A 46,837-nucleotide genomic window follows, 5' to 3' on the forward strand; every position below is an offset into this window, starting at 1 on the left:
TCGGGCTGGTCTCGATACTGGATACGATAAACCGACTTAACCGTATAACCTGAACCGCCGTATACGGAACCGTACGTACGGTGGTGTGAGAGGACGGCGGATGTGAATCCGCCTCCTACTCGATCCTTAATTCTACTGCCGGTAGGTGCGCATGAAGCTAAAAGCCAAAAGCAATCTGCTGGAGCGCGCCAGAACGGCATGGGAGGCGGTCGCACGCCAAGTTGGCGAGACCGATTTCTCGCGCCATCCGCGCACCGGCGAGTATCTGCACCCCGGTGTCGCCATGGGCTGGCGCATCCACAAAAAGAATCTGTAGTTTCACCTGTAGCCAGGACAGCCCTCTGGAAGGCCTGGACGTCGATAGCCGGTAGTGCGACGTACGGAAACAACACCGGCAGCCCGTGCACTCTGACCTCACATGCTTGTGGAGTGGCGCGAGACAGATTCGGTGAGATCGATGCATTGGGGCGTCGACGCTGGAATTGTCTTTGGCTGACAGCGCGGAAAGACGCGCGCACCTATTCAGGGCCTCGACATTGATCGGGGCTTTTTTGTGTCCGTAACACCACTAGTAGAACCAGGAGAAGCATCATGCTGACTTTGAAAATGATGGGTAGCGAAGACCTTGCGGATAGCCACCCGTCCAAGAGCTTCACGCTCGTCCACCTCGCCAATCGATCAAGCATTGCGTTTGGTCGGGGCCCTGGCGGTCTACCGGAAATTCAGGTTGCGGATATCGAGGGCGAGATTGAAAAATTCTCTCCCGCCGGCAACACATACGTGCTTGAGGGTGGGAAGACGGTGGCCACATTTGCTCATATGCCACCGCCAGAGCATCGCGCTCAAGCTGAAATTTCTGGCGCTCTCTGAGGCCTATCGTTTTCGGCCCCACCACACCCATTGCTCTGAGCTGGGAGTGCTGTTGGGGCTGACCTATTTCAAGCATGCCCCCACGGAGTCGAGCGCATGGAGTTTCTGCACCGCCTGCTCGATAAGACCGAGTGGCTAATCGCCGGCCTGATTGGCGCAATCGTCGCCAGTTGGTGGCACAAGGACGACCTGGCCGACTGGCGTGCCTGGGTGATCTTCTTGATCACTGGCGTGGCCTGTTCGCTGTATCTGACCGGGATGGTGAGTGCTTACCTGGGCGTGACCGAGCCGAGCATCGTTGCCGGTATAGGTTTCCTGCTGGGCACATTCGGTGGCTCGCTCCTGGCAGCAATCAACCGAGCCATCAAAGCCGCTGACCTCTGGGCGCTTATCCGCCAGCGGTTCGGGGGAGGCAATCCACCATGAGTCTTGAATTGATCAACTCCATTGCCTGCGGCCTGATCGCCGCCTGGGCGACCTGGTGCGTGCTGAGCGGGAAGGTGAGGGACGGCATCCTCGGTAAGCTGATTTACTCGACGATCGCCATCACTGGTTTCGTTGTGATGGTGCGCAGCCAGAACATCTTCTTCGGCCCGACCACCGCCGGCCTGACTCTGCATGTCGCCCTGGCACTGGCCGGTGCCCGGCACATCTTCATGGTCACGTACTGGCAGAGGGTGAAGGTCTGGCTGTGCCGAACGCTGAACTGCGAGCACTGCCTGCACTGTGACAAGGCACCTGGTGGTGTCGAGCGTCGGACCAAGTAATCCGCGCCACGTTTTCAAATGCGCCAAATCGTGGCGCGGAGCTGTCCGATGCATAACGTTACCCGCCTGCGCCACGCGCTCCCGTTGGGCCAAGACATCAACGCCGCAGTAAGCGCTCTCGACAAGGCTATTGCCGATGCAGTGGATGCTGCCAAGGCAGCCGGGCTGCCCCAGGGGCTGATCGTGAGCTTGCTCCACGGCCACGCCCATGCGCAAACCCACCAGATGGTGTGCCAATGACCGCTAAAGTCCATGATATCGCCGACCACCGCCCGCACCTTAAGGTGGTAGCCAGTGATGGTGTCCACGTTCTTCCGCGTGAGCTTATCCAATCGGTGGTTGAGGGCAAGAAGCCGTCGACCATCCTGACCGAGTTGGTGGTGCGGCGAATCATTGAAGAGTGGCTACAACAGGTGACCGCATGACGACCATTGCCTACAAAGACGGAGTGATTGCCTATGACTCCCGAGTGACGCGCGGCTCTCTCATCGACCACGACGACTACGAGAAGCTGATCCATAGGAGTGGGCATCAGTTCCTGTTCACCGGTTGCGGTGCGGACTTTGCCGCCCTGATGGATGAGTTTTTCGGCATGAAGTCCAGCGATAAGCCGCTCGATGCGAACGGGCTGGTCGTCACCAATGGCAGGCTTTGCCAGATTGGTCGCGATGCCGAGAGCGGGTTCTGGGTGGACGAGGTGTGGATGGAGCGACCGTTTGCCATCGGTAGCGGGCGCGACTTTGCACTGGCTGCGATGGATATGGGCGCAACAGCCAAGGAAGCTGTCGAGGCTGCGGCCAAGCGCGATGTCTACACCGGCGGCACGATCCGTACTGTGATCATTAAAGAGGGGATGGCTGATGCAAAGACCACTGCCCCCGGCGTCACTGCTTGAGCTGTCCGATCTATCCGACTTCGGCATCCGCCTGACCCCTGCACCTGAAGTGTGGGAGTGGCTCCAGGCCGAGATCCTCGCCGACACCGGCATCATTCACAACGAAGACCATGCTCATCTTCTGGATGCAGACATCCGGATCATGTGGGCGTCGTCGAGCTTCGAGAAGCAGGGCCGCACAGTCTTGGGCCAGGCCGAGCAGGTAGCGTTCCGCGCGGGTGGTTGGCAGAAAGCCCGAATGGAGCAACAGATGCGTGATTGGTTCGGCGATGTGCCGGCCTTCATCATCACGTTGGCTGCCGACTACTGCGCCGAGTGCAGTGACACCGACTTCTGCGCACTGGTTGAGCATGAGCTGTACCACATCGCCCACGCCAACGATAAGTACGGCCAGCCTGCCTTCACCAAGGAGGGGGCGCCGAAGCTGGAGATGCGCGGTCACGACGTCGAAGAGTTTGTCGGTGTCGTCCGCCGCTACGGTGCAAGCCCTGACGTTCAAGTGTTGGTGGATGCTGCAAACAGTCCTGCTGAGGTGGGGAAATTGAACATTGCGAGGGCCTGCGGAACCTGTCTGCTGAGATCGGCCTGATTTTTGACAGGCATTAGACGGAACCAAACCTATGGCAGCCCTGAAAAATGAGGTGAAAGGCTTCATCGTTCAGGCGTTGGCGTGCTTTGACACTCCCTCCCAGGTGGTGGAGCAGGTCAAACAGGAATTCGGCATTGAGATATCTCGCCAGCTGTGTGAGTCGCACGACCCCACCAAGCGCGCCGGGGTGAACCTTGCGGTCAAGTGGGTGACGCTGTTCCATGACACCCGCAAGCGGTTCCGCGAAGAGACTGCTGAGATTCCAATCGCCAACCGCGCCTATCGCTTGCGCGCGCTTGGACGCATGGCTGTAAAGGCCGAGAACTCAAAGAACATGGCCCTTACTGCTCAGTTGCTGGAGCAGGCCGCTAAAGAGGTTGGCGACGTCTACGTGAATCGTCGCCTTGAACCTGAAAAGCCCCTTGGCTCTCAGGCGGATCAGCAGCACGCCATTGCTGAGTACACGCTGGAGCCAGACGAGAATGTCCCGACTACCCCGTACCTATGATGCCCCGGTTCAGTTGACGAAGAAGCAGGCCAACATTTACGTCTGGGGATTCCAGCCCAATGCGCGCTTTCGCGATGCCGTGTGTGGGCGCCGGTTTGGTAAGACTTTCCTCGGCAAGGCTGAGATGCGCCGAGCTGCGCGACTGGCTGCTGAGTGGGGCGTGAGCGTCGAGGATGAGATTTGGTACGCGGCTCCTACACAGAAACAGGCCCGCCGCGTCTTCTGGCGCAGGCTGAAGCAGGCCATCCCGCCAGAGTGGCGCGAGAGCAAGCCAAACGAAACCGACATGCTGATAACGCTCAAGAGCGGTCACTTGATCCGGTGCGTGGGTCTTGAGAACTACGACGATCTCCGCGGGTCGGGCCTGTTCTTTGTCCTGGTGGATGAATGGGCGGACTGCAAATACGCAGCCTGGGAAGAAGTGCTGCGCCCGATGCTTTCGACCTGCCAGTACACGATTCCCGACGTAGGAGTCCGCAAAGGGGGTCACGCGCTGCGCATTGGCACTCCGAAGGGCTTCAACCACTGCTACGACACTTATCTGGACGGAAAGCCAGGCGGCGAGCCGGATCACAAGAGCTGGCAGTACACGTCACTCCAGGGCGGGAACGTCCCTCCTGAAGAGCTCGATGCGGCCAAACGCAAGATGGACCCGCGTACGTTCCGCCAGGAATACGAGGCCGGGTTTGAGAACTACTCGGGCGTTGTCTACTACACCTTTAGCCGATCCGAATGCAGGACCGGCGAGCGAATCAAGCCTGGCGAGGCCCTGCACATCGGCATGGACTTCAACGTCATGAAAATGGCGGCGGTTGTCTTTGTTGTCCGCGATGGTCTACCGCTGGCCTTGGATGAGTTTCATTCCGTGCGCGATACGCCAGAGATGATCGAGAAGATCCAGGCGCGGTTCGTCGGGCACAACATCGCCGTCTATCCGGACGCCTCGGGCCAGAACACCAGCAGCAAGAATGCCAGCGAGTCGGACCTGTCGTTGCTCATGAAGGCCGGCTTCACCGTCGTGGTCAACTCGACCAACCCTGGCGTGAAGGATCGAGTGAATTCCGTCAACGCTATGTTCCTGAACACCTACGGCGAGCGCCGGATGAAGGTGAACATTGACCAATGCCCTCAGTTCACTTTGTGCCTGGAGCGCCAGACCTACACCGACAAGGGCGAGCCTGACAAGGATCCTAAGAAGGGTCACGACCACATGAACGATGCCGGCGGCTACTTCATCGCCAAGCGTTACCCGATTAATGCAGAGATGACATCAACCCAACCACTGAGAATGTAACCATGAGCGATAACCCGGCAATCACGCTGCCTGCTGTCGACGCCATGCGCGCCTACTGGGCCGTGATTACTCCGCTCATGAGCGGTACGATGGCAATGAGGAATGAAGGCAAGAGCCTGCTGCCTCAGTATCCTGCCGAGGATGACAACTCCTACAAGGAGCGTCTGAGGCTGTCCACGCTGCTCCCTGCCTACTCGGAGACGGTCGGCAACATGACCTCCCGGGTGTTCGCTGAGCCTTTGCAGGTCGGTGAAGATGTGCCCGATCAGATCAAGGAAATGACCAAGGACATCGACCATGCTGGCAATGACCTGAATTCCTGGTCTGTCGAGTTTTTCCGCGAGGGCTTGAGTCACGGACTTTGTCATGCGCTTGTGGATCACCCTGTTGCCGAAGGCGTCCGCACCCAGGCCCAGGAAATCGCAGCCGGAGTTCGTCCGTACGCAATAATGATCAAGCCAGAGCAGGTTCTTGGCTGGCGCTCCAATGGCGGCCAGCTCATCATGTTCCGCTACTCCGAGTCTGTCGAAGAGCCGGATGGCGAGTTTGGCGTGAAGTGCGTCTATCAGGTCCGGGTCCTTGAGCCTGGGTCGTGGCGGACCTACCGAGCACCGGAGAAGGGTGGGGCGCTGGTTCTGCATGAAGAGGGTACGAACAGCCTCAAATACATCCCCCTGGTGACCTTCTATACGGGTCGCACAGGCTTCATGACCGCCAAGCCCCCACTGCTAGAGTTGGCCCACCTCAACGTCAAGCATTGGCAGAGCCAGAGCGACCAGGACAATATCCTTCACGTTATCCGTGTGCCGATCTTGGTTCGCCTTGGCGTGCAAGCCACGTTCGACAACCAGGGCAAGCCTGTTCCGCCTGAATTCAAAGTGGGCACTGGCGCGCTGACCGATCTGCCCAAGGATGGCGACCTCAAGTATGTCGAGCACACCGGAGCTGCCGTCAAGGCTGGCCGGGAGGCGCTGCAAGACCTACTCGACGAAATGCGCATGGCCGGCGCCAAGCTGCTCACGCCAGAGAAGAGCGCCACCAAGACTGCCACCCAGGCAGAAGAGGAGTCCGCTCAGGAGCTTTCCCCGTTGGCCCGTATGGCGAACCACTTTGCTGACTGCTTGGCGCAACTGCTCCAGTTCATGGCTGATTACCGTAGCCTGGGCGAAGGCGGCGCGGTCGAGATTCGCGGCAACTTCGACGTTGACTACATGCCAGAGGTGTCACTGCCGACGCTTGTCGCGATGGCCAATGCTGGGATGCTGTCCAAGGAAACCCTGTTCGCCGAGATGCAGCGCCGGGGCGTCATCAGTGACGAATACGAATGGTCCCTGGAGTTGGCCAAGATTGAAGGCCAAGGCCCTGCACTCGGTACGCTGTGATGAAAACCCCCAACGATAAGCTGTTAGATAAGCTGATCGGGCATGAGGTTGACCTGCAACACCTGAGCAATGCCCAGGTCGTTGCGATAATCAAGATCCTCAACAGCAAGGACGCTGATCTGCGTGCTTCGCTGATTGCTGCGATCGACAACCTTGGCCCCAATCTGTCGGCGGACTCGGTGGATGCGGCTCTGTCCAAAGTCCTGCGCCTGAATCAGTCCACTTTCGTGGATGTCCGTCAGGCACTTGACCAGGCCACTGACGGCGTTATCAGTTATGAGATCGCATTCCAGCAGGGCGCGCTTCAGACTGTGATCCCCGCCGTCGTGCAGGAGTCCTTCCCGATTGCCGTTGCGCAGTTCAGCCAGGTCAAGGCGATTGCCCAGGCCAGGCCATTCCAGGGGCGTTTGCTCAGGGAGTGGTTGGATGGCATTGAGGCGTCTCGGGCTGCCTCCGTTCGTGACGCCGTGCGTGCTGGGGTCGTTGAAGGGCGAACCACCGCCGAAATCGTCCGCAACATCATGGGCACCAGGGCGGAGAAGTACGCCGACGGCATCCTGCAAAAGTCGCGCAGGGAGATAGAGGCCGTTGTCAGGTCTGCCGTATCGAGTACCGCCGAGGCTGCCAGTGATAAGGCTTTCGAGGCGAACAGCGACATCATCAGTCACGTTGAGTGGATAAGCACCCTCGACACACGCACTTCGACTACCTGTCGCATCAGGGACCGTCTGCCGTACACCCTTGGGACCTACCTGCCTATAGGGCACAAAATCCCATGGCTTGCAGGTCCTGGGAGAATCCACTGGTGCTGCCGATCGACCAAGCTGCCGATCCTCAAGAGCGCATCGAAGCTCGGCTTCAGCGATGGAGCCACACGGGCCTCAATGGACGGCCAGGTGCCGCAGTCAACGAACTATGCCCAATGGCTGGCCCGTCAGTCAGCGGCGCGCCAGGACGAGATTCTTGGTCCTGAGCGCGGCAAGCTGTTGCGACAGGAAAAGCTCAAGCTGGACGACTTCTACAATGACCGTGGGAAATTCCTCACACTGGATCAGTTGCGGGAGCGCCTGTAATTCCCCGAGACACGAAATGCCGACATTCGATTTTGTGTCGCAACCCAAGCCTCGCTATATGCGGGGTTTTTTTCTGCCTGCGGTTCGGATGGACGGGGCGACAAAGAGCCGGATGGCTCATCAACTGGCCGGATGGCCCAGAGAGACATGATGAAACTCAAGACTGTTGAAGTGGACGGCAAGCAATACGCTGAGATCCTGGATGGCAAGCCCGTATATGTCGAAGACGATGGCAAAGAGGTCGCCTTTGATGCTGTGGGCACTCGCAGCACCATCACCCGCCTGAACGCCGAAGCCAAAGACCACCGTGTACGCGCCGACTCCGCCGAGAAGATCGTAAAGAGCTTCGAAGGCATCGACGACCCCGCGGCGGCCAAAAAGGCCCTGGGCATTGTTGCAAATCTCGACGCTAAAACGCTGGTGGATGCCGGCGAGATCGAGAAGGTGAAGGGCGAGATCAGCAAGGCCTTCCAAAGTCAGCTTGACGAAGCCAACGGCAAGGCGCAGACCTTCGAGCAGCAGCTGTATGCCGAAAAGATCGGTGGCAGCTTCGCACGCTCCCAGTTCATCGCCGAGAAAATGGCTGTTCCGGCCGATATGGTCCAGGCCGCGTTTGGCAGCAACTTCAAGATTGAGGAAGGCAAGGTGGTCGCCTATGACACCCAGGGCCAGAAGATCTTCAGCCGCGCTCGCCCAGGCGAACTGGCTGACTTCAACGAAGCGCTTGAAACCCTCGTCTCACAGTACCCCCATCGCGATCACATCCTGAAGGGCTCCGGCGCCAATGGCGGCGGCGCACCAAATGGCGGTAATCCGAGCCAAAAAACCAAGGGTGACTTTGGTGGCAGCAAGGAAGATCGAGTCGCCGCCATCAAAGGCCTGACCGCTACCGAATAAGGAGGCCCAATGGCCCTTTCGAACATGAAGGTATTCAACGAATACCTCAAACGCGTCACCATCGAGACCCTGGCGCAAGACGTTGAGAAATTCAACGCTGCTTCGGCAGGTTCCATCCGCCTGACCACTCAAGGCATTGACGGCGACTTCCTTCAAGAGTCGTTCTGGGCCGGCCTGCATGGCGCACAGCGTCGTGTTGATCGTTATGCTGCAAACGGCGCACAGGCTGCAACGCCTCTGGCGCAGAAGCAGTACGACTCCGTGAAGATCGCGGGCGGCTTCGGTCCCATCCTGTGGGAGCCGGCGCAGTTGTCGTGGGTGCAGAAGAACCCGGAAGAGGCGCTGGAAGTAATCAGCCGCAATCTGTCCGAAGCCATCATGTCGGACCAGCTGAACACTGCGATTGCCGCCCTGGTGGCTGCGATTGGGAACCAGCCGTCCGCCACCAACGATGTTTCGGCCACTGCCGGCGTGAGTTACATCGCCATCAACAATGCCCACGCATTGTTCGGTGATGCCTCTCAGCGCCTGGTTGCCCAAGTCATGACCGGCGCCATGTACCACAAGCTCCTGGGTCAGAACCTGGCGAACGCCGAGCGACTGTTCCAGTTCAGCGGCGTGCAGGTGGTCGATATCCTGGGCAAGGCCGTAATCATCACTGATGCCGCGGCCCTGTACGAAGCCGGCACACCGAACAAGCAGAAGGTGCTGAGCCTGGCCGACGGCGCGGCGGTAGTCATGGATGGCTCCGACCTCATCACCAACATCCAGACCTCCAACGGCAAGGAGCGGATCGAGACCACCATGCAGGCGGACTACACCTTCGGTCTGGGCATGAAGGGTTACACCTGGGACACAGCCAACGGCGGCAAGTCGCCAACAAGCGCCGAGCTGGCCACCGGCACCAACTGGGATCTGGTTGCGAACAGCATCAAGGCTTCGGCTGGCGTTCTCACCATCGGCGATGCCGCCCAGTAATCGAGAAGGCGGCCTTCGGGTCGCCTAATCCACCTTCCAGGAGTCCACCATGGACGAGAAAATCGTTTACGAGAAACACCCGGTCACTGCTGAGCGTAAAGCCGAACTGCGCCAGAAGGGCTACAAGATCATCGACGCCAAGTTCGCGCCTGATGACTACAAGCACCCCGAGCCGATGAAAAAAGGGTCTTCGGGTGGCGACAAGCCGTCCAAGGGTCTGAAGGTCGATGAGATCAAGGCGAAGCTGGCCGAGAAAGGCATTCCGTTCGATGAAAACGCCGAGCGTCCAGCCCTGGCCGAGCTGCTCGACAAGCCGCAGGAGTAAAGCCCCGTGACGACCTACATCAGTGTTGCGCAGGTGGACGCCCTGCTGGGTTCCAGCTGGGCCACGGAAGACAAGAAGCCGCGCGCGGTGCTGATGGCGAACACATGGCTTACCAATCTCGGTCTGCCAGCGTTCGACCAGATCCCGGATGATGTGGTCCAGGCCGGAGCCGAGATTGCCAGGGAGGCAGCAGCCGGCCGGATCTACGGAACGAAGGAAACCGGTGTGGCGGAGAAGTCCGTGAAGGCCGGTAGCGTGTCCAGCAGCAAGTCGTTTTCCGAGTCGTCCCGAACCATCAGCGCGGGCGAGTCTTTCGCCTTGGCGCTGCTGGCCAACTACCTTGGCTCTGGCCAGGTCAAAGTCGTGAGGTGCTGAAATGGGCCTACGCGACGATATCCAGGCCGACCTGGCCGAGGCGTTTGATACCGACCTGGCTGATGCGGTTTTCCCATTCACTGGTGAGTACCTGGGCCCCGGTGTTCGCAATCCAATTACAGAAGAGACCACGGCGCAGCCAGTGTTCTACAGCGGGCGCGGCGTGCTGGACTCCTACGACAGCCGACGCATCGACAACATCAACATCAAGGTCGGCGACGTGATGCTGATCTGTCTGGCGAACGAAATCACGGACGTTCCGGCCGTTGGACACAAGATCACCACTCAAGATCTGCTCACCGGGCAGCAAGCCGTGTATCAATTGGTAAGTCCTGGCCTGGACCCGGCAAAAGCCCATTACGAAATCCAGCTGAGGAAGTGAGCCATGGCGAAGTCGAGAGGATGGACTACGCCGCCAAGCTTGTTTGTCGGAGTTATCGAGGAACAGCTTACGCAGCGCGTCCGTGTAATCGCGATGGCGATGCTCAATGAGATCGTCCTGCGCTCTCCGGTGGACACCGGACGTTTCCGCGGTAACAACATCGTCAGTATTGGGTCACCGGTCTACACCATTACAGCGGATGTCGATCCAAGCGGCGGGGCCACGATCAACCGCGGGCTTTCGGTCATGACAGGGCTTGAGCCATTCACACAGGTTTTCATCCAGAACAATTTGCCATATGCCGTCCCTCTTGAGGATGGGCATTCGAAGCAGGCGCCGGCCGGAATCTACGCCGTATCCTTCAATGGCGTCTCCCAGGCGTACAGCTCATGACCTTCGAACAGATCCGCGCCATCGTCATCGGCCGCATGACGCAGTGGGCAGGAATCCCATCAGACGCCGTTGACTATCCGAACCCCGATAAGCCTTTCGATAAGGAGAGCAGAGATATTTGGGCCAGGCTCGCAGATGTACCGGGCCTATCCAGTACCCCAGAGGTCGGCATAGGCCCATGCGTGCGCCGAACCGGGATCATCGTCATTCAGCTGTTCGTGCCTACATACAAGGGCACGCTTGCCATCACGCGAGCAGCTGACACGCTTGTCGAGCAATTCGAGTACTACAGCGACCCGTCTGGGCCTTTTGATTGCTTCGCCGCCTCTGCGCAGGTTGTGGGCGACGACGGGCTGGGTTGGTATCAGGTCAACGTTCGTATTCCATACAGGGCCTACTGATGCAGACGATGAAGGTAAGGCTCGGCGCCGTAGTCGTCGACCGAGAGGTTGCGCACATGACCAGAAGAACTGGTGAGGACGGCGTTGAGATTGAATATCCCGAGCCGTTACTGAATCCGGGAGAAGTGGTCTACGGGCGTGATGCAGACAACGTTCTGATTATCGCCACCTCGAACCCTGGCTGAGCCAAGTAAACGCATCCATCCACCGCCACATGGCGGTTTTTTTACGCCTATTGATAGGAGAAACACCCCATGTCCAGTGGTGCCAAGGTCTCGACCGCGTGGAAACGCGAGATCACCCCAGGAATCACCCCGCCCGGCGACTGGAACGTCCTGACCCGGGTCAGCTTCGGCCTGTTGCCCACCTACAACAGCGAAGAAAACAACGAAATCGGCGTTGATCGCATGGCCCAGGGCACCGCCCAGACCACGGTTGATGTTGGCGGCGACGTGGAGACCAAGCTGCGCTTCGGCGCCTTGGATGAATTCCTTGCGTCCTGCTTCGGCAAGGATTGGGTCGGCAACGTCCTAACCATGGGCAACGACCGGATCTCGTTCTCGATCGGCTCCTACGCCAGCGACGTAGGTATTGCGGCGATTGCCCGAGGCGCCCAAGTGGCGACGATGAATTTCGAGATCCCGAATGACAACGAGATCAACGTCACCACCACCTTTGCCGCGATTGCCTGGGACGACAAGGCCGACAACACGTCGTTCATCGTCAACCCGCAGTCTGAGGCGCGCCAGCGCCGCTATGGCTTCAAGGACGTGACCGGCCTGAAGATCAACGGTGTGCAGTTGGGTGAAGACAACGCCTGCGTCGACAGCTTCAACCTGCAGTTCGACAACGCCGTCCAGACTCAGCGCTGCATCGGTAACGGCAACCCGTTCCCTGGCAACATCATCCCGACCACGTTCACCCCGTCCGGCTCTATCACCATGAGCTGGTCGAAAGCGGCCTACACCTACTGGAAAGCCCAGCAGACCGGTGATGCACTCAGCTTCGAGTTCACGCTGAACAACGCCGACGGCGGCTACACCTTCTTCCTGCCAGAAATGGAAGTCAGCGGTGATTGGCCGGACGGCGGTTCGACCGACATCATCCAAGTCGAACTGAGCTACACCGGCCGTCGCGTGCCACCGACCATCACCCGACTGCCAGCGCCAATCGTTATTGCCGCCGTAGCCGTAACCCCAGCAACCGCCAGTGTTGCCGTGGGCGCCACTGTCGACCTGGAAGCGGCTGTAACCCCGGTAGGCGCAAGCCAGCTTGTGACCTGGACCACTTCCGACGCCACCAAGGCCAGCGTCAGCGCTACCGGCCTGGTCAAAGGCGTGGCAGTTGGTACCGCCACCATCACGGCTACCAGCAAAGCGGATGTCACCAAAACCGACACTGCTGAAATCACCATCACCGCTTAAACCCTTTGCCCGGCGCGCCCTGCGGTGCGTGCCGGGCCTTTTACCGCAGAGGAATTTATGGCTCTCGTCATTACTCAGGCTCCAAAGCTGGACCTTGAAGGCACGCGCTGGGTCGATATCGACAAGGGTGTGAAGGTCAAGATAGGGTCAGCAGGTAACCCAAAGTTTAAATCTCATCACGCACTGATCCAGCGACACCAGGCCGTGGTGGATTCTCGCTACGGTGTCGGCACGGATGGTTTTGATCCAGCGAACACTGAAATTTCCGAGATTGAGAGCATGGATGACATGCTGGTCGATCTAGTTTGCAAGCACCTGATTCTTGATTGGGAGGGAGTGGAGGAGGCCGAAGCTCCAGGTGTCGACACTCCATACACTCAGGAGCGCGGCAAGCTTCTCATCGCTGTGCGCCCAGACGTGTACTTCATCGCCCTCAAGGTGGCGAGCGACATCGCCACGCGTGCCGAAGAGAAGGTAGCCGGAACCGTGGGAAAGCCCTCGCGGCGTACCAGTGGGGCCGCGACTGGGCAGGCCAAGCCAACGAGAAAAAGCGCTGGAAAGAAGAGCGCTTAGGGGGCGGTGTTCCAGAAGCGCCTGTAATTGATGGCGTGACCTCCGAAATACTTCAGGCCTACGCAATCATCGGCCGCTCTCGGCAGTACGTGGGAATGATGGGGGCGCCCGCTCCAATCGGTCCAGCCGCAATCGGCGATTACTTGAGTAGGTACCCCTCTGCGATAAGTCGTGAGGAGTTCGACTCCGCCATTTTCGCCCTTGACGATGACTTCCGGAAGAGCTGGGAAGAGCAGCAGGAAAGGGACAAGCCCAAGCCACCGAAAAAACCGTAACCCGCTCAGCGGGTTTTTTAACGCCTGGAGAAAGTTATGGCGCAGGAATCCCGGCTCTCGATAGTCATCGACTCGCGAAGCGCTCAACAGCAGGTCGACGCACTCAGAGGCAGCCTGAACAGCCTGCAAAACTCTGGTTCCCAGGCTACGGTCAGTGTTCGCGGGCTTGGGTCGGCTGCAAAGGCTGCGGCAGGCGCATTGGCTGGGATCGGTGTTGGTCGCCTAGCCAGCAGCCTGCTGGAGATGACTGATCGATTCAAGACCATGTCCGGCCAAATCAACCTGGTCAGCACCTCGACCGCCGAGGCAGCCCGCACTTTCGAAACACTGAAGGCGATGGCGAACTCCACAGGCTCAAGCCTGGAAAGCACCGTAACGCTGTTCACCCGGATGTCGAACGCCACCCGTGGTGCAGGCTTCTCCCAAGAGCAGCTGCTCAAGGCGACGGATGCGGTCAACAAGGCGTTTCTGGTATCGAGCGCAACGCAGCAGGAAGCAACAGCGGCAAGTATCCAGCTTTCCCAGGCAATGGCATCCGGCGTACTTCGCGGAGAAGAGCTGAACAGCGTAATGGAACAGGCGCCGCGTATCACTCGCGCTCTGTCCGAGTACCTGGGCGTGTCCAATGGACAGATCCGCGCTATGGCTGCCGAGGGCAAGATCACATCCGAAATAGTGATGAACTCCCTGCTGCGCTCGCTTTCGTCCCTGAACAAAGAAGTGGCCACCATGCCGCCTTTGTTCGAGCGTGCATCGCAGGTGCTGAAGAACAACTTTCTCGCCGCAATTGGCCAGGTTGATACCCAGCCGGCCATTGATTCCGTGAAATCTCTGGGAGAGGCGTTTGCGTCTCCCGAGATCATCAGCAACATCAAGGCCCTTTCTACCTCCCTGTCGAGCATCGCAAGCATTGGGGTTCAAGGGTTCCAGGGCCTGGTGTCGAATATTGACGCCCTGATTGCAGTTACCGGCGCCTACGCCGCCCGGGTTGGTACCGGGCTTGTCATATCTTTGGCAGCAGCAGCAAAGGCCCGCTATGACTCGATAGTTGCCACGCAAGCGCAGATCGTCGCAGAGCGCCAAGCAACACTTTCGGCAGCAGATGCAGCCGCACAGGCAAGTCGAAGCGCTGTCGCCGATCAGGCTGCAGCGTTGGCGACTGCGCAGCGGACATTGGCTGAAACGGCTGCGGCCAGAGCCTTCCAGGCAAATGCGCTGGCGCAGATCCAGGCGGTTCAGGCGCAGCTTGTCGCAGATCGAACTCTTGAGCAGCAACGTCTTCGTGCACAGATTACCGATGTTGGTCGTCAGCAATCCTTGGCTCGCCTGGCTGAAATCCGTTTGGCGGAGGCAGCAGTCACCACTCAACAGACAGCAGCTCAGTCGGCACATAATCAATCGTTGAGCGCGGAAGTTATCGCTCAGTCACGCGTAACTGCCGCAAACGTGGCATTGGTTGCATCGCGAGAAGCTGACACGGCTGCAGTCTCAGCACAAAGTGCAGCACAATTACACCTTAATGCTGCACAAAGCACGGGCGCCCGAGCCTCTTCCGCGTTGCTTGGTCTGGCAGGTGGTCCTATTGGTTTGCTGACCACGGCCATCACTGTGGCCGCTGGCGCGGCGCTGTACTTCGCCACCAGCAGTGATAGCGCAACACAGTCGCTTATCGACCAAAATCTCACGATCGACGACTCGATTTCTAAGTACCAGAAGTTGACAGCTGAACAGCAGCGCTACCAGTCCGCAGCATGGATGGAGTCAGAGCGTAAAGCCCTGGAATCAGCTACGAGCGCACTGAACGACTATTTCAACCGGGCTCAGGCTGGCCTTTCTTCGGTTGGCTCGTCGGGTGTCGAGGCGGTCGGCGAATTCCAGCGGATGTTTGACCAGGTCAAGTCCGGCCAGCGGTCTCTCGACTCCCTGACAGCGTGGATTAGCAGCAACACGCAGGTGTCCGCTGTTTACCGTGATGAACTGGTCAAGCTTGCCGCGTCGTACTCAAGCAGCAGCCAGAAGGCCGCCGACTTCCAGGCACTGCTTGGGAAGAGCAAGGAGCCGCTTGATAAGGCGGCGGCGGGTGCGCGAGCTCTAGCTGATTCTCAGTCTGCATCCTCTGCCGCCGTATCGGGCGGGGCTCAGGCTTGGGATAAGTACATTTCGCAACTGACCCAGACCAGAGACCTGATAGGGGCCAATGCATCCCAGGAAGCCGCGTACAGCGCTGCCAAAGCAGGCTTCAATACACAGCAAATTGAATACGCCCGCCTGATAGGCCAGCAAACCGATCTGCTGAAGAAGTACGAGCAGGCAGTCAAGGACGGTAAAGCCGAGGAGCAGTCGCGCCTCAAAGTCCAGCTGACAGCCTCTATCACTGCTTCGGAGGCGATCAAGGCTCAGACCGAAAGCCAAGCCCAGTCCATGAAAAAGATGGCTGAGCAGGCGGAGTCGAGCGCGAAGCGCCAGGTTGACGCAATTCAGACGGTCATTGATCAAACGGTTCGCTATGCCAAGGGCTTGTCGCTGGTCGAAACCTATCAACCAAAACAGAACCTTCAGGGGTCGTCGCTGCTCACATTCGGACAGGCGCAGCCACCGAAGCAGGAGGCGAAGGCGCAAACGAAGACCGTCGCGCAGATGGTCCAGGATGTTCTGGACCAGATCGACGGCAACACCGACACAAAGACTAAAAAGCCAAAGGCTGAAAGTGGCCTTGCCAGCAAACTAAGCGCCGCTCAAACGGCGTTTGACGGGCTGTATAAGGCAGCACAGCCAGCCAAGTTTGCGCTTCAGGAGTACGTAGAGAAGCAGGGCCAGCTGGCTCTTCTGCTGTCCAAAGGCAAGATCACTCAAGACGAATACAACCAGGCGCTCGCCCAGGTATCCGTCAACTACGCCGCCGCCATCAAGGGCGCCCAAGGCCTTACCCAGGCCGAGCAGTACCGGGCACAGCTTGAGAAGCAGCTACAAACGGACCGCGATCAGAATGAGCTCAATACCAACTCTGTTGGGATGGGCGACCTTCAAACCGAGCGCTACCAGAAGCAGATTCAGCTCGTCCGCGACACGAACGCCACTATCCAGAACCTTATGGGGGAAAAGGACAGGGTTGAGTCGGAGCGGGAGAAGCAAGCTTTGCAAAGGCAGATCGACCTGCAGAGAGAGTATCTGCCGCTGCGCATAGCAGAAATGCAAGCCGGCTGGGCCCAGATGGATCAGGCCATGCTCAACCCTATCAACGGTTGGACGGCGGCGGTCCAGAACTTCGGCACGCAGGCAATGGACATCGCAGGGCAGACCCAGTCGATCTTCTCGTCGGCCTTCAACACGATCTCCACCGACATCACATCAGCGATCATGAGCGGCACTCTATCGTTCAGCACTCTCGGTGATATCGGGAAGAACGTATTGCGCGAGATCATCGCTGGCTTCGTCAAGATGGGCGTCCAGATGGTGGTCAACGCTGCGCTGAGCGCAACTCTTGGGGCGGCGAGCACAGCAGCAACTGCGGCTCTGGCTGGCACTACCGCTGCCGCTTGGGCGCCGGCAGCAGCACTGGCGTCTCTGGCGAGCTTCGGTGCGAACTCCGTGCCCGCGGCCGCAGCACTGACCTCAACCACTGCGCTTGCATCGACCCTGGCAGTAATTCCAGGGTTCGCCACTGGTGGCTACTTTACTGGCGCGGGTACCGCGAAGTCCGATAGCAATCTGGCGCGCATCAGCGACGGCGAGTTCATCGTAAACGCTGCAGCTACAGCCAGAAACAGAGGGCTTCTTGAGTCGATCAATGCTGGAGAGCGCATGTCTAGCAGGTCTTCTTCTGCGCTAGGAGGCGCAGCCGCGCCTTCCGCGACAATCGTCAACCTCAATGAAGACGCATCCAAGGCCGGCCGGGTTGAGAGTCGGCGAGAGGATGGCGGGGATGTGATCGACATCTTCGTTGCGAACATCATGAGCGATGGATCCGCGCACCAGGCCCTATCTGAAAAATACAATCTAAGCACGGTGGGCTCATGATCAAGTACCCGAAAGAACTGCCGTTGCCCCTCCAGGATGGATACAAGCTCAACACCGAAGATCCTAAGTTGAGCTCTCAGCTCAGTTCGGGGCGGATCAGGGAGCGCCGCCGATTCACGTTTGTTCCTACTAGCATCAAAGTCCGATGGAACATGGACGAGATGCAGGCATCGTTCTTTGAAGCGTGGTTTGCTCGCACATTGGTAGATGGGACGCTTTGGTTCGAAGCAACACTTAAGACACCAGCTGGGTTCAAGGACTACATCTGCCGGATCCTAGGCATGTATGACGGGCCAGAACTTGTGCAGGTAAACCGATGGGAGTTTTCCGCAACGCTTGAGCTTCGCGATCGGCCTTTGATGGAGCCGGGCTGGGAGAACTTCCCAGAGTTCTGGTTCAACAAGGACATCATTGACCCTGCCATTAACAGGGAGTGGCCGCTCAGTCCGTACCAAATCCATATGGGGGCTTTCGATGCTGGAGTTAACCAGGAGTGGCCGGAGCCATGAATCCACTCGACGTCTGCTACGCATCACCAGGTACCGAGGTTCTAATCCCTACGTTTGAGATTTTCAGCGATGCCTGGAGCGAATCAATCCTGATTTGTGCCGGGTTTGAGAATCAGACATGCGGGACGGAGGACGGTCGCACCGTTACGTTTGAGGCCGGCGGGATCGACGTGTCCTATCCGACCAAGGACAACACCGGCAGCCAGTCGGTTACATTCGCCATCGACGGCGTGACGGGGAGGGCACAAAGCCTGATCCGCCAGGCCATGGATGCTGACGCAATCATTCGCTCAACCCTTCGGCTGTACCTCAGCACGGATCTGAGCAGGCCTTCTCAGCGCCCGTACTACCTGGTCACCACTGGCGGAAGTTTTGAAGGCGCAACAGTTCGCGTTGACGGGGGGTACTTCAACCTTATCGACACTAACTTCAACCGTGAAACCTTCAACGCCCTCAACGCCCCTTGCATTAAGTACCTCTAGCCATGCCATCACGATACCTAACTTCCACCTATAAGGACGGCGGTCGCGAACTGCCGTCCGTAGATTGCTGGGGTCTGACGACCATAGCCAGGTCCGAGCTGTATGGACTGCCTGGGCTTTCCCCGTTTGGAGAGGTAACCCGACACGGCATTCATGCCTTTCAGCGCTCGTACAGAGCTGAGGTGGGCAGGGCGCTTGAGCGCTGTGAGCCTTTCCCGGGAGCGATAGCAGCAGCCATGAAGGGCGACATCTGTGCGCACGTAGCGCTTGTTGTGCTCAAGGAGGGCCGGCTGCAGGTTCTGGAGATAAACCCCGGAAGTGGGGCGCGGATCGTTCGCCTCCAGGAATTCAAAGACAACTACATGACGGTGGTGTTTTATCGTGATCGAGATCTATGCGAACAAGCTTGATCAGGATGTTCTGCGCGAGTATCGGGTAATCGCTGAAACTACCGTTGAGCAGTGGCTGATCGACAACGTGAAAGGCTACGAGCGCCGTGATGTGCCGCCCATGAGCATTGCTGTCAACGGATGCTTGACCAATCCGGCCGAGTGGCAAGATTTGGTGTTTGGGGCGAACGACAGGGTGCAGATCTGGATCGAGCCGAAAGGCACAGACCCAATATCCATCACCATTGCCGCTATCAAGGGACTGCAGGCTGTGATGAAGCTCATCACGCCGCGCGTGAAACTGCCCAAGACGGGATCTCCACAGCAGGGCAACAACCTGGCAGGGGCAAACGCCAAGGCGAACCAGGTGCGTTACGGCGACCCCGTGCGCGAACTTTTTGGCGAGGATGAAATATTTCCCGATTACATCGTCGAGCCGCGGCGTTTCTTCAAGGGCCCGCGGGATGAGTGGCAGCAGATGCTGCTCTGCGTGACTCGCGGTGAATGCCAGATCAATCCAAGTGACATCAAGATCGGGAACACGCCATTAATTGCCCTGGGGGCAAACGCCACCTACCGAGTTTATGGTCCTGACGAAGACCTGAGTGCAGATCCTGCCGCTCAGTGGTGGTACCAGGCGCCAGAGGTTGGCGTCACTGCAACAGGAACCTCGGGCATTGACCTCAAGACTACCGTTACCATTCCGCCCGAGCCAGGCGCGCAGGCATATCAGTTCAATGGTGACCTGGTATCTATCCCTGCTGGTGCTGGCGAATTCCCGGCCGGCTGGGCAATCGGGATGATATTGCGGATCGAGGTCATGTATCAGTACATGGTTACCGCGGGCGGGGGAGTTGGTGGGCGAGATGTGATTTCTGGGCCGATTGAGCAGCTTGGGGCGTTTCCAGGAATGGAAATCGAGGTGGTAGGTGCGAACGAAGGTCTCTATGTGGTCAACGACTACACGCCTGCTGCTGGTGGAGATCCGGCGCACATGACTCTCAATACCACTGGGGGCGCCCCTGTTTCGGGGCTGCTTGCCGGTATTGGGTGGGCATGCATCGGTTATGCAGGGTTGCGTTACAGGATCATCGCATCAAGCGCATCGCAGGTTGCAGTTGATCGGCTTACATCCTCTGGCGACACGGATAATGACTGGCAGGGATTCGACTTTATTGAGAGCAACTCAGCCGTTCTTAGTCTCGACAACTCAAACCTCGAGGGTGATTGGGCTGGGCCATTTGCTCTATGTCCGCCTGGCGAGAGGGCGACCAAGCTCTCGATAACTGTCATGTTTCCAAGCGGTCTGGCAGGAGTAAGCAAGAAGGGGGCTCTTTATTCGCGCGCAGTGACGTACGAGTTTCAATATAGGGACATGTCTACCGGTGGAGCGTGGACTTCCTATGTGGATCGTGTGGTGTATGCAACTCTCGACCAGATTGGAATTACGCGCGACATAACCCTTCCAGGAGCATACAGGCCGGAGGGAAGGATGCGTCGAATAGGTGCAAAGTCAAATGACACGAGCGTACAAGACAACATCCAGTGGTACGACGCGCGCGCTCTGCTGCCAAGCCCTTCTAGTTATCCAGGCTGGACCACGATTGCCATATCTGCGGCCGGCGGCGGGAAAATCTCAAGCCAGAGCGAGAACAAGGTTTCTGTCGTGGCCACGCGAAAGTTGCCGATTTTGGTTGATGGCGCCTGGACGCCAGATAACAGGGTGACGAGGGATATTGCTCCGGCTTTCAATTACATAGCCAAGGCTCCCGGCTATCAGGATGCAGACATTGATACTGACGAGTTGGTGGCTTTCGACTCAATATGTAAGGCCCGAGGCGACACCTTCAACCTTTCCGTCGAGTCGTTTATGACGGTAAAGGAAGGGCTCAACACCGCACTTGCCCCTGGGTTTGCAGAGTTTGCTATTAGCCGTGGAAGACTGCGCCCTGTTCGAGACCAGAAGCGCGATGGGTTTGATACGGAGTACTTCCCAGCTGGGACGCAGGGTTATTCAGCGCAGAACATGAAAGGCCCACTGAAGATCAGCTTCAAGTCTCCAGACCCAGGGTCTGAGCATGATGGTGTAGACGTCAAATACAAGGATCGAATAACCCGCCAGACAGAGACGGTGAAGTGCCGCCTTCCAGGCCAGCTCGGGCTAAAAGTAGAAACCGTTGAAGCGCTGGGCACCAGTGAGCGGGACAGGGCTTATCGCCTGGGAATGCGGAGGGCAAGTGAAACGCGCTACCGGCGGTGGGCCTACTCCTTTGAAACGGAGCTAGACGGCAACAACAGCGACTACATGGGGCTAGCTGGCGTATCGGATGACACGCCAGGCAGGGGGCAGAGCGCGCTACTGCTGGGCATTCAATCCGGTCCTGGCGGTTACGTCCTTGAAAGCTCAGAGCCATTCATTTGGGCCATAGGCTCCGATCATTCGGTTGGCATCCGCCGGCTAGATGGCACGCTCAGTGGGCCATGGAAGGCAACCAGAATCGGCGAGTACTACCTGAGCATTCCGACGATTGATTTCGTTCCAGACACCAGTTGGGACAGGGAACCCCCGCACCTGTTGTTTGGGCCGGTCAGCCGAGAGTGTCACCGCGTCCTGATCAGCAAAGCCACTCCCAAGGGCAGCGAGAGCGTATCTGTCCAGGGTTTCAACTATGACGACAGGGTCTATCTGTACGACGACGCGACAGCGCCAGATTAAATAATCACACCCCACACAAACCCGCCATCGAGCGGGTTTTTTTGTGCCCGGAGAAAAGAATGCCATACGACACGAAGAATCCTGTCCCGTCTACCGATCCGCGCGACCTTTACGATAACGCTGGGATCACGGACAAGTACGTGAATGGCCAAGAGCCTTTCGTCCCAGACCGCCTCGGCCTGCAGCGCCGTACCTGGAAAGGTATGGAGGTCGACTTCAACAATGCCCAGGAAGGGCGTCAAACAGCCTTCGATCAATTCCTTGAGTCGTCGGCGTTCGTATGGATCGGCGATTACGGCGCCGGCCTGACGTTCACCAGCCGCAGCCAGTACATGGTTCGCGACGGTCAGAACTACCGCCTAGCAAGTAGCACTACGCTTCCGTATACCGCAACGGGCAATTGGGCGCTGGAACAGACCAAGTTCAGCCTGGTAAATTCTGAAGATGTTCTTCGACAAGAGTTGTCGCTGCCTGATGGTGCAACGCATGTGGTTAATGGCGCAGAAACCGTAGCTGTAGCCCTTGACCGGGCCGGCGAGCAAAACGAATTTGCCTGGGGCAACGTAAAGCAAAACACCGAGGACTTTGCCAGCTTTGGGCCAAACCTCGCGCCAGCGCTGAGTGGCTTTGCAAAAGTTGGGTTCGACGCATCCGGCGTGCATGCGGCGGGTACTTCCGGCAGCTTGACTGCGGCTATCGCCATACCTGCTTTTTCGCAGTTCAAGCTCGTTGTTACGGTAACAACTACAACTCCTGGATATATTCAGTTCAAGCTTGACACCGCAAACGTTTTTGATGATACACCGGAAGGATACTACTTCAGCGACGCCGCAATTCTTGCGGACGGCATTGAGCAGGACCGGGTACTTAGCACAAGTGACTACACCTTCCTCGCCTGGACATCCGCCGTAGCAAGATCACAGTTATCAGTGGTCACTGATAATGCATGGGCTGGAACAATTAGCGCAATTGACTTCCGAGAAGTCACGCCCACGAAGTTTGCTGTGGCTGGGTGCGGGGCTGATGTCAATGGCCCTGAGAATCCAATCGGACTGAAGCTTGTTGGATACAACCGAAACGATATGGCTATTGGTGACAAGCTCACGCTTGGCATGTTCTATAATGACGGGCAGCCTCTTATGGGCGCACACAACGTGGCAATGGGCGCTAGAGCCCTAGGGTCACTGGTGTTTGGCGGAGCTAATACTGCTTTTGGCAGCTTTACTCTTCAATACAACGAAGCAACAACCAACGTAGGCTTTGGTTATTCTGCTCTTAAGTTAAATACTAAAGGGCAAGAAAATACCGCAGTTGGTTATAAGTGCGGTGTCTACAACACAACCGGATATCGAAACAGCTACTTTGGATTCTGGGCAGGTGCGCTAAATCATACCGGATCTGAGAACACCGCTCATGGATGGTACGCTGGTCGTAACGCTAAAGGTGGCAGCACCAATACTTACCTCGGTAGTCGCAGCGGGCAATCAAACATCGATGGCAGCAACAACACATTTCTTGGAGCATTCGCTGGATACGGTACCGGTAGCGCAATCATCTCGTACAACAATGTCTTGTGTATCGCTCCTGAGTCGTTAGTTTACGGCGACAACGGCATAGCTATTGGTTTCCAGGCAAAGGTTGGAGCAAGCGGTGCTTTAAACATTGGTGGCGTTGCAACAGGACGTAATGCCAGGGCGACGGGAAGTGACGGTTCAATCGCTCACGGGCTTGACGCCTTGGCTAGTGGTGGTCGCTCCATTGCTTTAGGGCAGGGCTCAAAAGCGGTAGGAGTTCAGTCGGTAGCTTGCGGGGCTCTTTCAGAAGCCAATGCTGATAACACTACGGCACTCGGCGCCCAGGCTGGCAGAAATAACACCGGAGCAGGCAACACTTTTGTCGGTCAGACATCTGGCAACCTTGCGGCAAACAGTTTTAGTAACTGCTCGCTTCTTGGTAAAGGAACTGCCGTAACGGGGAGCAACCAAGTTCAGCTTGGCGACTCAGCAACCACTACTTACGTGTATGGGACTGTACAAAATAGGTCAGACTCCCGCGATAAAATCGACATCCAAGAAACTAATCTTGGCATTGATTTTGTCATGGGACTGCGGCCAGTAAATGGGCGTTGGGACTTGCGGGAAGACTACCGAGTCGTAAATGAAAATGGGGAAGTTACGGTTTTTGAGAAAGACGGCAGTCGATCTCGAAATCGCAAACATGAGTGGTTTGTCGCTCAAGAGGTGCAAGCGCTTTGCGAAAAAATGGGTGTCGAGTTTGGCGGTCTTCAGCACCATGCATTTTATGGTGGCGACGATGTTTACTCGCTTGGATATGACGAATTTATCCCGCCCGTTGTGAAGGCTGTGCAGCAATGCTGGTCGCGCATTGATGATTTGGAGCGGAGGATTGCTGCTCTTGATGGAAAGTGACGTGTAGGTTTGATTTAATAATCACTTGCCACTTATGAAAGTGGTTTGTCGCATGGCTTTTATTTAAATAGGGGCGCAAGCTGCGCCCCTATTTAATAACTATTTGAATTTGTGTTCGATAAACTCAGTAAGTTTGGTGGCTACAATCTTGCTTCCTGAATTGCTAAGGTGGTGCCCGTCACGAAAGAAAATATCGCTATTGTCGCTGGAATAACACTTTGTTTTGTCGCAAAATAGCGATGAAGCATCAAAAATCTGAACGTTTTTACTTACTGAAGCTATATCTTGCAATATATCATCATATTGTTTGTTTCGTCCCTCAAAACTTGAGCGGGATATGCTGCAGTCCGGCTTGCTAATCTTGAAAGGCCTTGTTGCACAAGCTCTTGGGCTTATTAGGAATTCAGGTGTATCCTTCACTAACACTACTTTTTTGCCTGATGAAATAAGCTCTTGCACAGACTTTTTTAGACCCTCAGCAAATAAAGCCTTCTTATTGCTAACATCATTGGTTTCTCCGATGATGTATCGACTGTTAGGGTTGTTGTCATTTATTCCCTTGTGTTCTGGCGCCACTCCCTTATCAGAAAGATATACTCCGCCTAGAGATGCAAGTACAACGATTTTGGCATTGCTGGATTTTATTAAATCTATAGAGTTGTTGTTAGCTATTTCGCATTCGTATTTTGATTTGTTTGATACCCATGCCTTTACGCCTAATATTGGTGGGCAGCTGTTCCGGCCAATCAAAAGCCAGTTTTTATTTTTTACGCTCTTAAGTCCAGGGAATAGATGCTCCGCATGACTGTCTCCCCATAGTATATATTCTTCGTCTTTATTATTGTCTATCTTGTTGCACCAGCTCATTTCCTTGTACTTTATGTTTTTATCTAGGCAGCTTGCTATTTCATATTTGTTTAGGTCGTTGGATTTATTAATAAGATTTTTCCTTACCTGCCTATCAGAAACCCCTTGCTCTTTGTAAATCAAGTATCCGGACAGGCCAGTAGCCAGCATTAAAAAAAATAGAATCGCTGTTTTGCTTTTTCTTTTTACATTAAGTCTAAGAGGGTTTTCAATAAGTGCGTACGTCGCCCATGCAAGTAGGATTGACGCAGCTAAAGCGGATATTCTTATTTGTGCGCTTGGCGTATCAGCTTCGATTATTCTGATAAAAGAAAGAATAGGCCAGTGCCATAGATAAAGCGGAAAGCTGATTAAACCTATCCAAACCATTATTTTGTTTGAAAGTAAATGCTTATTAATTAATGCATTGGGCCCAGCACTAATAATAAGCGCTGTTCCTACTGTTGGCAGTAATGCCCAGTATCCAGGGAACAAGCTCTCTTTTGTGATAAAAAAGATGCCTGCCATTATCATTAAAATACCAAGTATCGACTGTGCGTTTCTCAGGATTTCTAATGGCTGTGTATTTTGGTTCCGATATATGTATTTTGCAAAAATGTTGTATGTTAATAGTCGATGACTGAATATTTTTGCAGGTCTGTACATAGAGAAATATGCAATAATAGAGCCTATAAGAAGCTCCCAGAATCGGCTTTGTGGCGAGTAGAATGCCGCAGACGAATCGCTCTTAATAGTAATTAATCCTATTAAAAAAGAAGCTGATGCAAGTATTATAATTATTGATAGTCTATTAATTTTTGACTTCCATATTGCAAGCAATAGGATTGGCCATATAATATAAAACTGTTCTTCAATCCCTAGGGACCACAAATGCAGAAGAGGCTTTGTGTCAGATAAATTATCAAAGTAACCTGTCTCGCTCCAAAAGACTAGGTTTGCAACGAATCCTGCTCCTCCTGCGGTATGCTTTCCAAGCTGCATATACTCATCAGCCAATAATGATATCCAGCCGAAGGTAAGACATGTAATTAATACCAGTATAAGTGCGGGGTAAATTCTGTTTATTCTTCTGCTGTAGAAATCAAGAAGGCTAAATTTGTCGTTGTCTAGGTTTGAGAATAGTATTCTTGATATCAGATACCCTGATATAACAAAAAATATATCTACACCGATAAACCCTCCATTTAAAATTGAGGGGAAAGCATGAAAAATAACAACCGATAAAACGGCTATCGCTCTTAATCCGTCGATGTCCGGCCGATACACTGTGTTTTTGCTATGCATGACTTCCCTTTCTCCGGCGCGGCCGGGGGCAAATTGATTTCGGTCCGGATTCTACAAGCGAACGCCGTGCGTGTCAGGGTCGAAGGCCAGATAAGTGATACCCGCTACGTTTGAGATTTTGTGCCCGCCATCGAGCGGGTTTATTTTTGCCTGGAGAAAAGCATGCCGATCACCGAGCAGCAGTTGCTGCGCATCCTCCCGAACGCCGGCCGCCAAGCCGGCGTTTTTGCATCTGCGCTGAGCCTGGCCATGGACCGCTACCAGATCAACACCAAGCTGCGCATGGCAGCTTTCATCGCCCAGGTCGGGCATGAGTCGGGCCAGTTCCGGTACGTTCGAGAACTTGGCGGCGACCAGTACCTAAGCAAGTACGACACTGGAACCCTGGCTAAGCGCCTGGGTAATACGCCAGAGGCTGACGGTGACGGTCAGAAGTACCGCGGGAGAGGGCTGATCCAGATCACTGGGCGCGACAACTACCTGGCGTGCAGTAAGGCGCTATTCGGTGATGACCGGCTGCTTCGTACACCTGAACTGCTAGAGCAGGCCGAGTGGGCGGCGAAGTCTGCAGCCTGGTTCTGGAACTCCCGCGACCTGAACAAGCTGGCTGACTCGGGTTCATTCGAGATGATCACCCGGCGAATCAACGGCGGCGTCAACGGCCTGGCTGAGCGCGTTGCCTTCTATAACACTGCGCTGAAGGTTCTGGCATGAACGCTCTCTGGCTGCGAATCCTTCCTTATATAGCAGCGGTGGCCGTCGTCCTGATCGGCCTGCTCCTGGCATATAGCCACGGCCAGTCGGTCACCAATGAAGAGTGGCAGGCAAAGTGGAACGCCCGGGATACATGGGACGCCGCAGCGAAGGCCCTCAACGAATCCACCGAGCGCGCCAAAGAGCAGGCCCGGCAACAGACAATCAACAAGGTGATCCAGGATGGCCAGAAAGTCATTGATCAGGCATTTGCTGATGCTGCCGCTTCTCGCGATGATCGCAGCTTGCGGGACGCAGCCGACGCAACTGCCGGTAGAGTCGCAGCCAGTCAAGCCGGCGACCATTCCTGCACTGCCGCCGCAAGCCAGGCAGCTACCCGCGCCGTCATGGTGTTTGCCGACGTGCTCAAGCGCGCTGATCAAAGAGCGGGAGACTTGGCGGCAGATGCTGATCAAAGCCGAGGCCGTGGAGTGACGTGCGAGCGGGCCTATGATGGGTTGGGTGGTTGAAGCAGTTCTGCGCTCACCAGATCAGCCCACTCCTGCATCATTTCACGGCGCTGCTCAATATAGGCCGCGTGGTTGTATACGTCCCTTATGAAGCTGCTATCGGCGTGAGCAAGCTGCCTCTCAATCCAATCACGGTTGTACCCGCGCCCGTTCATCTCGGTGGAGAATAGGTGGCGGAAGCCGTGTGGGGACTGCTTCCCTGTAAGCCCGCATGTACCCATGACGTTACTGGCGTAGTTGATGCCGATCGGGGCTGTAGAGTCGCTTCTGTTGGTGAAGACATATCGAAGATTGCCAGATATTGGAAGCATCCCCCTCAGGAGTTCCACGGCCTGGGTCGACAGCGGCACCGCATGTTCGCGGCGAGCCTTCATCTTTTGCGCAGGGGTTATCCATGTCGCTGCATCAAGATCGATTTCAGACCACTCAATCTGCCTGACCTCGCCCGGGCGAGACGCGGTGTAGATCATAAGCATTACTGCAGATCGGAGCTGATAGCTCGTAATGTTCTGATGAATGGCCGCAATGGTCTTAGGTAGCTCGCTCATCGGTAGGAATGGGTGGTGGCTGCTCTGAGCACCCTTTTCGGTTACAGCATGCATTTCAGCGGTTGGGTTCGACTCTATGATCCCCGTTGCAATGGCGTAGCTGAAAACCTGGCCCATGCGCTGCCGAGCCTTCACCGCGGTAACGACGGAGCCGCGCTTTTCAATCTTTCGGATCAGGCTGATCACATCTGATCGCTTGATAGAGTCGATCTGCCGGCTACCGAAGACTGGCAGTACATCCAATTCCATCAGGTTGCTGATGATTCGATAGGTGCCTGGAGAGATGCTTCCCTTTCTGAAGGCCAGCCATTCGTCGTAGATCCTGCGGAACGTTCGACTGCCGGCCTCAATCAATCCCGCCTTCTTTTCCTTCCTCGATTCACGCGGATCAATTCCGCGTGCAATATCTTCCCGCGCCTCATCTCTTCGTGAGCGCGCTTCCTTTAGGCCCGTGTCCGGGTATGTCCCAAAAGAAATCCTCGCCTGCTTGCCAAGCCATGTGAACCGAAAGTGCCAGCTCTTTATTCCGCTGGCGGCCACGTATAGGGATAGCCCGAGTGTGTCGGGGAGGGTGTACGCCTTGTCCTTTGGCCTTGCCTGCCTGGCTGCGGTATCCGTGAGAGCCACTAGTACATCCTCTGAAAAATATTCCCGATGTACTGGATGATGTACTAAGAAAATGCCAATGGGAAGGTATTGCGCGGTACTGAGTGGTACACGCATGTTTCATGCTTTGGGGGGATGGAGGGTGTTAGTGATACTGAGGGGTTTTAGGCGAGAGTCTACCGTGGAATCTTTGAAAATTTCCACGGTGTTTTTCAGCTCGGTCAGGTGTCTGGCAGGCGGCGAGTTTAACAGCTTGGCTGGCGCACTGCGCGCACTGGCGGATCAGAGGGGGGCCAGGCGTTCACCCAATCGGCCGTTATCGGCCAGTTCCAGGAACTCATCGCCCAAGCGCTGGCTTTCACTCATCGCGGTTTGCCAGTACTGATTGCGGCGCGTGTCATCCCCCATAAAACGTTTGAAGTCGCTGCGATCCGGCAATTTGCCGTGGGGCAGGCGGGCCAGGTAGTCCCGTGACGGGGCCACCAGCAACACATCCTGCAAACCCTGCGGGCTACTGCGCCGCCACGGCAGACTCTTGTCGAACCAGCCGGGGATGACCCGGTCGGTGAAGTGTGGGTACAGCACAATGTCATGGCCGTGGTAGGGCAGGTCGAGGTGGTAGTCCAGCAGGCCGCCATCGCGATAGGTGCCGGCACCGGCGCCCGGTAAGTCGCGCACACCTTGCATCACCATGGGGATCGAGCCGGACGCCAGCAAGGCCTGGCGCAGGTTGCCCAGTTCCAGGTCGAGGAAACGCGAAGGGAAATCCTTGAGTGGGTGCAGCGGCGGGGCCTGGCGCGGGTCGTGGATGATCAGCCGTTCAAAGTGCCGGGACAGCCGTGCCCGGCCACGCAGGTTGTCGGCAATCACCGAGGACAGGCCCAGGCCCAGGCGCCCGCGATGATCGTCGGCCAGCAGGCCATGGCTTTTGACGACCATGATATTCAGGCGGTAGTGCGGGTTATCCAAAAGCGTCGCATCGCGCCCGGCCAGCAGGTCATCGAGCATGCGCTGGCAGCTCTGGCTGACCTCGGCCATGGTCACGCCCTTGGCAAAGCGTTGCTCGTTGTACAGGCGCCCGAGGTCGAGCAGGCCCTGCACCGGGTCCGGCAGGCAGGCGCTGGCAAAGCGCCAGGAACCAATCGACGCGCCAATCAGCGAGCGCTCGCGGGGCGCGCGTGCCAGCCAGTCCCCGAACAGCGCCAGGTCCAGGCCCTGAATCCCCAAGGCCTTGGGGCCACCGGCCGCGCCGGGCAGAATGCCCACGTCCGCAGGCGCCAGCCCTTGCTCGCGAATGCGTGAAAAGGCGCGCTGGCCAGCCTTGACTGTTAGGGCTGGGAACTTGATGTGGATGGCCGTCATACCGGTCTCTGTGCAGGCGAGCAGGGCAGTATAGGAAATTTTCCCCGGAGTCAGGCAAGGTGTTGTGGGACAATTGCCATGGTGGCAATTCAGTTTCAGTTAAGTTGTGACCCGTACTGTGGGGGCCGTAGGCAAAACATCCGGAAATGGAGAATCATCATGAAAACCCTCACAGCCATTATCGCCGCCAGTATCATCGCCCTCACTACCGGCCTGGCCCAGGCGCGGGACCTGGGGCCGGATGAAGCGCTGAGATTGCGTGACGCTGGTACCATCCAGTCTTTCGAGAAGCTCAATGCCGCCGCCCTGGCCAAACATCCCGGTGGCACCGTGCATGAAACCGAGCTGGAGCAGGAGTACGGCAAGTATATTTACCAGGTTGAGCTGCGCGATGCCCAAGGCGTCGAGTGGGATGTGGAATTGGACGCTGTTACCGGGCAAGTCCTCAAGGATCATCAGGATACGTAATGAAGGTAAATCTACGCACCGGCAGTCGACTGGCGCTGGTGCTCCTGGCCTTTTGCTCGGTGGTGGCTGCCCGGGACCTCAACCAGGATGAAGCTCTGGAGCTGCGCCAACAAGGGGTGATCCTGTCCCTTGAGCTGCTGTTGCAGCAGGCCATGGCGCGGCATCCCGGCGCCAGGTTGCTGGAGGCTGATCTTGAGAGCAAAAACGGCGGGTATGCCTATGAGGTGGAGCTGGTGACCGCCGATGGCGTGGTCCGGGAAATCAAACTGGACGCGACCACCGGCGCGTTGCTTAAAGACGAGGAAGATGACTGATGCGCCTGCTTCTGGTGGAGGACCACGTACCGTTGGCCGATGAACTGATGGCCGGGCTCAAAGCCCAGGGCTATGCCGTGGATTGGCTGGCGGACGGCCGCGACGCGGTGTACCAGGGGCGCAGCGAGCCTTACGACCTGATCATCCTCGATCTGGGCCTGCCCGGGCTGTCGGGGCTTGAGGTGTTGAGCCAATGGCGCGCCGCCGCCCTGGCGATCCCGGTGTTGATCCTCACCGCCCGCGACTCCTGGGCCGAGCGCATCGAAGGGCTCAAGGCCGGGGCGGATGACTACCTGAGCAAGCCGTTTCACCCCGAGGAGCTGTACCTGCGCATCCAGGCGCTGTTGCGGCGCTCCCATGGCCAGGCCAACCAGCCGACCTTGCAGGCGGCGGGCTTGCACCTGGATGAAGGCCGCCAGTGCGTGCTGCGCGACGGGGCCGAGGTGCAACTGACCGCTGCCGAGTTTCGCCTGTTGCGCTACTTCATGTTGCATCCCGAACAGATCCTGTCGAAAAGCCATCTGGCCGAGCACTTGTATGACGGTGAGACCGAGCGCGACTCCAACGTCCTCGAAGTCCACGTCAACCACCTGCGGCGCAAGCTCGGGCGCAGTGTGATTGAAACCCGGCGTGGCCAGGGTTACCGCTTTGGCGCCAGCCCCGCGTGAGGTCGATCCAGCGGCGGTTGAGCCTGGGGCTGATCAGCGTGATGGTGATTGTCGGCCTGGTGCTGGCGCAAACCAGCCTGTGGCTGTTTGAAATGGGCTTGCAGCGCTACCTGGAATCGGGTTTGCGCAACGACAGCGAAAACCTGTTGGTGGCCCTGGTACGCGGCCCTGGCGGCGTGCAACTGGATGAGCAGCGCTTGTCACCGGCCTATCAGCGGCCGTTTTCCGGGCACTATTTTCGCATCGACTTCAGCGACAGCCACTGGCGTTCCCGTTCCCTGTGGGACCAGGAACTGCCGCAACTGCCCCAGGTCGGCCTGCAGGGCAACCTGCAACTGGGCCCGGAAGGCCAGCAACTGTTGGTCCTGCGTTCGGACTACAAGCGTTTTGGCCAGTCGATCTCCATCAGCGTGGCCCAGGACTACACGCCGGTGCGGGAAAGTTTCCATCTGATGCGCCAGGTTGGCCTGGTCCTCGGGCTGGCGGCGTTGCTGCTGATCCTGGTCCTGCAACGGGTCACCGTGCGCCGGGCCTTGCGCCCGCTGGAAACCGCCCGCGAACAGATTGCGCAACTGCAGCAAGGCCAGCGCTCGCAGCTGGATACCCAGGTGCCGGTGGAGCTGGAGCCGCTGGTGGCGCAGATCAACCACCTGCTGGCCCATACCGAAGACAGCCTCAAGCGCTCGCGCAATGCCCTGGGCAACCTTGGCCATGCCCTGAAAACCCCCCTGGCAGTGCTGTTGAGCGTGGCCTCCAGCGAACAGCTCAAGGACCAGCCACAACTGGTCAAGCTGCTGCGCGACCAATTACAGCAGGTGCAGCAACGCCTCAACCGCGAACTCAACCGTGCCCGCCTGGCCGGTGAAACCCTGCCTGGCGCGCTGTTCGACTGCGACAGCGAACTGCCGGGCCTGCTGGCAACCCTGCGCATGATTCACGGCGAGCACCTGGACCTGAGCTACCACGTACGCCCTGGCCTGCAACTGCCATGGGACCGTGAAGATGTGTTGGAACTGCTGGGCAACCTGCTGGACAACGCCTGCAAATGGGCGGATGCCGAGGTGCGCCTGAGCCTCGACGAGGCGCTCCACTGTTTTCAGTTGCGGGTCGAGGATGACGGGCCGGGGATTCCCGAGGCCCAGCGCAGCCAGGTGTTCAGCCGCGGCACCCGCCTGGATGAGCAGACCGATGGCCATGGCCTGGGTCTGGGGATCGTGCGGGATATCGTCGAAGTGTGGGGGGGCACCTTGCAGTTGCACGAGAGTGAACTGGGCGGGCTCAAGGTGCTGATCGAGTTGCCCCGACGCCAGGTCTGATGGGCACCTTGGTGTCGGTGTGTAGTGATTTGCAACAAGGCTTTTCTTGTAACGCCTGACGGGACAATTTCGCTTATAACAGCCACCTGGCTGGCCATGCCGAGCAGGTTTTCGCTCTTGCAAGGTACGGTATCTGCCGGAGCACTTGTCAGCCGGGCACTCGCTTGCTCGGCGCCGAATAAGAACGATAAAAAGGTGAATTCCATGGGAATGACCAAGCGTTTCAGCGTGTTTGCTGTTGCGGCAACCTTTGCCGTCAGCTCTGCGGCACTCGCCGCCCCGACCTTTATCAACGTACTGACCGGGGGCACCAGCGGCGTGTATTACCCGATTGGCGTGGGCCTGTCGCAGCTGTACAGCAACGGTATCGAAGGCTCGAAGACCTCGGTGCAGGCCACCAAGGCGTCGGTAGAAAACCTCAACCTGCTGCAAACCGGTCGCGGCGAACTGGCCTTTGCCCTCGGTGATTCGGTGGCCGATGCCTGGAGCGGTGTGGAAGACGCCGGCTTCAAGACCCCCCTGAAAAAACTGCGGGCGATTGCCGGCACCTACCCCAACTACATCCAGATCGTTGCCAGCCAGGAGTCCGGCATCAACACCCTGGCCGACCTGAAAAACAAGCGCATCTCGGTTGGCGCGCCGAAGTCCGGCACCGAGCTGAACGCCCGCGCCATCTTCAAGGCCGCTGGCCTGAGCTACGAAGACATGGGCAAGGTCGAGTTCCTGCCTTACGCCGAGTCGGTCGAGTTGATCAAGAACCGCCAACTGGATGCCACCCTGCAGTCCTCGGGCCTGGGCATGGCGGCGATCCGTGACCTGGCCGCGACCCTGCCGCTCACCTTCGTTGCCATTCCAGCGGATGTCATCGCCAGGATCGACAACGTGGCCTACCAGGCGGGCACGATCCCGGCGGGCACTTACGACGGCCAGGACAGCGATGTATCGACCGTGGCCATCACTAACCTTCTGGTCAGCCATAACGGTGTGCCTGATGACGTGGCCTACCAGATGACCAAACTCATGTTCGACAACCTCGATCGCCTGGGCAATGCCCACTCGGCCGCCAAGGATATCCAGCTGGAAGGCGCGGCCAAGGGCTTGCCGATCCCGCTGCATCCGGGGGCCGAGCGTTTCTACAGGGAAGTGGGCGCTCTGTAAGCGGCAGGTGGGTGCTGTACGCGGCACCCACCGTTGCGGATGCATGCCGAGGCTGCGATAAAACCTGTGTACGCCGCGTGCCAGGTTTTGTGGGCCTATCGACGTTGTAACGTGGGAGTACCTCCATGAGTGAGCAAGACCAAAGCCTCGCTGCCAACCCCAGGGATTGGCCCAGGGCACTGTTTTATGTCGCGCTGTTGTTTTCCACCTTCCAGGTCATCACCGCCGCCTTCCACCCGGTCTCCAGCCAGATTCTGCGGGCTGTGCATGTGGGCTTTCTGCTGCTGGTGGTGTTTCTGTGTTTTCCGGCGCGGGGCAAGGCCCAGCCCTGGCAGCCGCTGGCCTGGCTGCTGGGGCTGGCCGGGATGGCCACGGCGTTCTACCAGTGGTACTTCGAGGCCGACCTGATCCAACGCTCCGGCGACCTGACGGGCAGCGACATGGCCATAGGCCTGGTGCTGATCGTGCTGGTATTTGAAGCCGCGCGGCGGGTGATGGGCATTGCCCTGCCGCTGATCTGCGCGCTGTTTCTGGCCTACGGCCTGTTTGGCCAGTACCTGCCGGGCGACCTGATGCACCGCGGCTACGCCATCGACCAGGTCGTCAACCAACTGGCTTTTGGCACCGAGGGGCTGTATGGCACGCCAACCTATGTATCAGCCACTTACATCTTCCTGTTTATCCTGTTCGGCGCGTTTCTCGAACAGGCCGGGATGATCAAGCTGTTCACCGATTTCGCCATGGGCCTGTTCGGCCACAAGCTCGGTGGCCCGGCCAAGGTTTCGGTGGTGTCATCGGCGCTGATGGGCACCATTACCGGTTCGGGCGTGGCCAATGTGGTCACCACCGGCCAGTTCACCATCCCGTTGATGAAGCGCTTTGGCTATAAATCGGCGTTTGCCGGCGGCGTGGAAGCGACTTCGTCGATGGGCAGCCAGATCATGCCGCCGATCATGGGCGCGGTGGCCTTTATCATGGCCGAGACGATCAACGTGCCGTTCTTCGAGGTGGCCAAGGCCGCGTTGGTGCCGGCGTTGCTGTACTTCGGCTCGGTATTCTGGATGGTGCACCTGGAAGCCCGGCGCTCCAACCTGCGTGGCCTACCCAAGGCTGAATGCCCCAATCCCTGGGCGGCGGTGAAGCAGCGCTGGTACTTGCTGATCCCGTTGTTAGTGCTGATCTACCTGCTGTTCTCCGGGCGCACACCGCTGTTCTCGGGCATGGTCGGCCTGGCACTGACGTCCATCGTGATCCTGGGCTCGGCGATCATCCTGCGCGTCTCGTCCAGGGGCATGCGCCTGGCTTTCTGGATTGCCCTGGGCGTGCTTTGCGCGGGGTTCTTCCGGCTTGGTATCGGTATGGTGTTCGGCGTCGTGGCGCTGCTGGTGGCGGTGTGCTGGTTTATCAAGGGCGGCCGTGACACCCTGACCCTTTGCCTGCACGCACTGGTAGAAGGGGCGCGCCATGCCGTGCCGGTGGGGGTCGCCTGCGCCCTGGTGGGCGTGATCATCGGCGTGGTGTCGCTGACCGGGGTGGCGTCCACCTTCGCCGGCTACATCCTTGCCATTGGCCAGGACAGCCTGTTCCTCTCACTGGTGCTCACCATGCTGACCTGCCTGGTGCTGGGCATGGGCATCCCGACCATTCCCAACTACATCATCACCAGTTCGATTGCCGCACCGGCCCTGCTGGACCTGGGGGTGCCACTGATTGTGTCGCATATGTTCGTGTTCTATTTCGGCATCATGGCGGACCTCACACCACCGGTGGCACTGGCCTGTTTCGCGGCGGCACCGATTGCCCGGGCAAGCGGGCTGAAGATCAGCCTGTGGGCGATCCGCATCGCCGTGGCCGGGTTTGTCGTGCCCTTTATGGCGGTGTACGAGCCGGCGCTGATGCTCCAGGGCGACAGCCTGCTGGCCACACTCTACGTGGTGGCCAAGGCGCTGCTGGCCATTGGCATCTGGGGCGCGGTATTCACCGGTTACCTGCTGACGAGGCTCAATGGCTGGGAGCGCGTGCTGGGCTTTGTCGCCGGTGCCAGCCTGATCCTGGCGACGCCGTTAAGTGATGAAATCGGCTTCGCCCTGGCCGTGCTGTTGATCGCCCAGCACTGCTGGCGTGCCCGCCGTGCTCAGGTGGCCACTGCGTGATCGGTGTGTGCCTGGGCTTGGCCGGTGTGGTCTGGGCGCAACTCCCCACGCCGGCCTTCACCCTGGCCTGGACCCATACCGTTGAGAAAGTGCGCTGGGAAGAGGATTACCGCGTGACGCCTGCGGGGCTGGTATTGGGCGAGGCGCGGGTCAAGGGTTCCGGGGCTGGCATGGAAATCCCGGACGGCGCCGAGCTGCGCGAGGGCAGTTGGCACTACCAGCGCCAGCTGCCGCCCTTGCAACCCCTGCGTGTGGGGCGAACCCCCGAGGCCGGGGATTATCAGCTGTGCTTCAACCAGCGTTGCCAGTGGATGAGTGCCTGGCTCGGCCCGCCACACGCGAGCCGGCCGGCGTTGGAGTTGTGGAGTTGTGAGCTGGACGGCGCGTCCAGCACCAGGCCCCACGCATTTTAAAGCGCCATCAGACCCGGAACTGATCCATCAACCCCTGCTGCTGATTGGCCAGGCTGTTCAGCGTCTGGCTGACCCGCGCCGATTCATTGGCCTGGCCCGACAGCGACTCGGTTACGTCGCGAATGCTCGCCACGTTGCTGTTGATCTCCTCGGCCACCGCGCTTTGCTGCTCGGCGGCGCTGGCGATTTGCAGGTTCATGTCGCTGATCACCGTCACCGCCTCGCCGATCTGGCGCAATGCCGTCACTGCCTGGCCTACTTGCTCGACACTGCCTTGGGCCTGGCGATGGCTGTTGCCCATGGAACTCACCACGTCCTGGGTGCCGCTCTGCAACTGCTCGATCACCTGGCGGGTTTCTTCCACCGATTCCTGGGTACGCCGTGCGAGGTTGCGCACTTCATCGGCGACCACCGCAAAACCGCGCCCGGCCTCACCGGCGCGGGCGGCTTCGATGGCGGCGTTGAGCGCCAGCAGGTTGGTCTGTTCGGCTATCGCGCGGATCACTTCCAGCACCGAACCGATCTGCTCGCTATTGGCCGCCAGGCCTTCGACCTGGGCCATCGCCGTACTCATGTCGGCGGCGAGGTGGCCGATGCTGGTGGTGGTGCGGTCGATCACGGTCAGGCCTTCGCGGGTGGCCTGGTCGGCATCCCGTGCCGCGTGTGCCGCCTGGGCGGCGCTGCGCGCGACGTCCTGGGCGGTGGCGCTCATTTCGTGGGAGGCGGTGGCCACCTGGTCGACCTGGCGGTATTGCTGGTCCATGCCGGCGCTGGTCTGGCTGGCAATCGCCGCCGATTGGTCGGCGGTGCTGCGCGCGTCCTGCACCGAGCGTTTGACCTCGGCAATGATCGGTTGCAGTTTGTCGAGGAAGCGGTTGAACCAACTGGCCAGTTCGCCCAGCTCGTCGCGCTTGTCGTAGGCCAGGCGCCGGGTCAGGTCGCCTTCGCCGCTGGCGATATCTTCCAGCATATGGGCCACGCCAAGGATCGGCCGGGTCACGCTGCGGGCCATCAGCCATACCAACAGCAGGCCGACGATGGCGGCGAGCAGGCCCAGACCCAGTTCCAGCAGGGTGCCGCGGGTGTTGTCGGCATCCAGTTCGGCCTTGAGGGCTTCGGCGGGGCCGACCAGGACTTTTTCCGGCACATCCAGCAAGACGCCCCAGGACTTGCCATTGGGGATGGGCTGGAACGGTGCCAGCACCTTGAGTTGATGATCGGTGCGCAGGCTGTGGGTCTGGGTGCTGTTGGCCATGGCGCTGATCAGTTGCGCGCCGCTGGCGGTATCCACGCTGTCCAGGCGCTGGCTGAGCTTGCTGGCATCCGGGCTGTAGCCGGCGAGCAAACCCACCGGGCTGATGATGCTGACGCTGGTCTGGCCGTCATACAGCTTGCGGCTGGCGTTCTGGCTGACCGCCTGCAGGCTGTTGAGGTTGATGTCCACCGACAGCGAGGCAATGACTTTGCCATTGACCGTCAGCGGGAACACGATGCTGGTCAGCAAGACGTTGCGCCCGTCGATCACATAGAAGTACGGCTCGATCACACACGGCTTGAGCGTGGTACGCGGGCAGGTGAACCAGGTGTTGGCCTTCTCGCCGCTGGGGCCGACGCTGGTGTCGGCCATATCGCTTTCCGGCAGCGCCATCGAGGTCAGCGTGCCGGGTGTCGGCTGCGACCAGTACAGGGCAAAGCGTCCCCTTTCATTGCTGCCCAGCTCCGGTTGGCCGGCGAACAGCTCATCCTTGCCATCCAAGGCGTTGGCTTCAAACACCAGGGACAGGCCCAGCAGGTCCGGGTTGGCTTGCAGGGCGGCCTTGACCTGGCGGGTCAGGTCTTCACGCAGGTCGAAGGCATCGAGGAAGCGCTTCTCGGCCTGTTCGCGCAAAAACAGCACCTGGCGCGAAAACCCATGGCCATATTGGTAGGCGTCCATAAACTGCTGGCGAATGCCCAGTGCCTGGACTTCGCCCTGGGCTTCGATCCGCGCCTGGGCTGCGACGTCGAGCATGTCCATGCTGGAGGCCTTGACCCGTTGCGAACTCTGGTCCATGCGGTACAGCGAAAGACCCACCAGCAAGGTTACGATCCCCAACAGACAAAGGCCGGCGAGGAGGGTGATTTTCCATTGAATGGACAGCTGCCTGAGCGACATGGAGATCCTTAACCTTTCGTTACGACAGAGATGATCCACCGTATCGGCCGGGCAGCTTTTTTCTTTATTCATACGTTCGATTGAATCTGTGGGCGACGTCGTTCTTTGACATGACGCGCCCGCTGTTGCAAAGTGCGCGCCCTCTAATAAAACTCCTTTTTTGCTTGTGCCCAGGCTGCCAATAACCCGGCGGGCGAGGCCCGGGCGTGTGTTTCTGTCTTGAGGTAACCATGATTAACGCAGTAATCGCCGCAGTCGGCACCATGCTCGTGCTGAGCCTGTCCCGCGTGCATGTGGTCATCGCGATCATCGTCGGCGCCCTGGTCGGTGGCTTGACCGGAGGTCTTGGGATCGACGCGACGCTCAGCGCGTTCAACAGCGGCCTGGGCGGCGGTGCCACGGTGGCGCTGTCCTACGCGTTGCTCGGCGCTTTCGCCGTGGCGATTGCCAAGTCCGGTCTGGCCCACGCCTTGGCGGACAAGGCCCTGCTGCTGGTGGGGCGTCAGGAGGCCAGCGGTGGTAATCATGTCAAGTGGTTGCTGATCTGCCTGCTGGGGGCGGTGGCGATTGCCTCGCAGAACATCCTGCCGATCCATATCGCTTTTATCCCGCTGCTGGTGCCACCTCTGTTGTATGTGCTGACCAAGCTGCAGATTGACCGGCGCCTGATCGCCTGCGTCATGACCTTTGGCCTGATCACCCCGTACATGTTCCTGCCGGTGGGCTTCGGCAATATCTTCCTCAACCAGATCCTGCTGGCCAATGTCGCCAAGAGCGGGGTGGATATCAGCCAGGTCAATGTCACCCAGGCCATGGGCATCCCGGCGCTGGGCATGGTGTTCGGCCTGTTGGTGGCGGTGTTTATCAGCTACCGCAAAAAGCGCGTCTACGACCTGGCGAAGATCGAGCGGGTCGAGCAGGTGGCCGTGCATTACAACCCGCTGACCCTGCTGGTGGCCGGGCTGGCCATTGCCTCGGCGTTTATCATCCAGTTGTGGCTGGACTCGATGATCGTCGGTGCCCTGGCGGGTTTCCTGATCTTCTCGGTGTCGGGCATCGTGCGCTGGCGCGACACCGATGATCTGTTTACCGAAGGCATGAAGATGATGGCGATGATCGGCTTTATCATGATCGCCGCCTCGGGGTTTGCCGAAGTGCTCAAGGCCACCGGCCAGGTGCAGACCCTGGTGGAGTCCTCCGCCGCCTTTATCGGCCACAGCCGTGGCGTGGGGGCGCTGTTGATGTTGCTGGTGGGCCTGCTGGTGACCATGGGCATTGGCTCGTCGTTCTCCACGGTGCCGATCCTCGCCGCGATTTTTGTACCGTTGTGTGTGCAACTGGGCTTCAGCCCACTGGCCATTGTGTGCATCGTCGGCACCGCCGGGGCCCTCGGTGACGCCGGTTCGCCAGCTTCGGACTCGACCCTGGGGCCGACCTCGGGTTTGAATATCGACGGCCAGCATCACCATATCTGGGACACCGTGGTCCCGACCTTCCTGCACTACAACCTGCCGTTGCTGGTGTTTGGCTGGTTGGCCGCGATGACTCTGTAGCAACGAGCTTCCTACAGTTTTCTCTTTTAGGGCCGTTAACCTCTTAACGTTGCCCTAAAAGAGAGAAGATCCATGCGTCTGAGTCTGAAGGCCAAAGTCCTGTCCCTCGCCGTACTGCCGGTGTTGTTGTTTGCCGTGGTCATCAGCCTGACCACCGTGTGGATCCTCAAGGAACAGGCGCGCACCGAGGTAGCCGAAACCCGCCAGCGCCTGCTCAACAACGCCAAGGCCACCCTGCAAAGTTATGTCGAAGTGGCGATGACCACCATCAAGCCGCTGTACGACGCCGCCGCCCCTGGCGATACAGAGGCGCGGGCGCAAGTGGTCAAGCTGCTGTCCAATACCACCTACGGCAAGGACGGTTACTTCTTCGGCTACGACTCCGAGACTATTCGCCTGTTCAAGGGCAACAGCCCCGAAGGCGTAGGCAAGAGCTTCAAGGACAACCGCGACCCCAACGGCGTCTACGTCAACCGCGACCTGGTCAAGGTCGGCAAGGACGGTAGCCACTACCTGCAATACAGCTCGACCCAGCCGGGGCAAACCGAACTGGTGCCCAAGCTCGGCTACACCGAATACCTGCCCAAGTGGGACATGGTGATCGGCACGTCAGTCAACCTCGACGGGATCGACGCCCTGGTCAGCGAAGTGGAAGCCAAGGTCAACGAGCGCATGGAAGGGGTGCTGTTGAGCATCGTTGGCATCGCGGCGGTGTTGCTGTTGCTGATCGCGGCAGTGGGCATGGTGCTGGCCAATGCCATCCTGCGGCCCTTGCACCTGATGAAGGTTAACCTCGATGACATCGCCGCCGGTGAGGGTGATTTGACCCGGCGCCTGGCCATCACCAGTCAGGACGAACTGGGTGAACTGGCGGGATCGTTCAACCGGTTTGTCGACAAGATCCACGGCCTGGTGCGCCAGATCACGGACATGACTGCGCAACTGACCGGGCTGGTCAGCCAGGTGTCCGAGCAGGCCCACCGTTCGGAACAGGCCATGGAACGCCAGCGCCAGGAAACCGACCAGGTGGCCACCGCGATCAATGAAATGTCATCCGCCGCCCATGAAGTGGCACGCAGTGCCCAGAGTGCGGCGGTGGCGGCGCAGCAGACCGACGCCGAAGGCCAGGCCGCCAAACGTGTGGTGGATGGCAGCATCGCGCAGATCCATGCGCTGGTAAGTGATATCCGCAGCAGTGGCGTGTCCCTGGACAGCCTGCAACAGGACGTGTCGTCGATTGTCAGCGTACTCGGGGTGATCCGCTCGATTGCCGAGCAGACCAACCTGCTGGCGCTCAACGCCGCGATCGAAGCGGCCCGGGCCGGTGAGGCCGGGCGTGGGTTTGCGGTGGTGGCCGATGAAGTCCGCGCGCTGGCCAGCCGCACCCAGCAAAGCACCCAGGAAATCCAGGGCATGATCGACCGCCTGCAAAAGGGCACCGAGGCGGCCGTGGAATCCATGCGCCGCTCCAGCGATGCCGGCGACGGCACCTCGGCCCAGGCCAACGAGGCCGGGGCGTCCCTCGACACCATGGCGCAACTGATCGGCACCATTAACACCATGAACGCGCAGATCGCCAGCGCCGCCGAAGAGCAAACCGCCGTGGCTGAAGAGATCAACCGCAGCGTGCATCAGATTGCCGTGGCAGTGGACAGCGTGGCGGACGAGACCCAGCAGGGCGCGCAGACCTCGCGCAGCCTGGCGGACCTGGGGCAGCGGTTGGGGCAGTTGGTGGGGCAGTTCAGGATCTGACCTGGCAATTGCGGTGCTGGTTCGGGTGCCATCGCAGGCAAGCCAGCTCCCACATTTGAATGTATTCACCGTTCAAAATATGGGAGCTGGTGGGGCAGTTCAGGCTCTGACCTGGCAATTGCAGTGCTGGTTCTGGCCCCATCGCAGGCAAGCCCGCTCCCACATTTGATCGGTGAACACGGTCAAAATGTGGGAGTGGGCTTGCCCGCGATGGGGCCCTAAAGGCCGCTACACATCCCGCATCAACAACCCAAACCCGATATCCATCTCCAGCGGCACCGGCACATACACCGTATGCCCATCCCCCGGTGCCACCTCAATCGCCTCACCCTTGGCGTTGTGCATCATCCCCAAATCAAAATGGAAATTCCCCGCCGGGGTCATCAATTCCAGGTGATTGCCCACGGCAAAGCGGTTCTTCACCTTGACCTCGGCCAGTTCGCCGCGTCGCTCCCCGGTCAACTCCCCGACAAACTGCTGGCGCTCGGAGACGGAGCTGCCGTTCTGGTAGTTCTGGTATTCGTCATGCACATGGCGGCGCAGGAAACCTTCGGTGTAGCCGCGCTGGGCCAGGGATTCGAGGTTGGTCATCAAGCCCCGGTCGAACGCGCGACCGGCCACCGCGTCATCAATGGCCTGGCGGTACACCTGGGTGGTGCGCGCCACATAAAAGTGGGATTTGGTGCGGCCTTCGATTTTCAGCGAGTGCACGCCCATCTGTGTCAGGCGCTCCACATGCTGCACCGCCCGCAGGTCCTTGGCGTTCATGATGTAGGTGCCGTGCTCGTCCTCGAAGGCCGGCATCTGCTCATCCGGGCGGTTGGCCTCTTGCAGCAGGAACACTTGGTCGGTGGGCGCACCAAGGCCCAGGGTCGGCTCGGGCTGATACTGCTGGACGATATCGCCTACGGTGTTTTCGGCCGCCGGGGTGGCCTGGTATTTCCAGCGACAGGCGTTGGTGCAGGTGCCCTGGTTGGCATCGCGCTTGTTCATATACCCCGACAACAGGCAGCGCCCGGAATAGGCCATGCACAACGCGCCATGCACAAACACTTCCAGTTCCATGGCCGGCACGTGCTGGCGGATCTCGGCGATTTCTTCCAGGGACAGCTCCCGCGACAGGATGATCCGGCAGATGCCTTGCTGCTGCCAGAACTCGACGCTGGCCCAGTTCACCGTGTTGGCCTGCACCGACAGATGGATTGGCATCTGCGGGAAGTGCCGGCGCACCAGCATGATCAGGCCCGGATCGGACATGATCAGCGCGTCCGGCCCCATGGCGATCACCGGTTCCAGGTCCTTGAGAAAGGTTTTCAGCTTGGCATTGTGCGGCGCGATATTGACCACCACATAAAAACGCTTGCTTTGGGATTGCGCTTCGGCGATGCCCAGGGCCAGGTTGGCGTGGTCGAATTCATTGTTGCGCACCCGCAGGCTGTAGCGCGGCTGGCCGGCGTAGACCGCATCGGCGCCGTAGGCAAAGGCATAGCGCATGTTTTTCAGGGTGCCGGCGGGGGCGAGCAATTCGGGGGCGAGGACAGGAGGCATGGGGATTGGGGTCGCAAAAGGGCGGCAGGGTAGCCGAGCCGGGCCAGGCGGTTATTGATCTGGGTCTACGCTGTAGAAATAAAGATGGCACTCGCCGGATACGCGGTGGACTAAGCAACAGGGCGCGCTGGGCGCCCGGCGTTTTTCTGGCATGGATCGGACATGAACCAAACGAATCTGCAATTCAAAACCCTGCTGTTGCTGCTGGTCATGGTGACCCTCGCGTTCTTCTGGATCCTGTTGCCGTTCTATGGCGCGGTGTTCTGGGCGATCATCCTCGGGATCATCTTTGCGCCCATGCAGCGGCGCTTGCAGCTCAAGTTTGGCTGGAACCGCAACCTCACGTCGCTGTGCACCTTGATGGTGTGCCTGGTGATCGCGATTTTGCCGGTGATCATCACCAGCGCCTTGTTGGTGCAGGAGGGCGCGACGCTGTACAAGAACGTTGAAAGCGGCAGATTGGATGTGGCGGGCTACCTCGAACAATTCAAGAACTTCCTGCCACCGTACTTCCAGCACCTGCTGGACCGCTTCGGCATGGGCAACCTGGAAGGCCTGCGCGAGAAAATCGTCAAGGGCGCGATGCAGGGTAGCCAGTTCTTTGCCAGCCAGGCATTCAGCTTTGGCCAGGGCACCTTTGATTTCCTGGTGAGCTTTTTCATCATGCTGTACTTGCTGTTCTTCCTGCTGCGCGACGGTCCCGACCTGGTGCGCAAAGTACGCACGGCGGTGCCGCTGGCCGAGCCGCAAAAGCGTCGCCTGCAGCTCAAGTTCAACCGCGTGGTGCGGGCGACCGTCAAGGGCAATGTGCTGGTGGCGGTGACCCAGGGCGCGTTGGGCGGCCTGATCTTCTGGTTCCTGGATATCCCCAGCGCGTTGCTCTGGGCGGTATTGATGGCGTTTCTGTCGTTGCTGCCGGCCGTGGGCGCAGGGATCGTGTGGGGGCCGGTGGCCGCCTACTTCCTGCTCAGCGGTTCGATCTGGCAAGGGGTGGTGCTGGCGTTGTTCGGGGTGTTTGTGATCGGCCTGGTGGACAACGTGTTGCGCCCGATCCTGGTGGGCAAAGACACCAAAATGCCGGACTACCTGATCCTGATCTCGACCCTGGGCGGCCTGTCGGTCTTCGGCCTCAACGGTTTTGTCATCGGGCCGTTGATTGCCGCGCTGTTTATTTCCAGTTGGGCACTGTTTGTCGAAACCAAACCCCGAGTGCGCCTACCATTGCCCTAGGCTGAGAAGCGGTGGGCCATCTTGCGTGACAGGGCCTGGGCATCGGGCAGCGACGTCAGGGGGCCGCTGATGGCTTCACCGTCGCGTACCAGGTACCAGCAGGCGAGCAAGCCGCGCTGGCGCAGGGGGACGGGGACGGCACTGCCGACGACGGACATGATCTGGATAGTGGGCATATCGACCTCCATTGCTGATGGAGGTCACCTTACGGCGGGTTGGCGCCGAGGGAAAATCACCCTGCTCGATAGTCAACATCACTGCTATCGAGACTGCGCCGGCAGGGGGCTCAATCAACCACCTGGTCCAGCATGTTCAGCACTTCCTGCTCATTGAGCAGGCCCTTGCGGACCAGGTTTTCTGCCAGCAGCGCGAGAAACTTGGCGCTGCGATGGCCTTCCAGGTGCTTGAGCTCGGTCAGGGCGCTATAGACCTTGCTTGACGTGCAGAGGCCGGCGGCACGGTGCGGGTTTTGTGTGGGCATGCTGGGTCGTCCTTGTTGTTATGACCTGTTATAGGTGGACAGTTTCAATAGTGAGAGTGTTGCGTGACATAAACATGACAGCGCGGCCCCCGGTTGGGCAAGTGTACTTTGGCCTTAATCGTGTCAGATTCAGCAGCCAGCGTTGTCCCCATAACGACTTTGGCGAGCGTTATCCAGACCGGGTCCATAAAAAAGCCCCGCCTGGTGTGGGGGGCTTTTTCTGCCGGGCTTACCAGCCGCGCCTGTAATAGCCGCGGGGCGGACCATAGTAGCCGCGTGGTGGCCCGTAATACACGGGCGCCGGGCGGTAATACACCGGCTGTTGCACATATACCGGCGCCGGCTGGTAATAGACCGGTGGAGGGGCGGCATACACCGGCGGTGGTTGGTAATACACCGGTTGTTGCTGCACATACACCGGCCGATCATGGCTGGCGATTACCGAGCCCACTACGGCTGCGCCGACCACCGCACCCAATACGGCCGGGCCACCCCAACCGCCACCATGGGCGAAGGCTTGGCTGGCTACAGCAAATGCACCGATCAGCAAGGCGATCCTGGGGATTTTACGCATCATGGTCTTTCCTCGGTTGGCCCCAGCGCTTGTGGTCTGCAATCAATAGACTCAAGGATTGTCGCGGGGATACTTTTAAGACAACGTATTTCAGGAAAACAGCACCGCGACTCGGTAAAGGTTGTGTAAGGTCTGTACCGGTTTGCCTACTTGAAAAAGGAATCACCGATGCTGATGAACCCCAATAAAGATACCCAGTTGTGCATGTCGTTGTCGGCCCGCCCAGGCAATTTCGGCCTGCGATTTCATAACCATTTGTATGAGCAGTTGGGGCTGAACTTCTACTACAAGGCCTTCAGCAGCCAGGACTTGAACGGCGCCGTGGCCGGGATCCGTGCATTGGGTATCCGGGGGTGTGGGGTGTCGATGCCGTTCAAGGAAGCCTGCATCGCACTGGTGGATGAACTCGACGACTCGGCCCGCGCCATCGCCTCGATCAACACCATCGTCAATACCGCCGGGCACCTCAAGGCCTACAACACCGATTACATCGCCATCGAACAACTGCTGCAAAAACACGCGGTGCCCAAGGAGTCGACCTTCGCCCTGCACGGCAGCGGCGGCATGGCCAAGGCCGTGGCCAGCGCCTTGCGCGATGGTGGCTATGCCCATGGCCTGATCGTTGCGCGCAATGAAGCGGCGGGCCGGGCCCTGGCGCAGAACCTGGGTTATCAGTGGCAGGCGACCTTGGGGGACGCGCGCCCGCAGATGCTGGTCAACGTGACGCCGATCGGCATGACCGGCGGCGCCCAGGCGCAGGACCTGGCATTCGAGGCCGACGCGATTGAGGCGGCCGATACCGTGTTCGATGTGGTGGCGATCCCCGCCGAAACGCCGCTGATCGTGCGGGGTAGGGCCCAGGGCAAGCGGGTGATTACCGGGCTGGAAGTGATCGCGATCCAGGCCCTGGAGCAGTTCGTGCTGTACACCGGCATTCGGCCGACGGACGAGCAGTTCCAGAAGGCCGTGGATTTTGCCCGGCAGTAGGGGCGCTCAAATCAAAATGTGGGAGCGGGCTTGTGTGGGAGCGGGCTTGCCCTAATGCCAGTCAGTTAAGCCCTCCCGCTTTCTTTTTGGGGTATTTGACCGGCCTAGGCTTGACCACCCTGGGGTAACTTCGTTGACGCCTGGCAGGTAACATGAAGTGTTGAGCCTGAGTGCGCAGCTCTGCCAGCCGCTTAGGAATCGTACCTGGCGTTTCCAGCGGACAGAAACGGAGTG

48 protein-coding genes and 2 pseudogenes are annotated in these 46,837 nt (G+C 58.7%); 41 read left to right on the top strand and 9 right to left on the bottom strand.

Features of this window, described 5'->3' with window-relative positions; genetic code table 11:
- The first annotated feature begins 151 nt into the window (after window positions 1-151).
- From BLL38_RS31150 to BLL38_RS23130, 27 genes are all read left to right on the top strand, one after another.
- A complete protein-coding gene (locus BLL38_RS31150) occupies window positions 152-316 on the top strand; it encodes a hypothetical protein (RefSeq protein ID WP_154220638.1) in 165 nt (54 codons plus the stop codon).
- A gap of 275 nt (window positions 317-591) precedes the next feature.
- Window positions 592-870 (top strand): hypothetical protein, encoded by a 279-nt coding sequence (locus tag BLL38_RS22995; protein WP_076964442.1) that lies wholly within the window; start codon window positions 592-594, stop codon window positions 868-870.
- Between the two features lie 96 nt (window positions 871-966).
- Complete coding sequence (locus tag BLL38_RS23000) at window positions 967-1,296, top strand: MFS transporter (RefSeq protein WP_076964443.1); 330 nt, start codon at window positions 967-969, stop codon at window positions 1,294-1,296.
- A complete protein-coding gene (locus BLL38_RS23005; protein WP_076964444.1) occupies window positions 1,293-1,637 on the top strand; it encodes a hypothetical protein in 345 nt (114 codons plus the stop codon). Before BLL38_RS23000 ends, BLL38_RS23005 begins: the two co-directional genes overlap by 4 nt.
- Before the next feature lie 48 nt (window positions 1,638-1,685).
- The gene (locus BLL38_RS23010; protein ID WP_076964445.1) at window positions 1,686-1,877 is read left to right on the top strand and encodes a hypothetical protein; all 192 of its coding nucleotides are present in this window, start codon (window positions 1,686-1,688) and stop codon (window positions 1,875-1,877) included.
- Window positions 1,874-2,062, top strand: a complete 189-nt coding sequence (locus BLL38_RS23015; protein ID WP_038440811.1) for a hypothetical protein — start codon at window positions 1,874-1,876, stop codon at window positions 2,060-2,062. Before BLL38_RS23010 ends, BLL38_RS23015 begins: the two co-directional genes overlap by 4 nt.
- A complete protein-coding gene (locus BLL38_RS23020; protein ID WP_038440812.1) occupies window positions 2,059-2,532 on the top strand; it encodes an Ntn hydrolase family protein in 474 nt (157 codons plus the stop codon). The genes BLL38_RS23015 and BLL38_RS23020 overlap by 4 nt, the downstream gene beginning before the upstream one ends.
- Entirely contained in the window at window positions 2,498-3,121 is a 624-nt protein-coding gene (locus BLL38_RS23025) for a putative metallopeptidase (RefSeq protein WP_076964446.1), read from the top strand. The genes BLL38_RS23020 and BLL38_RS23025 overlap by 35 nt, the downstream gene beginning before the upstream one ends.
- A 31-nt stretch (window positions 3,122-3,152) precedes the next feature.
- Entirely contained in the window at window positions 3,153-3,629 is a 477-nt protein-coding gene (locus BLL38_RS23030; RefSeq protein WP_076964447.1) for a DUF2280 domain-containing protein, read from the top strand.
- Window positions 3,604-4,923 carry a phage terminase large subunit family protein gene (locus tag BLL38_RS23035; protein WP_076964448.1) on the top strand — a complete coding sequence of 440 codons (1,320 nt, stop codon included), beginning with the start codon at window positions 3,604-3,606 and terminating at the stop codon, window positions 4,921-4,923. The genes BLL38_RS23030 and BLL38_RS23035 overlap by 26 nt, the downstream gene beginning before the upstream one ends.
- Window positions 4,924-4,925: 2 nt before the next feature.
- Window positions 4,926-6,305, top strand: coding sequence for a DUF4055 domain-containing protein (locus BLL38_RS23040; RefSeq protein ID WP_076964449.1), 1,380 nt, complete (start codon window positions 4,926-4,928; stop codon window positions 6,303-6,305).
- Complete coding sequence (locus BLL38_RS23045; RefSeq protein WP_076964450.1) at window positions 6,305-7,378, top strand: structural protein; 1,074 nt, start codon at window positions 6,305-6,307, stop codon at window positions 7,376-7,378. The genes BLL38_RS23040 and BLL38_RS23045 overlap by 1 nt, the downstream gene beginning before the upstream one ends.
- A gap of 171 nt (window positions 7,379-7,549) precedes the next feature.
- Window positions 7,550-8,275, top strand: a complete 726-nt coding sequence (locus BLL38_RS23050; RefSeq protein ID WP_242627636.1) for a DUF6651 domain-containing protein — start codon at window positions 7,550-7,552, stop codon at window positions 8,273-8,275.
- A 9-nt stretch (window positions 8,276-8,284) separates the two neighbouring features.
- Window positions 8,285-9,253 (top strand): major capsid protein, encoded by a 969-nt coding sequence (locus BLL38_RS23055; RefSeq protein WP_065943802.1) that lies wholly within the window; start codon window positions 8,285-8,287, stop codon window positions 9,251-9,253.
- Window positions 9,254-9,302: 49 nt separating this feature from the next.
- Window positions 9,303-9,578 (top strand): hypothetical protein, encoded by a 276-nt coding sequence (locus BLL38_RS23060; protein WP_076964452.1) that lies wholly within the window; start codon window positions 9,303-9,305, stop codon window positions 9,576-9,578.
- A gap of 6 nt (window positions 9,579-9,584) precedes the next feature.
- A complete protein-coding gene (locus tag BLL38_RS23065) occupies window positions 9,585-9,953 on the top strand; it encodes a hypothetical protein (protein ID WP_076964453.1) in 369 nt (122 codons plus the stop codon).
- A 1-nt stretch (window position 9,954) separates the two neighbouring features.
- A complete protein-coding gene (locus tag BLL38_RS23070) occupies window positions 9,955-10,335 on the top strand; it encodes a glutamate 5-kinase (RefSeq protein WP_076964454.1) in 381 nt (126 codons plus the stop codon).
- Between the two features lie 3 nt (window positions 10,336-10,338).
- Entirely contained in the window at window positions 10,339-10,728 is a 390-nt protein-coding gene (locus BLL38_RS23075; RefSeq protein ID WP_076964455.1) for an HK97 gp10 family phage protein, read from the top strand.
- The gene (locus BLL38_RS23080) at window positions 10,725-11,129 is read left to right on the top strand and encodes a phage tail terminator-like protein (RefSeq protein ID WP_076964456.1); all 405 of its coding nucleotides are present in this window, start codon (window positions 10,725-10,727) and stop codon (window positions 11,127-11,129) included. Before BLL38_RS23075 ends, BLL38_RS23080 begins: the two co-directional genes overlap by 4 nt.
- A complete protein-coding gene (locus BLL38_RS23085; protein WP_076964457.1) occupies window positions 11,129-11,314 on the top strand; it encodes a hypothetical protein in 186 nt (61 codons plus the stop codon). Before BLL38_RS23080 ends, BLL38_RS23085 begins: the two co-directional genes overlap by 1 nt.
- Window positions 11,315-11,383: 69 nt before the next feature.
- Window positions 11,384-12,553, top strand: a complete 1,170-nt coding sequence (locus BLL38_RS23090; protein ID WP_076964458.1) for a phage tail tube protein — start codon at window positions 11,384-11,386, stop codon at window positions 12,551-12,553.
- Window positions 12,554-12,610: 57 nt separating this feature from the next.
- A complete protein-coding gene (locus BLL38_RS23095) occupies window positions 12,611-13,126 on the top strand; it encodes a hypothetical protein (protein WP_051902987.1) in 516 nt (171 codons plus the stop codon).
- 311 nt (window positions 13,127-13,437) lie between these two features.
- Entirely contained in the window at window positions 13,438-17,418 is a 3,981-nt protein-coding gene (locus BLL38_RS23105; protein ID WP_076964460.1) for a tape measure protein, read from the top strand.
- Window positions 17,415-17,927 (top strand): transposase, encoded by a 513-nt coding sequence (locus BLL38_RS23110; RefSeq protein WP_076964461.1) that lies wholly within the window; start codon window positions 17,415-17,417, stop codon window positions 17,925-17,927. The genes BLL38_RS23105 and BLL38_RS23110 overlap by 4 nt, the downstream gene beginning before the upstream one ends.
- A complete protein-coding gene (locus BLL38_RS23115; RefSeq protein WP_076964462.1) occupies window positions 17,924-18,409 on the top strand; it encodes a DUF1833 family protein in 486 nt (161 codons plus the stop codon). The genes BLL38_RS23110 and BLL38_RS23115 overlap by 4 nt, the downstream gene beginning before the upstream one ends.
- 381 nt (window positions 18,410-18,790) lie before the next feature.
- Window positions 18,791-21,514 (top strand): host specificity factor TipJ family phage tail protein, encoded by a 2,724-nt coding sequence (locus tag BLL38_RS23125; RefSeq protein WP_076964464.1) that lies wholly within the window; start codon window positions 18,791-18,793, stop codon window positions 21,512-21,514.
- Between the two features lie 59 nt (window positions 21,515-21,573).
- Complete coding sequence (locus BLL38_RS23130; RefSeq protein WP_076964465.1) at window positions 21,574-23,943, top strand: tail fiber domain-containing protein; 2,370 nt, start codon at window positions 21,574-21,576, stop codon at window positions 23,941-23,943.
- 99 nt (window positions 23,944-24,042) lie between these two features.
- Here the strand turns inward: BLL38_RS23130 and BLL38_RS23135 are convergent, their stop codons facing one another.
- Window positions 24,043-26,094 (bottom strand): acyltransferase family protein, encoded by a 2,052-nt coding sequence (locus tag BLL38_RS23135; protein ID WP_076964466.1) that lies wholly within the window; start codon window positions 26,092-26,094, stop codon window positions 24,043-24,045.
- Between the two features lie 162 nt (window positions 26,095-26,256).
- Between BLL38_RS23135 and BLL38_RS23140 the strand changes: the two genes are divergently transcribed.
- Window positions 26,257-26,808: a glycoside hydrolase family 19 protein gene (locus BLL38_RS23140; protein WP_076964467.1), complete on the top strand. Its 552-nt coding sequence runs from the start codon at window positions 26,257-26,259 to the stop codon at window positions 26,806-26,808.
- Complete coding sequence (locus BLL38_RS23145) at window positions 26,805-27,317, top strand: DUF2514 family protein (protein WP_076964468.1); 513 nt, start codon at window positions 26,805-26,807, stop codon at window positions 27,315-27,317. Before BLL38_RS23140 ends, BLL38_RS23145 begins: the two co-directional genes overlap by 4 nt.
- Here the strand turns inward: BLL38_RS23145 and BLL38_RS23150 are convergent.
- Complete coding sequence (locus tag BLL38_RS23150) at window positions 27,296-28,492, bottom strand: tyrosine-type recombinase/integrase (RefSeq protein WP_076964469.1); 1,197 nt, start codon at window positions 28,490-28,492, stop codon at window positions 27,296-27,298. The two genes, BLL38_RS23145 and BLL38_RS23150, sit on opposite strands and share 22 nt — an antisense overlap.
- A 261-nt stretch (window positions 28,493-28,753) precedes the next feature.
- On the bottom strand, window positions 28,754-29,833 hold the full coding sequence (locus BLL38_RS23155) for a patatin-like phospholipase domain-containing protein (protein ID WP_076964470.1): 1,080 nt from the start codon (window positions 29,831-29,833) through the stop codon (window positions 28,754-28,756).
- Window positions 29,834-29,992: 159 nt separating this feature from the next.
- Here BLL38_RS23155 and BLL38_RS23160 point away from each other — a divergent pair, with 159 nt between their 5' ends.
- The 7 genes from BLL38_RS23160 to BLL38_RS23190 all read left to right on the top strand — a co-directional run bounded on the left by BLL38_RS23160 (window position 29,993) and on the right by BLL38_RS23190 (window position 36,323).
- Complete coding sequence (locus BLL38_RS23160; protein WP_076964471.1) at window positions 29,993-30,301, top strand: PepSY domain-containing protein; 309 nt, start codon at window positions 29,993-29,995, stop codon at window positions 30,299-30,301.
- Window positions 30,301-30,615 carry a PepSY domain-containing protein gene (locus tag BLL38_RS23165; protein WP_076964472.1) on the top strand — a complete coding sequence of 105 codons (315 nt, stop codon included), beginning with the start codon at window positions 30,301-30,303 and terminating at the stop codon, window positions 30,613-30,615. The genes BLL38_RS23160 and BLL38_RS23165 overlap by 1 nt, the downstream gene beginning before the upstream one ends.
- Window positions 30,615-31,283 (top strand): response regulator transcription factor, encoded by a 669-nt coding sequence (locus BLL38_RS23170; protein WP_076964473.1) that lies wholly within the window; start codon window positions 30,615-30,617, stop codon window positions 31,281-31,283. The genes BLL38_RS23165 and BLL38_RS23170 overlap by 1 nt, the downstream gene beginning before the upstream one ends.
- Window positions 31,280-32,599 carry an ATP-binding protein gene (locus BLL38_RS23175; protein ID WP_076964474.1) on the top strand — a complete coding sequence of 440 codons (1,320 nt, stop codon included), beginning with the start codon at window positions 31,280-31,282 and terminating at the stop codon, window positions 32,597-32,599. The genes BLL38_RS23170 and BLL38_RS23175 overlap by 4 nt, the downstream gene beginning before the upstream one ends.
- A 204-nt stretch (window positions 32,600-32,803) precedes the next feature.
- On the top strand, window positions 32,804-33,757 hold the full coding sequence (locus BLL38_RS23180) for a TAXI family TRAP transporter solute-binding subunit (RefSeq protein WP_076964475.1): 954 nt from the start codon (window positions 32,804-32,806) through the stop codon (window positions 33,755-33,757).
- A gap of 125 nt (window positions 33,758-33,882) precedes the next feature.
- Window positions 33,883-35,910, top strand: a complete 2,028-nt coding sequence (locus BLL38_RS23185; protein WP_076964476.1) for a TRAP transporter permease — start codon at window positions 33,883-33,885, stop codon at window positions 35,908-35,910.
- A complete protein-coding gene (locus BLL38_RS23190) occupies window positions 35,907-36,323 on the top strand; it encodes a DUF1850 domain-containing protein (protein ID WP_076964477.1) in 417 nt (138 codons plus the stop codon). Before BLL38_RS23185 ends, BLL38_RS23190 begins: the two co-directional genes overlap by 4 nt.
- A gap of 7 nt (window positions 36,324-36,330) precedes the next feature.
- On the opposite strand, the gene BLL38_RS32110 is transcribed toward BLL38_RS23190, so the two are convergent.
- The gene (locus tag BLL38_RS32110) at window positions 36,331-38,478 is read right to left on the bottom strand and encodes a methyl-accepting chemotaxis protein (protein WP_076964478.1); all 2,148 of its coding nucleotides are present in this window, start codon (window positions 38,476-38,478) and stop codon (window positions 36,331-36,333) included.
- 233 nt (window positions 38,479-38,711) lie between these two features.
- On the opposite strand from BLL38_RS32110, the gene BLL38_RS23200 reads away from it, so the two are divergent.
- The 3 genes and pseudogenes from BLL38_RS23200 (at window position 38,712) to BLL38_RS32025 (ending at window position 41,783) form a co-directional block, all read left to right on the top strand.
- Window positions 38,712-40,031 carry a Na+/H+ antiporter family protein gene (locus tag BLL38_RS23200; protein WP_162493917.1) on the top strand — a complete coding sequence of 440 codons (1,320 nt, stop codon included), beginning with the start codon at window positions 38,712-38,714 and terminating at the stop codon, window positions 40,029-40,031.
- 72 nt (window positions 40,032-40,103) lie between these two features.
- Window positions 40,104-40,925 (top strand): annotated as a pseudogene (locus BLL38_RS32020) (cache domain-containing protein); the annotation flags it as partial.
- 102 nt (window positions 40,926-41,027) lie between these two features.
- Window positions 41,028-41,783 carry a methyl-accepting chemotaxis protein gene (locus BLL38_RS32025; protein WP_373562116.1) on the top strand — a complete coding sequence of 252 codons (756 nt, stop codon included), beginning with the start codon at window positions 41,028-41,030 and terminating at the stop codon, window positions 41,781-41,783.
- 228 nt (window positions 41,784-42,011) lie between these two features.
- On the opposite strand, the gene trhP is transcribed toward BLL38_RS32025, so the two are convergent.
- Complete coding sequence (gene trhP, locus BLL38_RS23210; protein ID WP_076964481.1) at window positions 42,012-43,331, bottom strand: prephenate-dependent tRNA uridine(34) hydroxylase TrhP; 1,320 nt, start codon at window positions 43,329-43,331, stop codon at window positions 42,012-42,014.
- A 162-nt stretch (window positions 43,332-43,493) separates the two neighbouring features.
- Here trhP and BLL38_RS23215 point away from each other — a divergent pair, with 162 nt between their 5' ends.
- Window positions 43,494-44,561 carry an AI-2E family transporter gene (locus BLL38_RS23215; RefSeq protein ID WP_076964482.1) on the top strand — a complete coding sequence of 356 codons (1,068 nt, stop codon included), beginning with the start codon at window positions 43,494-43,496 and terminating at the stop codon, window positions 44,559-44,561.
- Here the strand turns inward: BLL38_RS23215 and BLL38_RS23220 are convergent.
- The 3 genes from BLL38_RS23220 to BLL38_RS23230 all read right to left on the bottom strand — a co-directional run bounded on the left by BLL38_RS23220 (window position 44,558) and on the right by BLL38_RS23230 (window position 45,619).
- Entirely contained in the window at window positions 44,558-44,737 is a 180-nt protein-coding gene (locus BLL38_RS23220) for a hypothetical protein (RefSeq protein ID WP_076964483.1), read from the bottom strand. The two genes, BLL38_RS23215 and BLL38_RS23220, sit on opposite strands and share 4 nt — an antisense overlap.
- A 110-nt stretch (window positions 44,738-44,847) precedes the next feature.
- Complete coding sequence (locus tag BLL38_RS23225; protein WP_076964484.1) at window positions 44,848-45,042, bottom strand: hypothetical protein; 195 nt, start codon at window positions 45,040-45,042, stop codon at window positions 44,848-44,850.
- A 229-nt stretch (window positions 45,043-45,271) separates the two neighbouring features.
- Window positions 45,272-45,619, bottom strand: a complete 348-nt coding sequence (locus BLL38_RS23230) for a hypothetical protein (RefSeq protein ID WP_076964485.1) — start codon at window positions 45,617-45,619, stop codon at window positions 45,272-45,274.
- A gap of 165 nt (window positions 45,620-45,784) precedes the next feature.
- On the opposite strand from BLL38_RS23230, the gene BLL38_RS23235 reads away from it, so the two are divergent.
- Complete coding sequence (locus BLL38_RS23235) at window positions 45,785-46,603, top strand: shikimate 5-dehydrogenase (protein WP_076964486.1); 819 nt, start codon at window positions 45,785-45,787, stop codon at window positions 46,601-46,603.
- Window positions 46,604-46,664: 61 nt separating this feature from the next.
- Here BLL38_RS23235 and BLL38_RS30740 read toward each other — a convergent pair.
- Window positions 46,665-46,837, bottom strand: a pseudogene (locus BLL38_RS30740) (IS4 family transposase); the annotation flags it as partial.

This window comes from Pseudomonas gessardii (genome assembly GCF_001983165.1).
Taxonomy (GTDB): domain Bacteria; phylum Pseudomonadota; class Gammaproteobacteria; order Pseudomonadales; family Pseudomonadaceae; genus Aquipseudomonas; species Aquipseudomonas gessardii.

What these genes read in the sequence shown, in the direction of transcription:
- BLL38_RS31150 (WP_154220638.1), top strand. Translation starts at nt 152, where the DNA reads ATGAAGCTAAAAGCCAAAAGCAATCTGCTGGAGCGCGCCAGAACGGCA.
- BLL38_RS22995 (WP_076964442.1), top strand. Translation starts at nt 592, where the DNA reads ATGCTGACTTTGAAAATGATGGGTAGCGAAGACCTTGCGGATAGCCAC.
- BLL38_RS23000 (WP_076964443.1), top strand. Translation starts at nt 967, where the DNA reads ATGGAGTTTCTGCACCGCCTGCTCGATAAGACCGAGTGGCTAATCGCC.
- BLL38_RS23005 (WP_076964444.1), top strand. Translation starts at nt 1,293, where the DNA reads ATGAGTCTTGAATTGATCAACTCCATTGCCTGCGGCCTGATCGCCGCC.
- BLL38_RS23010 (WP_076964445.1), top strand. Translation starts at nt 1,686, where the DNA reads ATGCATAACGTTACCCGCCTGCGCCACGCGCTCCCGTTGGGCCAAGAC.
- BLL38_RS23015 (WP_038440811.1), top strand. Translation starts at nt 1,874, where the DNA reads ATGACCGCTAAAGTCCATGATATCGCCGACCACCGCCCGCACCTTAAG.
- BLL38_RS23020 (WP_038440812.1), top strand. Translation starts at nt 2,059, where the DNA reads ATGACGACCATTGCCTACAAAGACGGAGTGATTGCCTATGACTCCCGA.
- BLL38_RS23025 (WP_076964446.1), top strand. Translation starts at nt 2,498, where the DNA reads ATGCAAAGACCACTGCCCCCGGCGTCACTGCTTGAGCTGTCCGATCTA.
- BLL38_RS23030 (WP_076964447.1), top strand. Translation starts at nt 3,153, where the DNA reads ATGGCAGCCCTGAAAAATGAGGTGAAAGGCTTCATCGTTCAGGCGTTG.
- BLL38_RS23035 (WP_076964448.1), top strand. Translation starts at nt 3,604, where the DNA reads ATGTCCCGACTACCCCGTACCTATGATGCCCCGGTTCAGTTGACGAAG.
- BLL38_RS23040 (WP_076964449.1), top strand. Translation starts at nt 4,926, where the DNA reads ATGAGCGATAACCCGGCAATCACGCTGCCTGCTGTCGACGCCATGCGC.
- BLL38_RS23045 (WP_076964450.1), top strand. Translation starts at nt 6,305, where the DNA reads ATGAAAACCCCCAACGATAAGCTGTTAGATAAGCTGATCGGGCATGAG.
- BLL38_RS23055 (WP_065943802.1), top strand. Translation starts at nt 8,285, where the DNA reads ATGGCCCTTTCGAACATGAAGGTATTCAACGAATACCTCAAACGCGTC.
- BLL38_RS23060 (WP_076964452.1), top strand. Translation starts at nt 9,303, where the DNA reads ATGGACGAGAAAATCGTTTACGAGAAACACCCGGTCACTGCTGAGCGT.
- BLL38_RS23070 (WP_076964454.1), top strand. Translation starts at nt 9,955, where the DNA reads ATGGGCCTACGCGACGATATCCAGGCCGACCTGGCCGAGGCGTTTGAT.
- BLL38_RS23075 (WP_076964455.1), top strand. Translation starts at nt 10,339, where the DNA reads ATGGCGAAGTCGAGAGGATGGACTACGCCGCCAAGCTTGTTTGTCGGA.
- BLL38_RS23080 (WP_076964456.1), top strand. Translation starts at nt 10,725, where the DNA reads ATGACCTTCGAACAGATCCGCGCCATCGTCATCGGCCGCATGACGCAG.
- BLL38_RS23085 (WP_076964457.1), top strand. Translation starts at nt 11,129, where the DNA reads ATGCAGACGATGAAGGTAAGGCTCGGCGCCGTAGTCGTCGACCGAGAG.
- BLL38_RS23090 (WP_076964458.1), top strand. Translation starts at nt 11,384, where the DNA reads ATGTCCAGTGGTGCCAAGGTCTCGACCGCGTGGAAACGCGAGATCACC.
- BLL38_RS23095 (WP_051902987.1), top strand. Translation starts at nt 12,611, where the DNA reads ATGGCTCTCGTCATTACTCAGGCTCCAAAGCTGGACCTTGAAGGCACG.
- BLL38_RS23105 (WP_076964460.1), top strand. Translation starts at nt 13,438, where the DNA reads ATGGCGCAGGAATCCCGGCTCTCGATAGTCATCGACTCGCGAAGCGCT.
- BLL38_RS23110 (WP_076964461.1), top strand. Translation starts at nt 17,415, where the DNA reads ATGATCAAGTACCCGAAAGAACTGCCGTTGCCCCTCCAGGATGGATAC.
- BLL38_RS23115 (WP_076964462.1), top strand. Translation starts at nt 17,924, where the DNA reads ATGAATCCACTCGACGTCTGCTACGCATCACCAGGTACCGAGGTTCTA.
- BLL38_RS23130 (WP_076964465.1), top strand. Translation starts at nt 21,574, where the DNA reads ATGCCATACGACACGAAGAATCCTGTCCCGTCTACCGATCCGCGCGAC.
- BLL38_RS23135 (WP_076964466.1), bottom strand. Translation starts at nt 26,094, where the DNA reads ATGCATAGCAAAAACACAGTGTATCGGCCGGACATCGACGGATTAAGA.
- BLL38_RS23140 (WP_076964467.1), top strand. Translation starts at nt 26,257, where the DNA reads ATGCCGATCACCGAGCAGCAGTTGCTGCGCATCCTCCCGAACGCCGGC.
- BLL38_RS23145 (WP_076964468.1), top strand. Translation starts at nt 26,805, where the DNA reads ATGAACGCTCTCTGGCTGCGAATCCTTCCTTATATAGCAGCGGTGGCC.
- BLL38_RS23155 (WP_076964470.1), bottom strand. Translation starts at nt 29,833, where the DNA reads ATGACGGCCATCCACATCAAGTTCCCAGCCCTAACAGTCAAGGCTGGC.
- BLL38_RS23160 (WP_076964471.1), top strand. Translation starts at nt 29,993, where the DNA reads ATGAAAACCCTCACAGCCATTATCGCCGCCAGTATCATCGCCCTCACT.
- BLL38_RS23165 (WP_076964472.1), top strand. Translation starts at nt 30,301, where the DNA reads ATGAAGGTAAATCTACGCACCGGCAGTCGACTGGCGCTGGTGCTCCTG.
- BLL38_RS23170 (WP_076964473.1), top strand. Translation starts at nt 30,615, where the DNA reads ATGCGCCTGCTTCTGGTGGAGGACCACGTACCGTTGGCCGATGAACTG.
- BLL38_RS23180 (WP_076964475.1), top strand. Translation starts at nt 32,804, where the DNA reads ATGGGAATGACCAAGCGTTTCAGCGTGTTTGCTGTTGCGGCAACCTTT.
- BLL38_RS23185 (WP_076964476.1), top strand. Translation starts at nt 33,883, where the DNA reads ATGAGTGAGCAAGACCAAAGCCTCGCTGCCAACCCCAGGGATTGGCCC.
- BLL38_RS32110 (WP_076964478.1), bottom strand. Translation starts at nt 38,478, where the DNA reads ATGTCGCTCAGGCAGCTGTCCATTCAATGGAAAATCACCCTCCTCGCC.
- BLL38_RS32025 (WP_373562116.1), top strand. Translation starts at nt 41,028, where the DNA reads ATGGAACGCCAGCGCCAGGAAACCGACCAGGTGGCCACCGCGATCAAT.
- trhP (WP_076964481.1), bottom strand. Translation starts at nt 43,331, where the DNA reads ATGCCTCCTGTCCTCGCCCCCGAATTGCTCGCCCCCGCCGGCACCCTG.
- BLL38_RS23215 (WP_076964482.1), top strand. Translation starts at nt 43,494, where the DNA reads ATGAACCAAACGAATCTGCAATTCAAAACCCTGCTGTTGCTGCTGGTC.
- BLL38_RS23220 (WP_076964483.1), bottom strand. Translation starts at nt 44,737, where the DNA reads ATGCCCACTATCCAGATCATGTCCGTCGTCGGCAGTGCCGTCCCCGTC.
- BLL38_RS23225 (WP_076964484.1), bottom strand. Translation starts at nt 45,042, where the DNA reads ATGCCCACACAAAACCCGCACCGTGCCGCCGGCCTCTGCACGTCAAGC.
- BLL38_RS23230 (WP_076964485.1), bottom strand. Translation starts at nt 45,619, where the DNA reads ATGATGCGTAAAATCCCCAGGATCGCCTTGCTGATCGGTGCATTTGCT.
- BLL38_RS23235 (WP_076964486.1), top strand. Translation starts at nt 45,785, where the DNA reads ATGCTGATGAACCCCAATAAAGATACCCAGTTGTGCATGTCGTTGTCG.